Annotated in this window: 44 protein-coding genes (1 of these 44 running past the window's edge); 33 read left to right on the top strand and 11 right to left on the bottom strand. The window is 63.9% G+C overall.

Annotated elements, in window-relative coordinates:
• Positions 1–129: the 3' portion of a hypothetical protein gene (locus tag GE027_RS03820; protein WP_153555859.1), read on the top strand. 1,050 nt of this gene lie to the left of the window's left edge; 129 of the gene's 1,179 nt are visible here — the last part of the coding sequence; its start codon lies beyond the left edge, outside the window; the stop codon is at positions 127–129.
• 174 nt (positions 130–303) lie between these two features.
• Positions 304–4,020: a cytochrome c biogenesis protein gene (gene ccsA, locus GE027_RS03815; protein ID WP_153555858.1), complete on the top strand. Its 3,717-nt coding sequence runs from the start codon at positions 304–306 to the stop codon at positions 4,018–4,020.
• On the opposite strand, the gene GE027_RS03810 is transcribed toward ccsA, so the two are convergent.
• On the bottom strand, positions 4,001–5,308 hold the full coding sequence (locus GE027_RS03810) for a hypothetical protein (protein WP_153555857.1): 1,308 nt from the start codon (positions 5,306–5,308) through the stop codon (positions 4,001–4,003). The two genes, ccsA and GE027_RS03810, sit on opposite strands and share 20 nt — an antisense overlap.
• 224 nt (positions 5,309–5,532) lie before the next feature.
• Here GE027_RS03810 and GE027_RS03805 point away from each other — a divergent pair, with 224 nt between their 5' ends.
• Positions 5,533–6,516, top strand: a complete 984-nt coding sequence (locus GE027_RS03805) for a bile acid:sodium symporter family protein (RefSeq protein WP_162006560.1) — start codon at positions 5,533–5,535, stop codon at positions 6,514–6,516.
• A 350-nt stretch (positions 6,517–6,866) separates the two neighbouring features.
• Here the strand turns inward: GE027_RS03805 and GE027_RS03800 are convergent, their stop codons facing one another.
• A complete protein-coding gene (locus GE027_RS03800; protein WP_153555855.1) occupies positions 6,867–7,217 on the bottom strand; it encodes a hypothetical protein in 351 nt (116 codons plus the stop codon).
• A gap of 207 nt (positions 7,218–7,424) precedes the next feature.
• On the opposite strand from GE027_RS03800, the gene rpmE reads away from it, so the two are divergent.
• From rpmE to prmC, 3 genes are all read left to right on the top strand, one after another.
• Positions 7,425–7,667 (top strand): 50S ribosomal protein L31, encoded by a 243-nt coding sequence (rpmE, locus tag GE027_RS03795; RefSeq protein ID WP_153555854.1) that lies wholly within the window; start codon positions 7,425–7,427, stop codon positions 7,665–7,667.
• Between the two features lie 126 nt (positions 7,668–7,793).
• Positions 7,794–8,876, top strand: a complete 1,083-nt coding sequence (gene prfA / locus GE027_RS03790; protein ID WP_153555853.1) for a peptide chain release factor 1 — start codon at positions 7,794–7,796, stop codon at positions 8,874–8,876.
• A 5-nt stretch (positions 8,877–8,881) separates the two neighbouring features.
• Positions 8,882–9,781 (top strand): peptide chain release factor N(5)-glutamine methyltransferase, encoded by a 900-nt coding sequence (gene prmC / locus GE027_RS03785; RefSeq protein WP_153555852.1) that lies wholly within the window; start codon positions 8,882–8,884, stop codon positions 9,779–9,781.
• 797 nt (positions 9,782–10,578) lie between these two features.
• Here the strand turns inward: prmC and purD are convergent.
• Positions 10,579–11,928, bottom strand: coding sequence for a phosphoribosylamine--glycine ligase (gene purD, locus GE027_RS03780; RefSeq protein WP_153555851.1), 1,350 nt, complete (start codon positions 11,926–11,928; stop codon positions 10,579–10,581).
• Between the two features lie 454 nt (positions 11,929–12,382).
• Between purD and GE027_RS03775 the strand changes: the two genes are divergently transcribed.
• The 14 genes from GE027_RS03775 to GE027_RS03710 all read left to right on the top strand — a co-directional run bounded on the left by GE027_RS03775 (position 12,383) and on the right by GE027_RS03710 (position 30,926).
• Positions 12,383–13,150, top strand: a complete 768-nt coding sequence (locus tag GE027_RS03775; RefSeq protein WP_390621569.1) for a methylamine utilization protein — start codon at positions 12,383–12,385, stop codon at positions 13,148–13,150.
• Positions 13,151–13,893: 743 nt separating this feature from the next.
• Positions 13,894–15,198, top strand: a complete 1,305-nt coding sequence (locus GE027_RS03770; protein WP_237607244.1) for a c-type cytochrome — start codon at positions 13,894–13,896, stop codon at positions 15,196–15,198.
• Between the two features lie 172 nt (positions 15,199–15,370).
• Positions 15,371–16,516 carry a COX15/CtaA family protein gene (locus GE027_RS03765; RefSeq protein ID WP_237607243.1) on the top strand — a complete coding sequence of 382 codons (1,146 nt, stop codon included), beginning with the start codon at positions 15,371–15,373 and terminating at the stop codon, positions 16,514–16,516.
• A 2-nt stretch (positions 16,517–16,518) separates the two neighbouring features.
• Positions 16,519–17,613 carry a heme o synthase gene (gene cyoE / locus GE027_RS03760; protein WP_162006559.1) on the top strand — a complete coding sequence of 365 codons (1,095 nt, stop codon included), beginning with the start codon at positions 16,519–16,521 and terminating at the stop codon, positions 17,611–17,613.
• Positions 17,614–17,742: 129 nt separating this feature from the next.
• Positions 17,743–18,726, top strand: a complete 984-nt coding sequence (locus GE027_RS03755; RefSeq protein WP_153555846.1) for an ABC transporter ATP-binding protein — start codon at positions 17,743–17,745, stop codon at positions 18,724–18,726.
• Between the two features lie 12 nt (positions 18,727–18,738).
• A complete protein-coding gene (locus tag GE027_RS03750; protein ID WP_153555845.1) occupies positions 18,739–19,650 on the top strand; it encodes an ABC transporter permease in 912 nt (303 codons plus the stop codon).
• A complete protein-coding gene (locus tag GE027_RS03745) occupies positions 19,650–20,363 on the top strand; it encodes an SCO family protein (RefSeq protein WP_153555844.1) in 714 nt (237 codons plus the stop codon). The genes GE027_RS03750 and GE027_RS03745 overlap by 1 nt, the downstream gene beginning before the upstream one ends.
• Before the next feature lie 2 nt (positions 20,364–20,365).
• Positions 20,366–20,824, top strand: a complete 459-nt coding sequence (locus GE027_RS03740; RefSeq protein WP_153555843.1) for a DUF420 domain-containing protein — start codon at positions 20,366–20,368, stop codon at positions 20,822–20,824.
• A gap of 393 nt (positions 20,825–21,217) precedes the next feature.
• The gene (locus GE027_RS03735) at positions 21,218–23,440 is read left to right on the top strand and encodes an outer membrane protein assembly factor BamB family protein (protein ID WP_153555842.1); all 2,223 of its coding nucleotides are present in this window, start codon (positions 21,218–21,220) and stop codon (positions 23,438–23,440) included.
• A gap of 221 nt (positions 23,441–23,661) precedes the next feature.
• Positions 23,662–24,384: an HAD family hydrolase gene (locus tag GE027_RS03730; RefSeq protein ID WP_153555841.1), complete on the top strand. Its 723-nt coding sequence runs from the start codon at positions 23,662–23,664 to the stop codon at positions 24,382–24,384.
• Positions 24,385–24,427: 43 nt separating this feature from the next.
• A complete protein-coding gene (locus tag GE027_RS03725; protein ID WP_153555840.1) occupies positions 24,428–25,582 on the top strand; it encodes an AAA family ATPase in 1,155 nt (384 codons plus the stop codon).
• A complete protein-coding gene (locus GE027_RS03720) occupies positions 25,536–26,453 on the top strand; it encodes a DUF58 domain-containing protein (RefSeq protein WP_153555839.1) in 918 nt (305 codons plus the stop codon). Before GE027_RS03725 ends, GE027_RS03720 begins: the two co-directional genes overlap by 47 nt.
• A 7-nt stretch (positions 26,454–26,460) precedes the next feature.
• Positions 26,461–28,683, top strand: coding sequence for a vWA domain-containing protein (locus tag GE027_RS03715; RefSeq protein ID WP_153555838.1), 2,223 nt, complete (start codon positions 26,461–26,463; stop codon positions 28,681–28,683).
• Positions 28,680–30,926 carry a vWA domain-containing protein gene (locus GE027_RS03710; protein WP_153555837.1) on the top strand — a complete coding sequence of 749 codons (2,247 nt, stop codon included), beginning with the start codon at positions 28,680–28,682 and terminating at the stop codon, positions 30,924–30,926. The genes GE027_RS03715 and GE027_RS03710 overlap by 4 nt, the downstream gene beginning before the upstream one ends.
• Before the next feature lie 782 nt (positions 30,927–31,708).
• Here GE027_RS03710 and GE027_RS03705 read toward each other — a convergent pair.
• On the bottom strand, positions 31,709–32,191 hold the full coding sequence (locus GE027_RS03705) for a M50 family metallopeptidase (protein WP_153555836.1): 483 nt from the start codon (positions 32,189–32,191) through the stop codon (positions 31,709–31,711).
• Positions 32,192–32,329: 138 nt separating this feature from the next.
• On the opposite strand from GE027_RS03705, the gene GE027_RS03700 reads away from it, so the two are divergent.
• The 4 genes from GE027_RS03700 (at position 32,330) to GE027_RS03685 (ending at position 37,449) form a co-directional block, all read left to right on the top strand.
• Complete coding sequence (locus GE027_RS03700; RefSeq protein ID WP_153555835.1) at positions 32,330–32,653, top strand: DUF4190 domain-containing protein; 324 nt, start codon at positions 32,330–32,332, stop codon at positions 32,651–32,653.
• A 249-nt stretch (positions 32,654–32,902) separates the two neighbouring features.
• Positions 32,903–34,468 (top strand): 2-isopropylmalate synthase, encoded by a 1,566-nt coding sequence (locus GE027_RS03695; RefSeq protein WP_153555834.1) that lies wholly within the window; start codon positions 32,903–32,905, stop codon positions 34,466–34,468.
• A gap of 99 nt (positions 34,469–34,567) precedes the next feature.
• On the top strand, positions 34,568–36,751 hold the full coding sequence (locus tag GE027_RS03690; protein WP_153555833.1) for a serine/threonine-protein kinase: 2,184 nt from the start codon (positions 34,568–34,570) through the stop codon (positions 36,749–36,751).
• A complete protein-coding gene (locus tag GE027_RS03685; RefSeq protein WP_153555832.1) occupies positions 36,748–37,449 on the top strand; it encodes a hypothetical protein in 702 nt (233 codons plus the stop codon). The genes GE027_RS03690 and GE027_RS03685 overlap by 4 nt, the downstream gene beginning before the upstream one ends.
• 83 nt (positions 37,450–37,532) lie before the next feature.
• Here GE027_RS03685 and hpnE read toward each other — a convergent pair whose 3' ends face one another.
• Genes hpnE through hpnC form a run of 3 tightly spaced genes read right to left on the bottom strand, consistent with a single transcriptional unit; the run spans position 37,533 to position 40,833 of the window.
• Positions 37,533–38,936, bottom strand: coding sequence for a hydroxysqualene dehydroxylase HpnE (hpnE, locus tag GE027_RS03680; RefSeq protein WP_153555831.1), 1,404 nt, complete (start codon positions 38,934–38,936; stop codon positions 37,533–37,535).
• Complete coding sequence (locus tag GE027_RS03675) at positions 38,933–39,910, bottom strand: phytoene/squalene synthase family protein (RefSeq protein ID WP_153555830.1); 978 nt, start codon at positions 39,908–39,910, stop codon at positions 38,933–38,935. The genes hpnE and GE027_RS03675 overlap by 4 nt, the downstream gene beginning before the upstream one ends.
• Positions 39,910–40,833, bottom strand: coding sequence for a squalene synthase HpnC (gene hpnC, locus GE027_RS03670; protein WP_237607242.1), 924 nt, complete (start codon positions 40,831–40,833; stop codon positions 39,910–39,912). The genes GE027_RS03675 and hpnC overlap by 1 nt, the downstream gene beginning before the upstream one ends.
• Positions 40,834–41,024: 191 nt before the next feature.
• Between hpnC and ispH the strand changes: the two genes are divergently transcribed.
• From ispH to GE027_RS03650, 4 genes are all read left to right on the top strand, one after another.
• Positions 41,025–41,966: a 4-hydroxy-3-methylbut-2-enyl diphosphate reductase gene (ispH, locus tag GE027_RS03665; RefSeq protein ID WP_153555828.1), complete on the top strand. Its 942-nt coding sequence runs from the start codon at positions 41,025–41,027 to the stop codon at positions 41,964–41,966.
• Between the two features lie 738 nt (positions 41,967–42,704).
• Entirely contained in the window at positions 42,705–43,100 is a 396-nt protein-coding gene (locus tag GE027_RS03660) for a fascin domain-containing protein (RefSeq protein ID WP_153555827.1), read from the top strand.
• A 115-nt stretch (positions 43,101–43,215) separates the two neighbouring features.
• Positions 43,216–44,397 (top strand): glycosyltransferase family 4 protein, encoded by a 1,182-nt coding sequence (locus GE027_RS03655; RefSeq protein WP_153555826.1) that lies wholly within the window; start codon positions 43,216–43,218, stop codon positions 44,395–44,397.
• Positions 44,394–45,272 carry a glycosyl transferase family 90 gene (locus GE027_RS03650; protein ID WP_153555825.1) on the top strand — a complete coding sequence of 293 codons (879 nt, stop codon included), beginning with the start codon at positions 44,394–44,396 and terminating at the stop codon, positions 45,270–45,272. The genes GE027_RS03655 and GE027_RS03650 overlap by 4 nt, the downstream gene beginning before the upstream one ends.
• A gap of 36 nt (positions 45,273–45,308) precedes the next feature.
• Here GE027_RS03650 and GE027_RS03645 read toward each other — a convergent pair whose 3' ends face one another.
• The 4 genes from GE027_RS03645 to GE027_RS03630 form a co-directional block, all read right to left on the bottom strand.
• On the bottom strand, positions 45,309–47,648 hold the full coding sequence (locus GE027_RS03645; protein WP_162006558.1) for a serine/threonine-protein kinase: 2,340 nt from the start codon (positions 47,646–47,648) through the stop codon (positions 45,309–45,311).
• 545 nt (positions 47,649–48,193) lie between these two features.
• Positions 48,194–49,072, bottom strand: coding sequence for a glycosyltransferase family 2 protein (locus GE027_RS03640; RefSeq protein WP_153555823.1), 879 nt, complete (start codon positions 49,070–49,072; stop codon positions 48,194–48,196).
• On the bottom strand, positions 49,069–50,238 hold the full coding sequence (locus GE027_RS03635) for a glycosyltransferase (RefSeq protein WP_153555822.1): 1,170 nt from the start codon (positions 50,236–50,238) through the stop codon (positions 49,069–49,071). The genes GE027_RS03640 and GE027_RS03635 overlap by 4 nt, the downstream gene beginning before the upstream one ends.
• On the bottom strand, positions 50,235–51,320 hold the full coding sequence (locus GE027_RS03630) for a glycosyltransferase family 4 protein (protein ID WP_153555821.1): 1,086 nt from the start codon (positions 51,318–51,320) through the stop codon (positions 50,235–50,237). Before GE027_RS03630 ends, GE027_RS03635 begins: the two co-directional genes overlap by 4 nt.
• 362 nt (positions 51,321–51,682) lie before the next feature.
• Between GE027_RS03630 and GE027_RS03625 the strand changes: the two genes are divergently transcribed.
• The 5 genes from GE027_RS03625 (at position 51,683) to GE027_RS03605 (ending at position 57,609) form a co-directional block, all read left to right on the top strand.
• The gene (locus GE027_RS03625; RefSeq protein ID WP_153555820.1) at positions 51,683–53,146 is read left to right on the top strand and encodes an MATE family efflux transporter; all 1,464 of its coding nucleotides are present in this window, start codon (positions 51,683–51,685) and stop codon (positions 53,144–53,146) included.
• Positions 53,147–53,646: 500 nt separating this feature from the next.
• Positions 53,647–54,279, top strand: a complete 633-nt coding sequence (locus GE027_RS03620) for a class I SAM-dependent methyltransferase (RefSeq protein ID WP_153555819.1) — start codon at positions 53,647–53,649, stop codon at positions 54,277–54,279.
• Positions 54,276–55,760 (top strand): RecQ family ATP-dependent DNA helicase, encoded by a 1,485-nt coding sequence (locus GE027_RS03615; protein WP_153555818.1) that lies wholly within the window; start codon positions 54,276–54,278, stop codon positions 55,758–55,760. Before GE027_RS03620 ends, GE027_RS03615 begins: the two co-directional genes overlap by 4 nt.
• A 46-nt stretch (positions 55,761–55,806) precedes the next feature.
• Positions 55,807–56,826, top strand: a complete 1,020-nt coding sequence (locus GE027_RS03610; protein WP_153555817.1) for an SDR family NAD(P)-dependent oxidoreductase — start codon at positions 55,807–55,809, stop codon at positions 56,824–56,826.
• Positions 56,827–56,835: 9 nt separating this feature from the next.
• Entirely contained in the window at positions 56,836–57,609 is a 774-nt protein-coding gene (locus GE027_RS03605) for a rhomboid family intramembrane serine protease (RefSeq protein WP_202617320.1), read from the top strand.
• Positions 57,610–57,671 lie beyond the last annotated feature (62 nt).

Raw genomic sequence — 57,671 nt, 5'->3', positions numbered from 1 at the left:
GTGGTCGTCGAACCGGACGCCCCGCGGCCGCTGTTTATTAAGATGAAAGGACCGGCCGAGGCGGTCGCCAAGCAGCACGACGCGATGACCCAATTGCTCGAGTCCGTACAGTTAACCAGTCCCGAGTAGTGGCATAGGCTTCCAGCCTGTGAAAGTAGCAGTGGCATAGGCTTCCAGCCTGTGAAAACAAAAAAGCCTAACCCACGGCATTCACAGGCTAGAAGCCTATGCCACAACCACAACCACAACCACAACCACAGCCGACCAACCCGCACACGAAGCTCTTTTGAAGGAGCCGTCTAGATGGCCACGATCACCCCCGTTCCCGAGCGTCTCGATGATCGAGCGACGACCGCCACGAGCCCGGTGGAGGCCGAACAAGGAGGCATGCAGTGGGTGATGGCGGGACTGCGGCTGCTGGGTTCGTTGAAGTGGACCATTGCGCTGTTCGCGATGTCGTTGGTCGTGATCATGGCCGGTACGCTGGCGCAGGAAGCGCTGAACATGGAGCAGGTCAAGCAGCGGTACTTCACCAGCTGGATCGCTCGGCTGCACCTCGACGATTTCATTCCGCAGGTCTTTTATCCGCACACGCCGTTTCATTTTTGGGTGCCGTTTCCCGGCGGTGCGTTGATCGGCACGCTGCTGTTGGTGAACCTGCTGGCGGCCAAGATCACGCGCTTTCATGCCCGGGCTCGGGGCGGCCGCTTGGCCGCGGGTTTGGCCGCCTTGGGCGTTGGCTTGGTCCTGATGTTGGCGGTGATCTTTACCGGCAGCAGCAGCGAAGGCGTGCAGGGCGAGCCACCGGTCAGTTACGCAACGCTCTGGGCTTGGCTGTGCGGCGGTGTCGCTGTGGGCTGGCTGGGGCTATTGGCCACGGCGACGACGACCGACAGTAAACGCCTGCGGATCGGATCGATCGTGGCCCTGGTCGGCGTGGGAGTCCTGTTGATCGGCATGCTCAGCGGCGTGGCGACGCTCAGCGATCCCGGGCTGCGAATCATGTGGCAATTGACCAAGGGCAGCGGGGTCGCGTTGATCCTGATGTGGGGTTGTCATCTGATCTTCGGCAAACAAGGCGGCAACGTGCTGCTGCACTTCGGCGTGGCCCTGCTGATGATCGGCCAGTTCGCTTACGGCGACCGCCAGCTGGAACAGAAGCTGAATCTGGCCGAAGGCGACATCTCCAACACCGCCATCAACATGGCCAATACCGAGCTGGCCTTCATCGACGACAGCGACCCCGACCAACGGAAGGTGATCGCCGTTCCGGTCTCGCGTCTGCAGGCGGCGGCAGCCGATGGCAGCGTGATCTCGGATCCGGCCGTGCCGTTTGACATCCGCGTCGACCAGTACATGGTCAATTCGACCCTGATCGATGCCAAGAATGCGGAGACGAACCCGGCGACGACCGGACTGGGGCGGGAACTGGCGGTGACCGAGGCTCGGATGGAAGGCGGTGCGTCGGGCAAGACCAACGTGGCTTCGGCCTACGTGGAACTGCTGGCCAAGGACACCGGCGACTCGCTGGGCACGTTCCTGGTGACGCAGTATGTCAACGATGCGAACAACTTGTTCTTCACGCCCAACCCGGACGAATTTGAAGAGGTCACGGCGGGCGACACCACCTACAGCATGGGGTTGCGCTTCCAGCGGATTGAGAAGCCGTACTGGGTCAAACTGTTGGATGTGCGCCGCGATGATTACGCCGGCGTCAACAAAGCCCAATCGTTCTCGTCGGTGATCCGCTTGTTCGATCCCGAAAATAGCGAGATTCGCAAAGAGCGAATTTGGATGAACAACCCGCTGCGTTATCGCGGCGAGACGTTTTATCAAGCCAACCATGTGCCGGTTCCCGGCGGCAAGGAGATCACCGGCCTGCAAGTCGTGCAGAACAGCGGTTGGTTGATTCCCTACTTGGCCTGTTCGATCACCGGCGTAGGAATGCTGTTTCACTTCGTCGGCTCGCTTCGCCGCTACACCTCGCGTCGTGATCGCGAGCTCAGCCGCCGCAGCGGGATGCGCAGCGAGCGTTTCTTCCCCAAAGCCATCGCCGCGGGCGTGGTGTTCGTGGGCTTGATCGTGACGATGAAACTGGTGCCATGGTCGGCGGTGGCCATGGCGATGAACCCCGAGCAACGCACCGAAAGCCGCGACCTGTACCGGGCCGGCGAGATTCCGGTTCAGTTCGGCGGCCGCTTGATGCCGCTGGACGCCTACGCGCGGATCACCCTCAAGACGCTCAGCAGCAAAGAGTCGATTCCGCTGACCGAAGCCGATCCGGAATTGATCAATCGGTTTGCGATGGAAAAGGTTTCTCCGTCGGACCTCCAGCGGTATCGCGACCCGCCGTTTTCGCCCAAGCGGATGCCGGCGCTCGAGTGGTTGATGGAAGTCGCCGCGGATACCGACGAGATCTACGACCTGCCGATGATCCGTATCGATGCGGCCGAGGTATTGGCGGAAGTGGGGATCGACCGGCGGCGAAAATCCAAACTGTATTCCTTGAGCGAGCTGCAGGATGCCAGCGCCCGGGTGCGGCAGTTGGCCACCGAAGCCAGTGAGAAAGACTCGGCCCAGTTGTCTTTCAAAGAACGCAAGCTGATCGAGCTGGCGTCGCGGCTGCATCTGTACGACGTGGTTTCAGTCGCCATGCAGATGCCGCGTCCGCGGCGGGTGCCTGATCAGGTGCTGCTGCAGATGCTGCCCGAGGGCGTGAAGCCGGAGGACATCACCGACGAGCTGCGGCAGATGGCTGCTTTTGAAGATTTGCAGCGGCGGATGCGCTTGATCGCCGAAGTCGATTCGCCGGGATTAATTCCTCCGCAGGGGCAGACCGAATTGCCGCCGACCGAACGCGACCGTTGGTTGCCGCTGTCGGCCGCTTATTTCGAATCGATCAAGGATACGATTCGCAATCCGGAAGCCAAGGATCCAACCAGCGGTTTCCAGGCTCTGGTCACGGCGTATCAGGACATGGATCCGGCGGACTTCAATCAGGCCATCGACCAACACATGGACTTGATCCAGCCTCGGATTGCGGAAGGTGAGATCGGTTGGAATCTGGCCGTGGAACGCTGGATGGAAGCCGCTTGGCCCTCGGGCACCGCGATGATCCTGTACATGATCGTGCTGGTGCTGTCGCTGGTCTATCTGATGACGGGGGTGGAAAGCCTGCGCGTGACGGCCTGGGTGATGTTGCTGGGGATCGTCGTTGTTCACACCGCGACGCTGATCGCCCGGATCATCGTGACCGAGCGTCCGCCGGTAATCAATCTTTATTCTTCGGCCGTTTTTATCGGCTGGGGGGCGGTGCTGCACGGCATCGTGATCGAGTTCCTGTCGCGCAAAGGCATCGGCAACCTCGTGGCTTCGGCCGCCGGCAGCATCACCCTGATGATCGCCTGGAAGGGGCTCAGCAACGAAGACACGATGCCGGTGCTGCAGGCGGTTCTCGACACCCAGTTCTGGTTGGGCACGCATGTGACCACCGTGACGCTGGGGTATACAGCGACGTTCGTAGCCGGTTTGCTGGGCATCAAGCACTTGGTGCAGTCCTGGCTGGGGGCCAGTGAAGAGAGCCGCCGCGACAGTTATCGGATGATGTACGGGGCGACCTGTTTCGGGATCCTGTTCAGCTTCATCGGCACGGTGTTGGGCGGTCTTTGGGCCGACGACAGCTGGGGCCGCTTCTGGGGTTGGGACCCCAAAGAAAACGGCGCGTTGTTGATCGTGATCTGGAACGCCCTGATGTTGCACGCTCGCTGGGACCGCATGGTCGGTCCGCGTGGTTTCGCGATGTTGGCGGTGGGCGGCAACATCATCACGGCGTGGAGCTGGTTCGGAACGAACCAGTTGGGTTTCGGCTTGCACAGCTACGGCTTTACCAGCGGCACGCTGATGTGGCTGGGATTGTTCGTAGGAAGCCAGTTGTTGGTCATCGCCCTGGCCGCGGTTTGGCCCGCCGCCAAACCGCTGGACGTCCCCAAGCCCGGCTGGGCTACTCGCGACGGAGGCTGATCCGAGGCACCGCCGGCAGGGTGCCTTCGGGCAGCGGTCGCTCCGGCGGCACCAGCATCTGGCCCAGCGCGGCGGTCTGCTGGGAGTAGGGCACCAGGGCCGCATGCTGGGGCGCCAGGGCGGCGACCAGGTTCGTCGCCCACATGGGTTGATCTTCGCGGCAGACCGCCAAGGGCGCGGACACGGTCGACAGCACCACGCCCGGCGGCAAGGCTTCGTAGCCGCGGTGGTTTCGGCAGTTGCCGCGAAGCGTCATCTTGGCTCCCAAGACTTCAAATCGCATCGCCAACAGGTCGTACCACAGGCTGTTCTCGTCGCCGGTCTCGGCCACGGCGGCGATTCCCAGATGCTGTTCGGCGGCGGTCAACAAGCCGGTGCCCAGATAACCTTCCTGGGCCACCAGCGATCCCGAGATGTCGGCTGCGCGGCCGGGCTGGATCTTGCAGGTCACCAGGTGCACGCTGGCTCGGCCGGTCAGTTTATGCGGCAGCCCGTCGAAGACTTCGCTCAGATCGATGTCCGTAAATTTTGCGCCGGCCAGGTCGACCGACCAGCCGTCGGAGGCCAGCTTCCAACGCAGCGAACCATTGAATTCGGCGTCCGGGCCCAGTTTCTGAAGGGCTGGCAGGTAGCCGGCCAACGCAGAGCAGGGCAGGGGAATGCCGCCGGTGTACAGCTGCCAGCGGGTTTCCGGCAGCGAACCGCTGCGGTTGCGGACCACCGACACGGTGGCTTTGGTGTCGGTTTCGCGGCCCGCCGGCAGGAACTCCAGGTCCGCTTCGATGTTCTTGCCGCGCGGCGTCACCCGGGCGACCGTGTCTCGCAGCGTCACGCCGCCGGTTTTGCTGTGCAGCGTCAGGTCGTCCGCGGCGATCACCATCGGTTGGCTGGTCAGGGCGGGCTGGCACAGGAAGCGGTCGTGAATGATCTGCCAGGCGTGCTGCAGCTGGGCCGATTGCAGTTCGGGTTGATGGACACGCAGGATGCGTTTGTCGTCCAGCTCGGCAAAACTGGCCAGCCGCACGCGGCCGACTTCCGCGCCCGTCTCGTTTTCGCGGATCACCACGCCTCGCAGCCGGAGCACCGAGGGCGCCGGACGCTCGAAGTCCGCGATCTCCACGCGCAGCCCCAGCTCGTCGGTCAGGCGGGCTTCCAGCTGGGCCAGTTGATAGCGGTAGTACCACGGCGTCCAGGAGACCGCGATCACCGACAGGACCAACATCGTGGGCAGCGCGCACAGGCAAACGAATGCCAATCGGCAGAGCGCTTTCTGTGTGCGTTCGTGCATTCCCATCCCTGACTGGTTTGCTGCGGTACGGCCGGCGCTCCTGTATCCCAAAAAGCCGCCGCGACGGGTAGAGCGAAAAACCCTTGCAGACGTTTCGCAGGGAAATCGTTATCGTAAGCAGCCCCGTTGGGCCGTAGCGGAAGTCGCCAGACTTTGGACCTTCACTGCTAGCATTCATTCATCGCACACCTATCACCCTCCACCTACACGTCCGGACCATCGACTTGCTGACTCGCCACTGGTTTTTGATCGCTTTGGCCGCCGCGCTTTCGCTGGGGTTTGCGGCGGCCGAGCCGCTCTCGCCGTTGGCCGGTTCGGAGGCGTTTCGTTATGGCGTGGTTGCCGTCGTGCTGCTGCTGATGGGGCTGCCGCTGCATCCCGAATCGATGATTCGCAGCCTTCGCAAGCCGGTGGCGTGGATTCTGGCCGTGGTGATCAATGTTGCCGTCGTGCCGTTATTGGCTTGGGCGGCCTCCGCGGGGCTGAGCACGGAATTGGCTGGCGGTTTGATCGTCGCGAGCGTGGTCCCGTGCACCCTGGCTTCGGCGTCGGTGTGGACGCGAAAAGCCGGCGGCGACGATTCGGTGGCGATGATGGTGACCGTCGTGACGAACCTGGCCTGTTTTGTGGTCGCCCCGCTGTGGTTGGTCATGTTGTTGGGCCAGCGGGTGGAGATCGATTTAAGCGACCAAGTGGTCAAGCTGGGCCTGTTGGTCGCTCTGCCGCTGGTTCTGGCCCAGGTGCTGCGGCGACTGGGGGCAGCGGTCTGGGCCGACGGGCACCGACGGTCGCTGGCCTTGGGGGCCCAGGTTGGGATCCTGGTGATGGTCGTGGTCGGAGCCAGTCAGGGCGGCCAACGGTTGGCGGCGTCGGATACTGGCAGCGGCGGCGGAGCGGACTGGTTGTGGATGGTCGTCGCGGTCGTGGCCGTGCATCTGGTGGCGATGGTAATGGGTATAGCGTCGGCACGGCTGGGCGGACTGGGGCGTCCGCAGCAAATTGCCGTCGGGATCGCCGGCAGCCAGAAAACGTTGATGGTCGGCCTGCAGTTGGCCCTGGACTGCGGGGTCAGCATGCTGCCGATGATCGTCTATCACGTCGGCCAGTTATTGCTCGACACCGTCATCGCCCAGCGTTGGGCGGCAAAAACCCCCAACCCCAAAACGGCGGAGTTCGGACAAGAAGAAGCCGTGAGCGAGCAAGGCTGAGTTTCGTACTCGTACTCGTACTCGTACTCGTACTCCTACTCGTACTCCTACTCCTACTCGTGCTCGTGCTCGTGCTCGTGCTCGTGCTCGTAATCGACCTACCGCCTTGGCCCCTCCCCGTCGGGCTGAAGTCGAGCACCGCTTCGCTGAGCACGAGCACCGCTTCGCTGAGCACGAGCACCGCTTCGCTGAGCACGAGCACCGCTTCGCTGAGCACGAGCACCGCTTCGCTGAGCACGAGCACCGCTTCGCTGAGCACCGCTTCGCTGAGCACCGCTGCGCTGAGCACCGCTGCGCTGAGCACCGCTGCGCTGAGTACGAGCACAATCACGAGCACCGCTGCGCTGGCGTTAGGCTCCCAGGATTGCCGCCACGCAGCCGGCTCCGACCAATAGGTGCAGCGGCATTCCCAGCACGCCCAGCACGATCCCGATCCAGGCGTGTACATGGCCGCGGATGATCGGATTTTGCCGCCGCGCTTTCAGGCCCAGAATTCCCAACCAGATCGAAGCGACGCCCAGCGGCAAGCCGATAGCAGGAAACAGGGAGAAGATCCCGAGGTAATAGGCCGTCAGGGCCTTGGGGTTTTTGTAGGGGATCACCCCGCCGGTGGCGTCACTTTGGGTTTGGTAATTCGCTGCGGCGGCCGGGGGTGTCGCCGGGCTCGTGTAGGGGCTCGACGCAGGATCGGGATCGGACATAACGGGTGTCCCTAAAACGAATTCGGGAAAAAGGAAAAGCCGGTGCCCTTGCTAATTTGGGGGCATCGATCATACCATTAGGCAGTGCTGGTAGGGAGCCAAGGCTTGAGAAAGCGGGATTCCCGCTCCAGCGATATTCATTCACCGCCATGCATCGATCCTGCTGTATCGTCCAGCCCGGTCTTCGATGCCCCAGAGGTAAGCGTTATGAAAGCAGACATTCACCCCAACTATCAAGAAACGACCGTGACCTGTGGTTGCGGCAACACGTTTCAGACCCGCAGCGTTCGCCCCGAGCTGAAGATCGACATTTGCAGCGAATGTCATCCGTTCTACACCGGCAAGCTGAAGTACGTCGACACCGCGGGCCGGATCGACAAGTTCCAGAAGAAATTCGCTGCCGGGACGTACGGGAGCCTGCAGAAGGGCAAAAAGAAGAAGAAGGGCTAGCTACGCTTCTGGTTCGGACATCGACAAGCCGCCGCGGATCCTTGCTTGACAAGGCCGTAGCGGCTTTTTCTGTACCTGCTTCTCGGTGACCCCCGCCGCGCTACCGCCCTCTGTGATGCACCCCCTATGTCGAACTCGATTCGCGACACCCTGGAAGAAAAACTGAACCGCTTTCTCGAGCTGGAAGCCGCGATGGCGGACCCGGACGTGCAAGCCGACGGATCGCGGATGAGCGCCGTGGCTCGTGAGCACGGTGGACTGGCCAAAATGGCCAATACCTACCGCGAGTTCAAACGCCTGTCCGACGAGATCCAGGAGTGCCAGGAGATGGCCGCCGCGGCCGAGGATCACGAGGAGCGGGAGATGGCCGAAACCGAAATGGCCCAGCTCCGCAAGGATCGCGAACGGTTGTGGGAAGAGTTGCTGGCCATGACCGTCGGCGGCGAGGACAGCCACCGCACACGCTGTGTGATGGAAATCCGCGCCGGCACCGGAGGCGAGGAAGCCGCGCTGTTCGCCCGCGACCTGTTCGAGATGTACCGCAAGCACGCCGAAACCAAAGGCTGGAAGACGGAGATCATGGACGCCAGCGCCTCGGACATGGGCGGCTTTAAAGACGTCACCATGACGATCGAAGGCGAAGGGGTGTATCGCGATCTACAGTACGAGAGCGGCGGGCACCGCGTCCAACGCGTTCCCGAAACCGAAACCCAGGGGCGCATCCATACCTCCGCGGCGACCGTCGCGGTGATGCCCGAACCCGAAGACGTCGAAGTGGCCCTGAAATCCGAAGATTACCGGATCGACAAATTCGGTGCCTCCGGACCCGGCGGCCAACACGTCAACAAGACCGAGTCGGCGATTCGTTTGACGCACCACGAAACGGGCATCGTCGTGCAGTGTCAGGACGAGAAGAGCCAGCACAAGAATCTGGCCAAGGCACTCCGCGTGTTGAAGGCGCGGATCTACGAGAAGAAACGCGAAGAGGAAGAGAGCAAGCGAGCCGAAGCACGCCGCGGATTGGTCGGTTCGGGCGATCGCAGCCAACGCATCCGCACCTATAACTTCCCTCAGAATCGCTTGACCGACCACCGCATCAACCTAACGATCTATAAACTGGATCAGATCATCGCCGGCGACGTCACGCCGGTCACCGAAGCGTTGATCGAATACGATCGCGATCAACTGCGCAGCGAAATGGAAGAATAAACGCCATGTCGACGGAGCAGACGAAAAGAGCCGAACCCTGGACGGTGTTGCGGCTGTTGACGTGGACCACCGACTTCTTCAAACAACGCGGCAGCGATACGGCGCGGCTGGATGCGGAAATCTTGTTGGCCGAAGCTCGGGGCTGTAGCCGGATCGAACTGTATACGGCCTTCGATACGGAACTGACCGACGAGGCCCGCGTGGCGTTTCGCGAAATGGTCCGCCGCCGCGGCGAAGGCATGCCCGTGGCCTATCTGGTCGGCTACAAAGAGTTCTACTCGTTGAAGCTGCGCGTCGATCCCAGCGTCCTGATCCCGCGGCCCGAAACCGAGCACTTGGTTATCGAAGCGCTGGACCGGGCGAAAGAAATCGAAGATGACCGCCCGGTGCGGATCTTGGATGTCGGAACCGGCAGCGGCGCGATCGCAATCGCGATCGCGAAGAATCTGCCTCGCGCCGAAGTGACGGCGATCGACCGCAGCGAAGCGGCTCTGGAGATCGCCCGCTACAACGTCACGCAGCACGAGCTGGACGATCGCGTCGACGTCCGCAGTGGCGATCTGCTCGATGGTATCGAAGCCGACGGATCGTGGGATCTGGTGTGCAGCAATCCGCCCTATGTCGCCCAAGCCGAGTACGATGCGCTGGAGGCGGAAGTCCGCGAGCAGGAACCGCGAGAGGCCCTGTTGGCCGGACCGCAGGGCACCGAAGTCATCGAGCGACTGGTGCCGCAGGCCGCCGCGCGGCTACGCCCGGGCGGCTACCTGATGGTCGAGCTGAGCCCGATGATCGCCGAGGCGTGTGCGGCGATCGTCAAAGCCAGCGACGCCTACGACGCCGCTTCGGTACGCCTGGTCAAAGACCTGGCCGGCCACCAACGCATCCTCGTCGCCCGCCGCAAGTGAGCCGATTGCTAACCACAATCCGTAGCCGAAGTCGCCAGGCTTTGGGAGGCAGCCACGCAGCCACGCCAGTGGCGACATGTGGTAGCCCCAGGCGCGAGCCTGGGGTGCCGCTCGTGCAGCGGCGATAGGCGATCTTTTCTCCCCTCTCCCCCGCGGCGCCGCGAGCGTCAGCGAGTGAAGCAGTGGTGGGAGAGGGGAGAAACCGATTCTACTCGTGCATAGATTCCGTTAGAGCCGGCAAATCTCAAATCTCAAATCTCCTGACTCTGGCGGAATCTATGTAGGGCGTGCGAAGCTCGGAGGGCAGCAGCCACGCCAGTGGCGACATGTGGTAGCCCCAGGCGCGAGCCTGGGGTGCCGTCTTGCATAGATTCCGTTAGAGCCGGCAAATCTCAAATCTCCTGACTCTGGCGGAATCTATGTGGGGCGTGCGAAGCTCGGAGGGCAGCAGCCACGGAGTGGCGACATGTGGTAGCCCCAGGCGCGAGCCTGGGGTGCCGCCCCCCACACCCGTGCGCCAGTCCCAGAGGGACGGCATGAAATCTGATGCGATCCTTCATGTCGCCCTTCCAGGGCTTTTGTTCGTGGTGTTTACGTTTCCCCAGGCTCGCGCCTGGGGCTACCACATGCCATCGCTCCGCGATTCGAGAACGTTCGTTCCCGTAAATAGATTCCGTTAGAGCCGGCAAATCTCAAATCTCAAATCTCAAATCTCAGATCGCCGAGCACGAGCACGATTCAAACTCGCCACTCGCTACCTCCAAACTCTGGCGAATTCGCTAGCGGCCCTTTTCCGCTTACAGCGCTTTGTCGCTGATGTCTTTGCGGCACCAGGCGCCGGGCCAGCGGATCTCGCGGACCGCCTTGTAGGCTTGCAGCTTGGCGGCGCTGATGCTGTTGCCGATCGCCGTAACGCCCAGCACGCGTCCGCCGCTGTTGATGACTTTGCCGCCCACCTGTTGGGTGCCGGCGTGAAACACTTTCACCTCGGGCAACTCGGCCGCTCGTTCCAGGCCCTTGATCTCGCGGCCTTTCTCGTAGTCGCCCGGATAGCCTTCGCTGGCCATCACCACGCAGATGCTCGGCCGTTCGTCCCAGCCGGGCGGTTCGACTTCGCCCAGTCGTCCCTCGGTGACCGCTTCGATGATTTCCAGCAGGTCGCCCTGCATCCGCATCAGCAGCGGTTGGCATTCGGGGTCGCCGAACCGCACGTTGAATTCCAGCACCTTGGGGCCGGCCGAGGTCAGCATCAGGCCGGCGTACAGCACGCCGCGGAACGGCCGCCGCGAACGCTTCATCGCGTGCACGACCGGGACCAGAATGTCGCGTTCGACCTTGGCCATCATTTCGGCATCGACCAGCGGCGTGGGGCAGTACGCACCCATGCCGCCGGTGTTGGGACCGGTGTCGCCGTCGTAGGCCGGTTTGTGGTCCTGGGCGGCCGGCAGCGTGAGGATGGTTTCGCCGTCGGTGATCGCCAGCACGCTGGCCTCTTGGCCTTCCAGTCGCTCTTCGATGATCAGGGTATTGCCGGCTTCGCCGAATTCTCGCACGCCCGCGATCCGATTGATCGCGTCGAGCGCTTCGCTGCGCGTCGCGCAGACGATAACGCCTTTGCCGGCGGCCAGCCCATCGGCTTTGACGACCACCGGAACGGCTTGGTTGGCATCGGGGTAGCGGTCTTTGATGAAGCGTGAGGCGTCCGAGGCGGTGCGGAAGGTCTGGTAGTCGGCCGTGGGGATGTTGGCGCTGCGCAGCAGGTTCTTGCAAAACACCTTGCTGCCTTCCAGTTCCGCGGCGGCGGCCGAGGGGCCGAAGGCGCGGATCCCGGCCGCCTGCAGGTCGTCGACCAGTCCGGCTACCAGCGGGGCTTCGGGGCCGACAACGACCAGGTCGACCTGGTTTTCTTTGACAAAACGCAGGATGCCTTCTTTGTCGGAGGCCTCGATCGGGACATTGGTTGCGTCGACGGCCGTGCCGGCGTTACCGGGCGCGACGAAGACCTTGGCCGCTCGGGGACTGGCGGCGATTTTCCATGCCAAGGCGTGTTCGCGGCCTCCGTTGCCCACGATCAGAACGGTCTTGCCGGGGGCGTCGTTGGCGGTGGAAGCGGCGGCGGATGACGGCGATGCGGTGTCTTGTGGCATGTCCCCAAGATTCCTGGTTGAATCAAGTTTTCCGAGTAAAAAACGGGCGCGGCGGTGCTGGCTGCATCCTACGGGAAAGCGGGCTCGGCGAATAGCAGCACCAGGCCATCGCGGGTGGCTCCGGCCCGGTCGCTAGACCCATCGTGTGGAGTTAATTCGCGGTGATGTGGGGTTAAGGGCTGGTAATTGCCCGGCGAGCCGCTATAATGCTACGTAGACCCCACCGACCGGTATTGTCTGCGAGCCCTCATAAAACCCCACCTCTGGGCTCGCATGCTGGTCTGATTCAGCTAGTTTTTGTTTATGGAGGCGACGGCCGAGAACCTTCTTCTCGGCCGTCGCTTTTCCTTTGGGTACAATGCGATTAGTGTTGTGCGTGTCGCTGCTGAACTTCGTCGACCGTTGTCGATTTCGCAGATCAACATCCCACCTTCACCTGTTAACCTGAGGAGCGATGCTCATGCGTCGATTTTTGCTTTCTACTGCCTGCCTGTTCGCCGCGGCGAATGTCTACGGTGGCGATCTGAAAATGCAGTTCGTTTTCGATGGTGACGTTCCCGCCCCGGCCCCGATCGACGTCAACCGCGATACGGCCTTCTGCGGCAAGCACGACCTGACCGACGAGTCGTTGGTCGTCAATCCCAAGAACAAAGGCATCAAGAACGTCGTCGTTTACGTCTACACCGGCCGCGGCGGCAGCGATCTGCCGGATTCGCCCGAGAAAAACGACACGCACGAGCTGGCCAATGAAGACTGCCGCTTCGAGCCCCGCGTGGTGCTGACGCAGGTCGGCGACACGTTGAAGGTGACCAACCCCGATCCGGTCGGACACAACGCAAATCTGAATTTCCTGAAGAACGACGCCAAGAACCTGATGATCCCGGCGTCGCAGGAGAAAGACGTCGAGCTGGAAGAGAGCGAGCCGGCGCCGATTCCCGTCGAGTGCAACATCCACCCCTGGATGAGGGCCTATGTAGTCGTCTTGGACCACCCCTACGCAGCGGTCAGCGACGAAGATGGCAACCTGACCATCAAAGGCCTGCCCAACGAGGAACTGACGTTCCGCGTCTGGATGGAAGCCGCCGATGGAGCCCTCAGCGAAGTCGAAGTCGACGGCAAGACCCAAGAATGGAAACGCAACCGCTTTGAAGTCGATATCAAAGACGGCGTCAACGACCTGGGCGTCGTGAAAATCAAGCCCGACCAGGTCAAGCTGCCGTAAGCGTCGATCGCCGTAGCTGAACTCGCCAGAGTTTGGGCTCGCCAGAGTTTGGACCGGCCCGGCAAAGAAGATTCATAGCCGAAGTCACACGACTTCGGCTATTTTTATGCGCACATATCAACCTGTTCCGCAGCCGCACTGGTCGTAGCCGAACTCGCCACAGTTTGGACGTTGGAGTGTAGGCTTCAGCCGATTTTGTAAGCCTCCGTCTGCATCGGCTGAAGCCTAGACTCCAGCGCATGCGGAACACTAATGCCGCACTAATCCGGACGAGCCGTCGGAAACCCTATTAGTGGTTGGTTAGTGAAAGTTAGTGTTTGGACATCCTTGCGCCGCGTTGGCCATTGAACGCCGCAGTCACCTGGGCCGTTTGGGCGATCGCCCTGCGGCTGATGGGCGGGAACCGTGGGCTAGCGCCCAATGCCACTTCCTTTGTAGCGGAACGGCGCGAGCCGTCCGGTTTTGCGGTGCGAACCTTCACACACCGGGCGGCTTGCGCCGCTCCGCTAACGCTTCAATCGCAAGCGATGGTGAAAGTAGATGGCATTGGGCTAGCACCCTGCGGCTGATGGACGGGAACCGTGGGCTAGCGCCCTGCGGCTGATGGACGGGAAGCGTGGGCGGGAACCGTGCGACGATTCGTCCTGGGCTTTGCCGTGATTATGGGTTCCCAACTTTGCGGCTCGTCCGCCATGATGGATGGCATGGTAACCCTATCTGTTCAGCCGTTCTCTCGTGCTCGCGTGCCTATCCCCGCTGCGCTGCTGCTGGTCGCCGCCCTCGGTCTTGTCCTGTCCGGTTGCGACTCGACGCCCCCTCGTTTTGCCGGCGACGATGTCCAGCGACTGAAGTGGGAACACCAGAGCGGCCAACCGCTCGATCAGGCTCAGGCGGATATCGAAGACGCGCTCGCGTATCTGTTCGGCACGCCCGATGAACCGCGCGTCCCGCAGCCGCTGCGGCCGCTGGTCGATGCCGACAACCTGGTGCGGGCCGCCGGGCCGGTGTACAGCACCGAAGACGGCAAACACTTTGGTCTGTATCGCGAACACTGTGCGGTTTGCCATGGCCTGGAGGGCAACGGCCGAGGTCCCGCCGCGGGGATGCAGAAACCCTATCCGCGCGACTTCCGGATGGGCGTGTTTAAGTTCAAATCCACGCCCCGCGGCCAGCGACCCACCCGGGATGATTTGATGCGGACGATCGTCGCCGGTGAACCCGGTACGGCGATGCCGACCTTTGCCGCTTCGGTTCCGGAGGAAGATCGCGAAGCCTTGATCGATTACGTGATTTATTTGTCCGTCCGCGGCCAGCTGCAGCGCGAGTTGTTCGCGCTGGCGGCCACCGAATACGATTACGGATCGGACCAGTTGGCGGCCGAAGAGCGGTTGTTCGCAGCCGAAGCGGAACAGCAGGACGCCGAGTTGTTTGCCGAGCAGTTGCAGGTGATCGACGGTCTGTTGGCCGACATCGTCCAGCCCTGGCGGCAAGCGAGTCGGCAAGAAACGCCGGTTCCGCCGGTGCCCGCGTACGTGGGACGAACCGTCAAAGCGGCGGCGGCCGAGCGGCACGCGGCGTCCATCGAGCGAGGCGAAACGCTGTTCCACGGCAATATCGCCAATTGCGTGGGGTGTCACGGACCGGCCGGCAACGGCGAAGCCACCACGCTGGACTTCGACGACTGGACCAAGGACTGGACCACGCGAATTGGGATCACGCCCGACGACGACGAAGCGACCGAGCCGTTTCGCCGGGCCGGAGCCCTGCGGCCGCGGCAGGCGCGCCCGCGAAATCTGCAGCTGGGAGCGTTTCGCGGCGGCAGTGACCCGGACCTGTTGTACCTGCGGATCGTCAACGGGATCGACGGAACGCCGATGCCCGCGGTCCCGCTGGTCGACCAGCCCAGCGGCGCGGGGCTGACGCCGGATCAGGTCTGGGACTTGGTCAATTACGTGCTGTCCCTGTCCGATGCCGATGTGGGAGCCGTGCGAGCCGAGGACGTGCTGGGGCCGGAGCTGCCGCCGATCACTCCGGCGACGGGAGGTTGATGATGGGAGAGCAGGGGTATCGAAGAGTATTTGCCTTGTCGGGATTGGTGTTGGGATTGATCCTGATGTGGTCGTTGGGATTTGGCGGCATGATTCCTGGAGCCATCTTCGGCGCTGCGGGAAGCGTGGCAGGTGGGATTTTGGGCGAGCGATTGGCAGCGAGGCGCACGCGGTGAAACAGCACGAATCGTCGACGTCGGTTACGCCACCGTTCGTTTATCGGCCGTGGCTATTCCGCTGGACCCTGGCCCTGTTGGGTTTGCTGTGGCCGCTGGTCTGGGTGGGGTCGCTGGTAACGACCACCGATGCCGGGATGAGCGTCCCGGACTGGCCCAATACCTATGGCGACAACCTGTTGCTGTACCCGGTGTCGACGTGGCTGTCCGGGCCGTTTGATTTGTTTATCGAACACGGGCATCGCCTGCTGGGGATGTTGGTGGGCGTGGTCGCCATCGCCGTGGTCGTGGTGGCCTTTTACAGCGAACGCCGGCGCTGGGTTCAAACGCTGGCGGTCGCCGGGTTGGTCCTGGTGATCGTCCAGGGTGTGCTGGGCGGCATGCGTGTGGTGCTGAGTGATCGCGTGCTGGCCATGGTTCACGGCTGTACCGCTCCGATCGTCTTCGCCGCCTTTACCGTTCTGGCTGTGGCCACCGGGCGGTGGTGGTGGACCGGCCGCCAGAAGCCGGTGAAGCTGGTCCGTCGGCGGGCGAGCAAGCCAGCGGAAGCCGCCGGCGGAGGCGACGAGTCCGGTTCGGGCGATGCGGCCGCCGTGGTTTCGACCGATCCGCGCGGAGCCACACGGGGCGTGACCGTCACCGCCTTTGCGCTGATCCTGATGGCCTACGTCCAGTTGGTGCTCGGTGCCCAGTTGCGGCACGTCAGCATGGCCGCCCCGCCGCAGCAATTCACGCACACCGTGGCCGCTCACGTCTTGCTAGCTTTCGTGATTTGGGCGGTCTGCGTCGTTTTCTGGGTGCGAATCCGCAAGTGCGGCGAAATGACGCTGTCGCAACCGGCCATGCTGCTGCTAGGATTGGTGTCGATACAGATTTTGCTGGGCTTGTCGACGTGGGTGGTCAATTATGGCTTCCCCATGTTTCAGAACTTCGGCTACACGGCCCGATACTTGGTGCATGCCAAGTCGTTTTGGGGATCGTTCATCGTCTGCGGCCACGTCGCGACCGGTTCGTTGATCCTGGCCATGGCGGTTCTGCTGGCCACGCGGTGCGTCCGCTTGCGGCATCTGGCCCGCACCGCGACGGCCCGCACAGCAATTTCTGGCACTTCCCTCGCACCCATGAGACCTCTGGAACGATGAGCTTGGCTGCTCCGCCATCCCCGGCCCGCGTGACGCGTGCTGTGAACAAAACGACGCCGCCGCCGGCCCAGGCAACCTCCGCTCAGGCGGGCCCCGGGGACGATGCCCGTGCGGACGCTTCGCCGGGGGCCGACAGCGCCGCCGAACCGGCCGAACCGGCCGAACCGGCCGAACGGGCTGGCCTGGTGGATCGCCCCGTGACCGAGCGCGAGCTCACGCGTGCGCTGCAGCTCCGTCGCGACTACCTGGCTCTGACCAAGCCGCGGATCGTGGTCATGGTTTTGGTGACCGCGGCCGTGGCCGCCGTGGCCGCAGCCGGTCGCGAGTTGACCGGCCTGGTGCTGCTGTACACGTTGCTGGGCACCGGACTGGTGGGCGCCAGTGCGGGAGTGATGAATCAGATTTGGGAGCGGCGGATCGACCGCAACATGCGTCGCACGCGAAATCGTCCGCTGCCCGCCGGACGCGTGACCACGGCGGCGGCAGGGCTGTACTGCGCGATCCTGGGCATCGCCGGGACGTGGCTGTTGGCGGCGACCGTGGGCGTGGTGCCGGCCCTGTTCGGCGTGGCCACCTGGTTGACCTACGTGGTGATCTATACGCCGATGAAGACTCGCACCTCCTGGAACACCACCGTCGGCGCGGTGTCCGGAGCGTTGCCGATGATGATCGGTTACACGGCCGCCGGCGGCAGCGCCGCAGCGCTCGAAGGTTGGTTGTTGGTCGCCGTGTTGGTGGCCTGGCAGTACCCGCACTTTATGGCCATCGCCTGGATGTACCGGCGGGAGTACGGCGAAGCGGGATTTATGATGACTCCGGTTGTCGAACCCAGCGGCCGCAGTGCCGCCGCCCAGTCGGTGGTCGGAGCCGTGGCGTTGGTCGGCGTTTTGCTGGCCTTGGTCGCATCGCTCAGCAGCGGAGCGACGGCCCTGGTGCTGGCCGCATTGATGCTGGCGGTCTCCTATGGTTTGGTCCGCGACGCTTGCCGGTTTGCTCGCCAGCGGACCGATGCCGCGGCGCGGCGGATGATGCGCGCTTCGCTGATTCAGTTGCCACTGGCCATGGTGGTCCTGGTGCTCGCCGCCTTGATGGGTTGAGAGATTGCCGAAAGCGCGGCCCGCGCTTGGGCGAGCGTCTCGACCGCTCGCCGGACCGGGCCCGACGGCGGAGCCTGCAACCCCGAGCCGGCCGAATGAATTCCTTTCCCTCCTACCGATGATTTCGCTGTGAACCCCACGACGGAAAGCCTTCCTCATGACGCCGCCGCGGTCGATGCGACCGGTGCCGCGATTCAGGTCAGCGGTGTTCGCCATCGCTATGGCGATCACACGGCACTCGATGGCGTGGACCTGAACGTCGCCAGCGGCCAGATCTACGCCTTGCTGGGACCCAACGGCAGCGGCAAGACCACGCTGTTCCGATTGATTTCGACGCTGATGCCCCTGCAGTCCGGCCGGATCACGGTGGCCGGGGCCGAGGTGTCGGACCCCTTGGACGTTCGCCGGCGGATCGGGATCGTGTTCCAGTCGCCCAGTTTGGACAAGAAACTGACGGTCGACGAGAACGTCGGCTGTCAGGCGGCGCTGTATGGATTGTCCGGCGCGACGCTTCGGCAGCGACGCGACGAGGTGCTCGGGCAATTGGGATTGCTGGACCGCCGCGGTGAATTCTGCGAGCGGCTGTCCGGCGGCCTCAAGCGGCGGGTCGAACTGGCCAAGGGCATGCTGCATCGGCCGCGCGTGTTGTTGTTGGACGAACCCAGCACGGGACTCGACCCGGGTGCTCGCTTGGACCTGTGGGAAGTGCTGCGTTCGATGGCCGGCGAAGGCATGACCATTCTGTTGACCACGCATTTGCTGGAAGAGGCCGAGAAGGCCGATCGCTTGGCGATCCTGCACGAGGGACGCGTCATCGCCGAAGGGGCTCCCGATGCCCTGCAGGCGGAACTGGGCGAAGGCCTGGTGACGGTCGTCTGCGATCCCGATGAGGGGCTCCAGCGGCGGATCAGCCAGCAGTTGGGCGTTGAGTGCCAGCGGATGCAAAACCAGCTGCGCATCCACAGCGACAACCCGGCCGCCTTGGTGCCGCAGTTGGCCGAGTTGTTGGGCACCGCGGCCCGTTCGATTACCGTGGGACGACCGGGCCTGGAAGACGTATTTATCGCAAAGACCGGGCACCGCTTCTGGGCCCCTTCGAGTTCGCAGGAATAACGACAATACACGATGGCGACCACGACTCCCCCTGAACCCGTTTCGACCGCCGCCACGCCGCCATCCCAAGATCGGACGGCCCCCGCGGAGGCTCTCGCGACGTATCGTCCCAGCGGCTGGGCGGCCGCTTGGATGCTGGCCCGCCGCGAGTGGGTGCGTTTCTTCCGGCAGAAAAACCGCGTGGTCGCCGCGATCGTCCAGCCGCTGCTGTTCTGGTTGCTCTTCGGGACCGGACTGCGCGGTTCGTTCGAAGCGGCCGGCGGACAGGACTTTCTGCAGTTCTTCCTGCCCGGCACGGTGGCCCTGATCGTCCTGTTCACGGCTATCTTTGCGACTATCTCCGTGATCGAGGACCGCCGTGAGGGATTCATGCAGGCGGTCCTGGTCGCGCCGGTGGGACGCTGGCCGGTGCTGATCGGCAAAGTCGTCGGCGGCGGAGCCATCGCGTGGGCCCAGGCGGCGATCTTTCTGGCCCTGGTCTACGCCTTCGGGACCGCGCCGCTGACCGCTTCGGTGCTGCCGCTGATGCTGCTGCTGGCGGTGTTGGCGTTGGCGATGTGTGGGCTGGGCATGATCGTGGCCTGGCCGATGGACAGCACCCAAGGGTTTCACGCAATCATGATGCTCGGGCTGATGCCCATGTGGTTGCTCAGTGGCGCCTTCTTTCCGGTGCCCGTCGGCACAGCCGAGGCTCCGCTGGGTTGGGGCCAGGCCGCACTGGGCTGGGTGATGCGAGCCAATCCGTTGACGTACGGTTTGACCGAGATGCGGCATCTGCTGTATCCGTCGGTTGAATTCGCCGCTCAAGGTTTCGCACCCTCGTCGCAAATCAACTGGACGGTCAGCGTACTATTTATGGCAGCGATGTTGGGCATCGCTTGGGTTTTGATGCGAGGCAGCAAGAAAGCGGATTTGGTGGCCTGATGCGTACTGCGATTCACATCGTCATTATTTTGTTGGTCGGTCTCGGGATCGGCTTTGCAATCCGTGGTCTGCGCGGGCCCGTCGAGACCGCTGGTGTGGACGAGGGACCGCTCGAGGTCCCCGCGGGCGAGGATTTTATCGATCCCGATCGGCCGACACGCTTGGAGCCGCCGCCGAAGCCCCAGTTGGAACCGGGCGACGATTGGTTGCAGTCCTTCGAATTCACCGAGCGGGACGGCAGCACGGTCAGCAGCGAGTCGCTGAAGGGCCAGCCCTATGTGGTCAGCTTTTTCTTCACGCTGTGTCCGAGCATTTGCGTGACGCAGAACCAGAAACTGGGTGAGTTGCAGGAGGCGTTCGACGGCCAGGACGTCAAGTTCCTGTCGATCAGCGTCGACCCGGAAAACGACACGCCCGAAAAGCTGCGGGAGTACGCCGCACGGTTTGGTGCCGACCCCGAGCAGTGGCTGTTTCTGACGGCCGATGATCCGATCTATGTCCAGCGAGTGGGCGCGGAGGTGTTTCAGGTGTCCTCGAATCTGCAGCACACCGAACGATTTATTTTGGTGGACGCCGAGGGCGAGATCGATGGTTTGTATCACTGGAACGAACCGCGATCCTTTCGCCGTTTGAAGAAAGACATCGCCGCGATGCTCGAGCAACAACAAGACGCGACGGTAGAAGCCGGCGAGCAGGGCGGGGACGCGGCCTGAGCATGCAGTGGTTAGCCGAAAATTTGCCGCACGCCACGGCGTCGCTGAACGCCACGGCCACGGTCCTGCTGCTGCTCGCCCTGTGGCAGGTCAAACGCGGTAACATCACCGCGCACCGCAACCTGATGCTCACGGCGCTGGCGATGAGCACCGCGTTTCTGGGGCTGTACGTGCTGCACAAGTTCGCGCTGCTGGAAACGACCGGTCAGGCAAATAAATCGTTTCCGCGGGACCCCGAGGTGGCTTCGCGAGGCGCGTTTTTCGTGTACCTGATCGTCTTGATGACGCATATCCCGTTGGCGATCACCGTCCCGGTGCTGGCGATCTGGGCCGCCGTGTTGGGATTGAAAGACCGCCGCGCCGCCCACCGGCGACTGGTCCGCTGGGCCTATCCGATCTGGTTGTACGTTTCGGTCACCGGCGTGATCGTGTATCTGATGCTGTATCAGATCTACGTGTGACGTTCTCCTGAGCCGAACGCGCTAAGCACGTCGCAACATTTGATTCGGCTTTACTCTCCCTCTGGGAGAGTCGGGCTCTTAGGCCCGGAGAGGGTTTTCGTAGGGCCGTCCTCGGGCCTAAGAGCCCGACCCTCCCGCTGCGCGGGAGGGTGTTGTCGCGGGGTTTCACCGAAAGATTCATGCCGACGTGCTTAGCGTCTTGAAGCGTTAGCGGAGCGGCGCAAGCCGCCCGGTGTGTGAAGATTCGCACCGCAAAACCGGACGGCTCGCGCCGTTCCGCTACAAAGGAAGTGGCATTGGGCTAGCGCCTGCGGCTCAGTTCTTGCGGTTCCTCTGGGGTACAATAAACGCTTCCTCTGACTCGCTTCCGGTTTCGCTGTTCGCAATCGGCTGATGAACGCTCCTTCCTACTGCGCTTTCTGTCGGGCGCTGGCCCGTTTGTCGTTGGCCCGTTTGTCGTTGGCCCGTTTGTCGCTGTGCTTGCTCGGGGCCTTGGCAGTCGGCGCGACCGCTCGCGGTGCCGATAACGACGCTCGGGTGTACGAGATCACGCCGGCCCAGCGGCTGAACCTGCGGCAATTGGACCAATTTATTCTTACGGATCAGGCCGAGGCGGCAGTCGATCTGGCCGTCCGCGTTATCGATCAAGCCGACGGCCGCTTGGTGGCTGTCACCGGTCCCAAAGATACGTTGGCCCAGAGCTTTCTGCCCCTGCCGCGGGTCGTGCAAGATCGCTTGCTGGCGGCCGCGGCAGAGCATCCCCAAGTCTTGCGGACGTTTCGCAGCCGATACGATCAAACCGCCGAAACGCAGTTGCAGCGAGTTCGCGAGGCCGACCGCCCCGAATGGACGCCGTGGCTGCATCGCTATCTGGCCAGCAGTCACGGCGATGAGGCTTTGCTGGCGATCGCCGACCGCGCCCTGCAGCAAGGGCAACCCCACCGTGCGATCGCGGTGCTCCGGCGTATCGGTTCGTTTGCGGCCGCCGCTGGTGGCGCGCAGTCGTTGCCCGTGGGCACGTTTCGCGGTTCGCAGATTCCGGGCGGCGCGGTAGGGGCGCGAATGGTGTACGCCTTGCTGCTGGCGGGCGATGCACAGCAGGCCGAACGTTGGTCCGCGTGGGTGACCGAGCGGTTTGGCGACCAAACGGTCGAGCTGGCGGGACGCCGGGGCACCGTGGCGGACCGCCTGCAGTGGCTCGAGCAACAGACGCAATCTTGGCGGCGAGCCGAACCGCCACAGCGCCGGCCGCGGGCGAACCCGAGCTGGCCGCGGTGGGTGCGAGCGACGCCCGCCGGCGAACTGCCGCCGGCGCAAATTCGGCCGCCCGCATCGCCGCCGGGCGAGCTGGCGTTGCCTTCGCCCATCCTGCCGCTGGTCGCCGGCGGCAAGGTATTTCTGAATACCGGCCGCGAGCTGTACGCGGTCGCCCTGGACGATGGGGAGCCCTGGCCGGCGGGGATCGGCTCGCACCCTGTGTTCGTCGCCTACGCACCGGATCGCGATTTCTGGCCGGCCGTGCGGGCGGTGGAGACGATACCGCGGTGGAGTGCAGCCGCCGAGGGACGCTGGCTGGCGGCGCGTTTCGGCAGCCCCATGGTGCCCGGCAACGCGGCCGGTCCCCAGGCAACGCCCAGCCAACTGGTGGTGCTGGACCTAGAGCAGGAAGCGCGACTGCAAACCGGGTATCCGCTGGTCGCCAATCCGGACAGCCGTTTCGCCAGCGTGCCGCTGCTGAGCGAGGGGCGGATGGTGGTTGCCATCGAGCGGATCGATGAGGCGGCCGTATCGACCCATCTGCGATGCGTCGACATCTCCACCGGACAAACGCTCTGGGACAGTCCGCCGCTGGCCATCGCTCCGGTCCGTCGTCAGATCGCTCGAACTCGCGACGTGGCCGTGGCTCTCGATGGCCAGCGTCTGGTCTGTCATGTCGACGGCGTCACGGCCGCCGTGGATCTGAGCGATGGCCGCTTGACTTGGCTGGTTCGTCACGCGACGGCCGAACTGGACGATTCCCCATACCCGCGGCCACGACCTTCGGCGGAGAAGTTCGCGACGGGCTTAACGGTTCACCAGGGGCAAGTGGTCGTTGCTGGTATCGACGTCGACCGAGTGGTTGGTCTGGACGCGGCGGACGGTCGCTTGTCCTGGGCCAGCGAAGCCGGGGTGGGTGACGATGTTTTTCAGGTGCTGGGCGTGGTCGACGGTCATTGGCTGCTGGCCGGACGTCGACTGTACTGGTTCGAGCAACAGCATGGAACTCTGGCCGCGACCTTTCCCGCCGCCGGTACCTCGCAGCTTGGCGGCGGACAGAGTCTACCGGTGGGGCGAGGCCAAGCGGCTCTGGCCGGCGGCCTTGTCTACTGGCCGTCCAGCGACGGTATTCTGGCGATCGATGGCGCGTTGACCAAACCCTCGCCAGCGGTGGACTTGCCCGGTGCTCAGAATGTCCGAGAGCCCACGGCGCCGGCCGTGCCAAGTATCCTAGGACGCGTGGCGCTCGAGCCGCTGGGCTTGGAAGCTGGTAACCTGGCGTCGACCCCGGAGGGTTTGATTAACGTCGGTTCGCGCTATTTGGCGGCGATCGAAACGTCGAGTGGCAGGGGGTTGTAGGCGTTGTCCGCTGGAAGCCTATGCCACATAGTCGCTCGGCTGTCCCAGCCGAGAAGCGGGGTCGGATACGGCTGGAACAGCCGTGCTACTTTCACAGGCTGGAAGCCTATGCCACATAGTCGCTCGGCTGTCCCAGCCGAGAAGCGGGGTCGGATACGGCTGGAACAGCCGTGCTACTTTCACAGGCTGGAAGCCTATGCCACTGTTTAAAAATTCTTGTGATGCGCATTTTGTTGTTTGATATTGATGGGACGCTGATCCATGCCGCAGGCGCTGGGCGGAGGGCGCTGTTGGCAGCGCTACAGGGAGCGTTCGAGGTGCCCGAGCCACGCTGTGAAATTAATTTCAGCGGACAGACCGACGGCTATATCTTCACGCAGGCCTTGTTGCAAAACCGCTTGCCTGCCACCGCCGAGAATCTCCGCCGATTGATCGACCATTACCTGCAGATTCTGCCTCACTGGCTCGAGCAGTGTTCGGGCGTGGTCCTGCCGGGCGTGGTCTCGCTGTTGGGCCGTTTGCAACAGGTTCCGGGGATCCATCTGAGCTGTATGACGGGCAACTTGGCTTCGGCCGCGCGTTTGAAACTTCAGCACTTCGGTCTGTGGGACGGCTACTTCGACGGACCCCACCTGTTTACCGGCGATGACTGTCAGCAGCGTGATCAGATGGCGCGCGCTGCGGCCGCCCGCTTGGCGGCCAGCTTCGAAGGCATCGAACTTGACCTGTGGGTGATCGGCGATACGCCTCGCGACGTCCGCTGTGCTCGGGCGATGGGCGCGCGGGTGCTGGCCTGCTGTACCGGACAACACTCGCGAGACGAAATGGCCGCGTGCCAGCCCGATCACTTGTTCGACGACCTTTCCGATGTGAGCACCATCGCGGACATCCTGTGCGGTGACCGCCACCGCCGCCAACCAGCGCCGCTGGTTGTCACGCCCTGAGCGCTGGTTGTCACGCCCTGAGCGGTCGACCACACTGACATCTATGAATGCAGACAACTCTTCCTCGTCGGACGACGCCCGGACGCTGGACCAACTGGCCGAGGCGCGGGAACGGATCGTCGCTCAATTGCAACGCCGCATCGTGGGCCAGCAAGCGGTTCTGGAGCAGGTGTTGATCGCGTTGTTCTCCGGTGGCCACTGTCTGTTGGTGGGCGTGCCGGGATTGGCCAAGACGCTGTTGGTGCAGAGCCTGGCTCAGGTATTGCAGTTGCAGTTCAGCCGCATTCAGTTCACGCCCGACCTGATGCCCTCGGACATCACCGGTACGGAGGTGATTCAGGAAGACCGGGCGACGGGCGAGCGACAGTTTCGTTTCATTCAAGGCCCGGTCTTCGCCAACATCGTGCTGGCCGACGAGATCAACCGCACCCCGCCCAAGACTCAGGCGGCCTTGCTCGAAGCGATGCAGGAACGGCAGGTGACCGCGGCCGGCCAGCGTCATGCGTTGCCCGATCCGTTCTTCGTACTGGCCACTCAGAACCCGATCGAACAGGAAGGCACCTACCCGCTGCCGGAAGCGCAACTGGACCGGTTCATGTTCGACATTCGGATCGGTTACATGAGCGAGGACGAGGAGCTGGACGTGGTGCTGCGAACCACCGGGCAGAGCGACCCGCCGATCGAACCGGCGCTCTCGGCGGAAGATCTGGAGCGATTCGTGCAGTGCGTCCGGCGGATCGCCGTGGCCCCGCCCGTGGCTCGTTATGCCACGCGGCTGGCGCGGTTGTCGCGTCCGGAAAGTCTGTTCGGTGGTGAGACGAGTGGTGGTTCGTCAGACGCGAGCGCCGGTGCCGGTTCCGCCTCGCCGGACCTGCCGCGACGGTTGGCCGAGGTGGTGGACCGGGTGCGGCGCTTTGTGCAGTGGGGTGCGGGGCCGCGGGGCAGCCAGTACCTGGTGTTGGGCGCGAAAGCTCGAGCCGCCCTGCACGGCCGTCCGATGGTCGAGCGCGAGGACATTCGGGCGGTCGCCAAACCCGTGCTCAGGCATCGGATTCGGTTGAGTTTCGCGGCCCGCGCCGAGAACCTTTCCGCCGACGCGTTGATCGACGAAATGATCGAAGCCCTCGACCACTGCGAGACAAAGGAAACCGATGGATCCGGCTTGGAAAAGGTATTTCGATCCGCCCACGTTGGCTGAACTGGCCGGCGTGGGACTGCGGCGGTCGCAGCTGTACGACGGCGGGACCCTGGCGGGGCTGCACCGCAGCAGCCGGCACGGTCACAGCGTCGAGTTCGCCGAGCATCGTCCCTACACCCCGGGCGACGACCTGCGCAGTGTCGACTGGAAAATCTACGGCCGCACCGATCGCTACTTCCTGCGAAACCGCGAAGACGAAACCACACTGGTCTGCCATCTGTTGCTCGATGCCACGGCCAGCATGGATTTCGACGGCGTCGCCTCGCCGGACACTCGCCCAGGATCCAGCGCAGAAAAATTCCTGTATGCCGCACGTGTGACGGCGTCGATCGGCTTTGTCACGCTGGAAACCCAGGATCAATGCTCGTTGACGATCCTCGGTGGCCACGGCCCAGATGTGCCCCTGGGCGGCGGCCAACCGCAACTGCAAGCCCTGGCCCAGGCGCTCGCGCAGAGCCAACCCGCCGGCGATCAAGCTATCAGCGAACGGGTGGCCGATGCGCTTCCACGGCTGCAGCGCGAGGGCATCGTGGTGTTGGTCAGCGACTTTTGGGACGAGGCCGAGCGGCTGGACAGCGCCGTCCGCTTGGTCCGCGCCGCCGGCCACGATGTGTTGCTGGTGCGCGTCCTGCATGAAGAGGAACGCTCGTTTCCGCTGGGCGGTATGACGCGTTTCGAAGGACTGGAAGGTGAACCCGCGGTCGAGCTGCAGGCCGACGCCTATCGCGAACTCTATCGGCAGGCGCTGGTCGAATCGGAGCAGCAACTGGAACGGCTCAGTCGCCACAGCGGCGCGCATTATTTGTCGATGTCCACCGCCGAGCCGTTGGGCAAGACGCTGGCCGCCGCACTCCACCGGTTCTACGGGTAGGTGCCGCGTGAGCTCGCAGTTTGATCCGTTCTGTTTGTTCGCTTTCGGGCCGTTTGTCAGCGGAGCGATGCTGTGGTGGGGGGCAGTGATCGCGGTTCCCATCGCCTTGCATCTGCTGCTTCGCCGTCGCCGCCAGACGGTCTCCTGGCCGGCGATGATGTTGCTGCAAGCCGTCGTCCGGCGGCGGACGCGCCGCGTCCAGCTGTGGCAGTGGTTGTTGCTGTTGGCTCGCGTCGCCGCCGTGTTGTTGTTGGCCGCGGCGCTGGCCAACCCGGTGTTGCGGTCGGCGATGCCGGCGACCGCAGCGGTGGACCGCACGCAGGTGTTCGTGCTGGATGCGTCCTATTCGATGCGGACCGATCAAGGTGGCGGCCGTTCTCGCTTTGACGTCGCCGTACAACGATCCGTGCAAGCCTGTCGCGACGCGCCGCCGGGAACGCAGTTCTTGGTGTTGTTGATGCAGGACCCGCCGCAGGCTGTGGTTTCGCAACGGACGGCCGATCGCGACGCAGTCATCGCCGAACTGGAAGGGCTCCGGTGCAGCTTTGCCGGTGCCCCCGCGGCGGACACCCTGGCACTGCTCGATCGCTGGTGCACGGCGATCGAAGACGACGCGCCGCTCGCCGTCACATTCTTTACCGACGCCCAGCGTCGCACCTGGCAACCGATCGTCGACGGCGCGACGCGTGCTGGTTCTGCCGATAACGACTCAGCTCGAGCTGTCTCTGCACGAGGCTCCTGGCAGTCGCTGCTGGAGCAGGTCCAGCAGGTGGACATTGTCGACGTTACCGCCGGGGAAGCTGCGGGCGAGTCGAATCGCACACTGGCGGAGCTGGAGGCGCTTGCCGACGACCGCGTGGGCGTGGCCGCGCGGGCCGCCGCGAGTGCCTCGCCGACGACGTTGGAAGTCCATGTCGACCAGCAAACCGTTTACTCCGGCCGGTTGGAATGGAACCAGCAGGGCACGGCGCGGACCGAGATCCCGCTGTTGCCGGCGGTGGAGACCACGGTGGTACGAGCCGAATTGTCTGAGGATGTGCTGGGCGTGGATAACCGGCGGTACCTGGTCCGCCAGCCGCCGCGGCCCTTGCGTGCGGTCTGCGTTGGACGTCCCGAAGCCACGCGGTTTTTGGCCACGGCTCTGTCGGCCGGCAGCGAATCGGCCTACGACGTCTCGCAGCGATCCGCCGCCGACCTGCCGCAACTGGACGCACAGCCGATCGACCTGTTGATGCTGTGCGACGTCGCACGCATCTCGCCGGGGGCGGCCGAAGCGATTGCCTCGATCGCCCGGCGGGGCGCGGCCGTGGTGTGGTGGTTGGGGCCGGCGGCCGAACCCGATGGCTACCAGCACGATCCTTCGGTCGTGCCGTTTCGGTTGCGCGAAGCCGCCCCGGCCGCTTGGTATCCCGTGGACCCGCTGGGCTACCAACACTCAATCGCTGCGTCTTTTGCGCCCTATCCTCAGTCGGGTCTGCTGTCGACGCCGGTCTTTCGCTTCTGGCGTATCGACGCCTTGGATCCCGAACCGAACATGACCGGCCGTCAAACGGCGTTAGCCCTAGGCAGCGACGCCGCGCCCTGGGTGCTCACCTGGCAACGCTCGCAGCAGCGAACCGTCGCGATCACCTCGGCTCCGACCTCGCCGCAGCTCGACGATTCGAATGGTTCTGATGTCGCAGAGGGGCCCTGGAACGCCCTGGTGGCCTGGCCGAGTCTGGTGCCCTTGGTGCAGGAGATCGCGGCCTGGGCCACCGCCCCCCGGCGCTCCACACCCAGTTTGCTCGTCGGCCAGCGATTTGCTTCCGACTTGTTTGCCGGTCGCCCCTTGCCGGCGCGCGTGCTTGCACCAGAGCAGGTGACCAGCGTGCCACGGTTGTTTGCCGAACCTGCATCGGCCGCCGACGCCCGTGCCGGCGGAGCCGAGCTGCAGGCCTGGACGTCTTCGCCGGTTTTACAGCCCGGTGTCTACACGCTCCAGTGGCCGGAGCATCCCTCGCAGCAGGTCGCGGTGAATGTGGACCCACGCGAGGGCCATCTAGAGCGTGTGGCCGCGGCGGACCTGAGCCGATTGGAGGTTGATAACGCAGCCGCACCGTCGCAGCCGGCGGTCGACGGCGCTGCCGAAGAAACACGTGGCGGTTGGTTTCGCGCTTTGTTGACCGCGGCCCTGGCGTGTTTGGTCGCTGAATCGTTGATCAGTCGTTTCGCACTGCGGTGGCAAGCATGAGCGAATGGCTATTTCGGTGGCCGCTGCCATTGTGGGTGATGGCTATGCTGGCGATCACGGCCGTGGGGTTGGCGTGGGGCACCTACCGCTGGCACTCGACACGGTCGTGGCGGCGGACGTTACCGTTGTGGTTGCTGCGTGGCTTCGTCCTGTTGGTCGTGCTGGCGATGCTGGGCGGACCGGTCCAGCGACGTTACCGATTACAGCACGCCGACCTGATCGTGCTGGTCGATGACTCGGCCAGCATGCAGGCTGCCAGTCCGGATGCTCCGGCTTCGGACGCTGCGGAATCCAGCGTGGAACGCTCGCGGTATGAACGCGCCCTTCAGATCCTTCGCACCGACGATCGTTTGCAAACGTGGCGTGAACACTACTCATTGCAACTGCGGGCGCTGAGCGGTGCTGAGGCGTCGGCCGACGAACTCGCCGCGGTCGCCGAGTATCCGCACAGCCCCATCGGGTCGGTTCTGTCGCAGCTGGTCACTGCTCAGCGCGGCCGTCGTACGGCGGCCGTCGTATTGCTCAGCGATGGCATCGTCAACGACGGACCATCGCTTTCCGGCGCAGCTCAGGCGGCTGCGGCCGAAGGCATTCCGGTCGTCGCCGTCGCTCTGGGCAGCGACGTGCGGCAGCTGGATGCTCGCGTCGAGGATGTCTTGTTCGACCGCTGGGCCTTGGTGGGTGACCGCGTGGAACTGCAAGCGTTGGTGCGTGTCGAAGGGCTGCAGCAGCCTCGCCGAGTGCAGGTCGACCTGGTCGATCAGGCCAGCGGCGAGGCGGTCGATTCGAAAGCCGTGACGGCGCCCGCCGGCGGCGGAGCCGTGCCGGTGACGCTGGCGACGGTCGCCGACGCCCCACGCATCGCGGAGTTGACCGTTCGCGTGGAAACCTTGCGGGACGAGGCGGGCGATCCGGAAAGCGATGTCGACAATAATCGCCGCACCGTGGCGATCCAGTACCGCGACGAACCGCTGAAAGTGTTGTTGGTGCAGGATCGGCCGAGTTATGAATTCCGCTATCTGAAACACCTGTTGGAACGCGTCCGTGGACAACAGGGTGAGCGGCCGTTGGTGGAGCTGACGGCGGTGCTGCAAAGCGGCGATCCGGAGTACGCCCGGCAAGACGAGACGGCGACGTTGCTTCCCCCGGTGGGAAGCGAAACGCTGGCGACGTTTGACGCGGTGGTACTGAGCGACGCGGCCGTGGGCCTGCTGGGCGATGTGTTTCTAACGCAGCTGGCCGGCGCGGTGCGTGACCGCGGCGTGGGGCTGGTCGTCGTCGCCGGCCCCTGGCATCTGCCCGGCGAGCTGCGTGGCACGCCCCTGGAACCGCTTTTGCCCGCCCGCTTGGCCGCCCCCGCGGCGGATCCATTTCTGGCCGATCCGGTACCTTTGCGCCGCACGCCGCTGGGCCGGCAAGACGTATCGCTGCGTCTGGGCGAAGACGCTGGCGGCCCGAGCAGTCCGCAACCGCTGCCCCACTTGACCGCCGTCTGGCCGGTCGGTGCCCTGCAACCGCAAGCTCGATCGCTGCTGGAAACCGACACCACCCCGCCACGGCCCGTGGTCGTGACCCAGTTGGCCGGAGCCGGGCAGGTGCGTTTGCAATTGACCGACGAGATGTATCGCCTGCAGCCCTTCGACGGCAGCGGGCGGATGTACGAGCGGTACTGGCTGCAGGCGCTGCGCGAATTGGCCAGGGGCAAACGCCGGGCGGCCGAACAGGTCTGGGAGCTGGTCGCCGAGGGCGAGGGGTTCACCGTGGGCCAAACCATCCCGCTGCGAGCTCGCGTGCCGGGCAACCCGGGTGCGGTGGAAGTCGAAGTCAGCGGCGATGGGGTGGTCCGTAACATCGACTTGCCCCGGAGCCGCGATGGCGACTACCGCGGAGCGCTGGACGGCCTGGCCGAGGGACGTTACCGCGCCGTATTGATGTCGCCCCTGGACGCCGAGCAGATGCCGCCGACGGCGACCTGGCGCGTCACTTCGCCACCGGGCGAGGAGGATCGTTTGCACAGCGACCACGGGGCGATGCAGCAACTCGCCAATCGGACCGGTGGCACCTTTTTGCACGGCGACGAAGAGCTCGGCGACCGATTGGAGGCGGCCTTGCCGCGATTGGAACCGACCAAGGTAATGCCGCTGCCGCCGCGTCCGCTGTGGAATCATCCGCTGGTCGCCCTGGCGTTGTTCACCGCCCTGGTCGCCGAGTGGCTGCTGCGAAGGCGACAGGGAATGGTTTAGAGAAAACCCGTAGCCGAACTCGCCAGAGTTTGGTTGTTGGTAGCGAGTGGCGAGTGGCGAGTGGCGAGTGGCGAGTGGCGAGTGGCGAGTGGCGATTTCGTGCTCGTGCTCGTGCTCGTGCTCGTGCTCGTGCTCGGCGATTTGAGATTTGAGATTTGCTGACTCTAACAGATTCTATGTAAGGGGTGCGAAGCTCGGACGCAGCAGCCACGGAGTGGCGACATGTGGTAGCCCCGGGCGCGAGCCCGGGGTGCCGCCCCCACACCCGCGCGCCAGTCCCAGAGGGACGACACGAATTCCGGTGCCAGACTTCCTGTCGCCCTTCCAGGACTTTTGTTCGTGGTGTTTACGTTTCCCCGGGCTCGCGCTTTGGGGCTACCACAATCAATCGCTCCGCGATTTAGGAACGAATGTTTTCTCCCCTCTCCCCCGAAGCCTAGCGAGCCTAAGCGAGCCAGGCTTCGGGGGAGAGGGGTTGGGGGTGAGGGGGACCAGCAGAGCAGCACCACCAGTGCGGTGTCTCGATACGGTGCGCGGGTTGGGCGACGTACGCAAGCCGTCATTCCGTTGCACCCGAGCCCCCTCACCCCCGGCCCCTCTCCCACCACTGCTTCACTCGCTGACGCTCGCGGCGCCGCGGGGGAGAGGGGAGAAAACGATTCTCTTCATGCATAGATCTCTTCATCCATAGATTCCGCCGGAGTCAGGAGATTTCAGATCTGCTGACTTCAGGGGTGAGTGGAGCAAACGGTTTTTTTCTTTTCTAACGCTGGCGACTTCCGCTACGGGAGTTCCAGCCACACGCTCAGCACGTCGGTGACCATTTCCTCGTCGAGCGTCTCATGGGCGAGCAGTTCGTCGGCCAATGCCGCTAGCGCCGCCCAGCAGCGATCGTCGCTCATGCTCCGGTGCAACTGGGCGGTCAGCTGTTCCAGCTGTCGCAGTCGCCGTACGTGGGCCGAGTGGATCTGTTCGGCCAACGTCCAGGCCCGCTGCCAATCGTCGGCCCATTGCGGCACGAATCCCGGATGTAACGGTTCGCCACGGTAGATCATTTCGGCGACCGGGCCGGCCAGTAGGACCAAGATCTCGTGCCGGGCATGAGTTCGGCGCTTGCGCGGCAGCGGCCAGAGGATGCGGGTATCGCCATGCCGCCGCGGCCCGTCGTCGTCGTCGGGTTCGATCGTGACCGACTGCACGCGGCCGCCGAGCAGAGACGCCATCAGCGCGTGCCCGGATTCGTGATAGGCGGTCAGGGTTTCCAAACGGTCCGGTTCCTTGTTTTTGCTTGTTTGCGCTCGGTGGGTGCGATACGCTAACACCCGAGAAGTTTTCTCGTCTGGGGCAGCACCTTCGGCGGCGACGGCCGCCGTTGATTATCTTTTCCACGATGAGGCAATCCTATGAGTGCTGACAATCCCTATCAAGCGACGCCGACCGGCGGGATGCCGCAAAATCCGCAACTGGAAAGGGAGATCAAGAGCCAGGCGATCACGTCGTTGGTCGTCGCGATCGTCAGCTTCATTTGCTGCGGGATCATCTTGGCTCCGTTTGCGATCTATCGCGGTAACAAAGCCAAGGCGTTGATCGATCAATCGGGCGTAGGACAGGAACACCGCACGCTGGCTCAGGTCGGGTTCGTGCTGGGAATTGTGTCGTTGGTGTTAAACGTCATCGTCTTGCTTTTCTGGGTTCTGGGAATGGTTTTGGGCGGCATACAGGCCTAGGGTTCGCCGCCGCCGGCCCACTTGACGCTTGACTTCTGCGGCGGTGGTTCGTAGGCTACTAGCCATGAACGCCCAACTGCTACCAATCCTACCACTGCTACGACAGAACCTCGTTGGAGGTGAGTGCTAGGGGTTTGGACAGCCGGCAGGCGAACCAATCGAATCAAATCAGTTTCAGGAACCCCGAAGCTCGCACCCGGCGAGCTTCGGGGTTTTTTGTTTTACCAGCGTTGCCAGAGGAGCACTCGCATGTCATCCGATCCATCCGGTCGCCACATCCGTATTTTCGACACCACGCTGCGCGACGGCGAGCAATCGCCGGGCGCGAGCATGAACCTGGCCGAAAAACTGGAAGTCGCGCAGGCCCTGGCGGATCTGGGTGTGGACATTATCGAAGCCGGTTTTCCGATCGCTTCGCCCGGCGACTTCGAGGCCGTCAAGCAGATTTCCCAAACCATTCGCGGCGTGACCGTCTGCGGATTGGCTCGCTGCAACGACAAGGACATCGACCGTGCCTGGGAAGCCCTCAAGCACGCGCCGCAGTCGCGGATCCACGTGTTCCTGGCCACCAGTGCGATCCACCGCGAGTTCAAACTGCGAATGACGCCCGAGGAAATCATCCAGCGGGCGGTCGCCGGTGTGCAGCGGGCGGCGCAGTACTGTGACGACGTGGAGTTTTCGCCGGAGGACGCCTGTCGCACCGAGCACGATTTTCTGTGCCAGGTGGTCGAGGCGGCCATCGATGCCGGAGCGACCACGGTCAACATCCCGGATACGGTCGGCTATGCCACGCCCAGCGAAGTTTTTGATCGCATTCGCATGCTTCGCGAGCGGGTGCCCAATATCGACAAGGCGGTGATCAGTACGCACTGCCACGACGATCTGGGCATGGCCGTGGCGAATTCGCTGGCGGCGGTGCAAGCCGGCGCCGGTCAGATCGAATGCACGATCAATGGGATCGGCGAACGGGCTGGCAACGCGGCTTTGGAAGAGGTCGTGATGGCGATGCGGACGCGGAGCGATTTCTTTGACGTCAACACGCGGATCGATACCCGGCGTCTGCTGCCCACCAGCCAGTTGGTCAGTACGACCACGGGCATCGCGGTCCAGCGCAACAAGGCCATCGTCGGTCGCAACGCCTTTGCCCACGAATCGGGCATCCACCAGGACGGGATGCTGAAGGAACGCAGCACCTACGAGATCATGTCGCCCGAGGACGTCGGCTTTACCAAAACCGACCTGGTGCTGGGCAAGCACAGCGGCCGCGCGGCGCTGGCCGACCGAGCCCGTGAGTTGGGCTTTCAATTGACCGGCGAGCAGCTGCAGGGTGTGTTCGCCGAATTCAAGAAACTGGCCGACCGGAAAAAGGAAATCTACGACGGCGACATCGTGGCCCTGATCGGTCGTGAGATCAGCGACGCGGTCGAGCCGCAGTGGACGCTGAGTGATTTCGAAGTGACCAGCGGTCGCAATCGCAAACCCAGCGTCACGGTCACGCTCTCCAATGGCGAACAGGAGTTCACCGAATCGGCCGATGACGGCGACGGTCCGATCGACGCCGTCTTCTGGGCCGTGGAGCGAATCACCAAGATCGAAACCGTCTGCAAGGATTACCGCGTTCGCAGCGCCACCCTGGGCCGTGACGCCCAGGGCGAAGTGCGGCTGGAAGTCGAGTACAAGGGTCGGCTGTATCGCGGGGTCGGGGTCAGCACCGATACGGTCGAATCGACGATCCTGGCGATCCTGAATGCGGTGAACCGCATCGTCGCCGAGAGCGATTCGAGGGCCGATTCCGTGGCCGAAACCGAAAGCTGAACATGGGCGCAGGCCGATAACCCGCCTTGGCGGCCGATAATTCGGTCGCGGCTCCGCTTGCCGCTGAGCTTGCCGGACGCAGCGGTTAAACTAGGCTCCATGGCCGATGCACCCCCCAGCAGTATCGATTTCCTCGACCCAGCTCGACAGCCCGGCGAGCTGGGGCGGCTGGGACCGTACCGGGTGCTGGACACGCTGGGGGTGGGCGGCATGGGCCGGGTCTTTCTGGCCGAAGATCTGCGGCTGCGGCGCCGGGTGGCGCTGAAGGTAATGAACGACAAATTCGCCGCCACGCCCAACAGTCGCAAACGCTTTCTCGAAGAAGCTCGCGCGATGGCGGCGGTCGATAACGACAATGTCGTGCGGATCTATGAGGTGGGCGAGCACAACCGGACGCCCTTCATGGCCATGGAACTGCTCAAGGGCGGCATCCTGCAACCGTCGCAGTTCCAGGATCCCGAGCGCGACTACCTGCACATCATTTCCCTGGGCCGGCAAATCTGTCACGGTTTGGCCGCGGCACACCAGCGACAAATCATCCACCGCGACATCAAACCGGCCAATCTGTGGATCGAACAACCCGGTGGCCGAGTCAAGGTTTTGGACTTTGGCTTGGCCCTGGCCGCCGGACCGATGGACCAGTTGGCCGGTCGCGGCAGTGTGGTGGGAACCCCTGGCTATCTGTCCCCGGAACAAGCCCGCAACGAAACGCTGGACGATCGCAGCGACCTGTACTCCGTGGGCATCGTGTTGTTCGAACTGTGTACAGGACGCTTGCCGTTTCAGACCAAGTCGATTCCGCTGATGCTGGTTTCGATCATCACGCACCCCGTTCCGAAGGTCCGCGACATCCATCCGGATGTCCCGCGCCCGCTGGCCGACGTGATCGACCGGACGCTGGCCAAGGAAGCCCGCGAACGCCCGGCTTCGGCGGAGGCCCTGGAGCAAGAGTTGGCCGATGCAGCCCGATTGATCCAGTCCGATAGTCATGCGGCCTTGTCGATCGTCACCGAAGCGGCACCGGCGACCGGACCGGCCGGCCGCCGAACGTCGCCCGCGGCGGACGAAGATCCGGCACGGGCAAAGTGGTCCCCGCTCCAAGTCGGCGCGATCGCCGGAGCAGTGCTGGCGATCTTGTTGTTGGTGGGCGCTACGGTTCTGCTGCTCGGTGGAGGCTCTCGCGACGATGATCCATCAGCCCGCGGACAGCGGCCGGCCGGCGCCTCGACCGCTGTAACCGGTGCCAAGCCCGCCACAAAGCCGTCGAAACTCGCGGTTACCACCGCATCGCTGCGGCCGCTGGAGCTGCAGGGTTTGACCGCGGTCAAAACGCGGGTGGGCAGCGGCGAACTGGCAACATTGAATTTCCACCTCGTCAATTCCGCCTCCGGGCCCGGCGAAGACCCGGCCAAGTTGCACGCTCGCCAAAGCACGGTTGCCGTTTGTCGCTTGTACCTCGAAGGCGACGACGGCGTTCGCCGCAGCGGGTACGCCCTGCCGCTGCGGCGACGGCCGCGACAGTTACCCGCACCCGGTAAACGCACGGCCCTGACCTTTCGCATCGAAACCGATTCCATCCCGCTGGGAACCTACACCGCGATCGTTTCGTTAGAGACACCCGCTGGCGAAGCGGTCGCCGAAGCCGAAACCGAACTGCAGATCGTCCGTAATTTAGCCCAGGGACCGCTGACCGGTTTTGAGACCCTGCGCTCTTGGGCCGGGACGGGGGCCGACACGACCGTCGGCACGTCTGTCGCTGGCGACGCCGGGTCGGCCGAAGCGTTGACGCTGGCCGGCCTGGTGGGCGGCCCGCCGCCGCGGCAACAACATATCTATCTGCGCTTCGATCTCGGCCGCGTGAACCGGCTGCGCGACCGGTTGCAGAACGCCGTGCTGCTGCTGACGCTGCTGGATAAGTCCGCGACCGGGCCGTTTGAGATCCGCGCCTATGCGGTGGGCGGCGCGGTCCCCGCGCTCTGGAGCGAAACGGGCGAGGACGCGTTGCAGTGGTCCGAAACACCCAGTGCGTCGGGTTTGGGCAAGCTGGCTTTTCTGGGAACCATCACCGCGGACAATTCCGGCAACCTGTTGAAGGACAAAGCCGATGCGGTGCGGCTGGTCGGGCCGGAACTGGACGACGCGGTCCGCGACGCCGGTGACGCCCTGACGATCGTCCTGGTGCGCAGCCGCGGCCAGGACAAACCGCTGCGCTTCGCATCCAAAGAACACGACCCCGAACAGGCCCCGGGGTTGGCTCTGCAAGGAGGTGCCAAGCAGCCATGAACCAGCCGGCCGACGAACCTTCGCAAACGGCCGCGGTGCGGCCCTCGCATCCCTGGACCCAGGCCGATAACGCGGCCGGTTTTGTGCTGCGTTATGTCTCCCCGATGCGCCGGTACCTGATCCATCGTCTGGGGTCGGAATCGCTCAGCGACCACGCGCTGACGCTGTTGATCGGCCACCTCGTGCAAAGGGGCTACGGCCATCTCGGCCAGGGGCGGCTGCGCGACTTTCTCACCCGTGGCATGCGGTCGGCCGCCAAGGTTGCGGTCGCCAGGGCTGAAGCACCGCAGACGCCGCACGACGACACGGGCCAGCGTGGGGCGGGGGCGGACCAGCGAAAGCCGTTCGATCGCGACGCGTTCGATCCGGAGTCCAGCGTGTGGCTGGGACACTGGCGCAGCGGGCTATTGCAACTGGCTTGGCGGCGGCTGGAGCAGGTCCAGCACAAGACGCCCGGCAGTCTGCACTACACGGTCCTCGAAGCGGCCAGCCGCAATTCGCATGCCACCGCAACGATGCTGGCCACGCAGGTCAGTACGTCGGCGGGCCGGGCCGTGGACCTCGAGGAAGTGAAGCGGGTGCTGGCCGAAAGCCGACGCCAGTTCGCCGCGATCCTCAGCGCCGAGGTGGCCAGCACGCTCGAAAACCCCAGCGTCGCCAACACCAGCGAAGAAATGAGACACCTGAAACTAAAGTAGCTCGGCTGTCCCAGCCGAGAAAAACTCAGTAGCTCGGCTGTCCCAGCCGAGAAATTAGAAAAAAACAATTCGGCTGTCCCAGCCTACTCAATCAACCACCGTGCCAGGCGGCCGCGCCGTAGGGGCGACTGGATCGGGACCGGCTGGAAGGCCAGCGAGCGAGCCACCACATCGGCGGCCCGGAAGCCGCTCAGCACCGCCCCTTCCATGGTCGCGGGCCAACCGGTCTGGGTGTAATCGCCGGCCAGGACCAAACCCTCCACACCGGTTTCGGTGGGCGGCCGAAGCGCTTCGACTTCGGGCCGAATCGAAAACACCGCTCGCGGATCGTTGACCAGGCGGTGCCGCAGCAACCGAGCCTGACGGGCGGCCGGGAAATGCCGTTTTAACTCTTCCAGAACGGTTGCCAGGATCTGCTCGTCCGGCATTCCGCGGAGCGAGTGCGAGCCGCTGACGACCACCTGATGATAGTGCTCGAACGCTTCCGCCGCTTGGACGCTGCCAAAGTCGGGACGAAACAGCCACTGGGCCAGCCCGTCCAGCAACACGCAGTGGCGAAGCTCCGAGAGCGGACGATCGAACCACAGATGCAACCCGCTGATCGCCGCCGCCGGCAACTTTCCCAGCGCCGGCAAGTTGTCGACGGCGTGTTGCAGCGGAGTTCCGCCCAACAGGCGAGGCAGCGCAAACCAGGCCGTGGCAAGGACCACGCGATCGAATGCGGCCGAATCGCCGGGCGTGTGGATTTGAAAACCGCCCGCGCCGCTTTGCTGGATCGAACGCACGGGGACGCCGGTTCGCAGCAGGACGCCGCGTTGCTGTAGGTTGCCGGCCAAGCGGACGCCGAACAGATCGGCCAACGGCCGCTGGGGAATCCACACATCGCTGGCTCGCGGCGCGGCCACAAAGCCTTCGATCAAGACCATCCGGGCCGGAGCGAATGCGGCGTGCCGAGCCACTTCGCCCAGGGCGCTGACCAGGATCACATCCCAGAACCGCTCGATCGCTTCGTCGGACTGGCCCTGTTGCCGCAGCCAGTCGCCCATCGTGCCTGGGGTGCTGTGCGGCGGCGTGCGCATCAATCGCCACAGCGCCCGCCGGACTTCGGCTCGCCGGCCTCGGGAAAGGAAGCGCAGTTGATCGAGGGCCGTCGTCCGGTGCAGCGGTGCCGGCAACCACGGCGTGGCGGCGAACGTGCTGGGCGGAGCCCCTGGGGCCAGGAAGGTCAGCCGGGTTTCGCGGCGGAAATGTTGCAAGAGTTCCGTCTGCCGCATCCACCACAGAAAATTGGTACAGCAACCCATCGCCACGTGCTGGCAGTAATCCACGTCGCGGGTCGTCCGCGGATCAGCAAACGATCCGGCGCGGCCGCCCAGGCTGCGCCGCGACTCCAGCACGGTCACATCGGCCGCGCGGTCTGCCAGCGCCCAGGCGGCTGCCATCCCGGCCAATCCGCCTCCAACCACCGCGATCCGAGGTCGGCTCAACGCTGCATCTCCACGGGCGGAACCGGCAACCGGCGGAACTTCCAGCGAAGGAAATGGCTGGCCAGCAGATCCAGGCGATCGCCCCAGCCCAGCCGTACGCGGCGGGATACCACCGACAACGGATCTCGCTCGATCCGCTCCAGCAGCCGGCGGTAGGTTCGCCACATCATGCTGAACATCGGCCGGCCGTCGGGATGGATTTGGTCCCAGACCTGCCAACCGCTTTGAAACAGCAGCGCCGCCCGCTGGCTTTCCTCCAAAATCAAACAGCGGAGGCGGTCGTCGCTGCGAAGATCCAGAAAGTCGTCTTCGCACAGGCCGTGTCGTTGCCAGTGCTGGCGCGGCAGATAGATGCGTCCGCGAGCGGCGTCTTCGCGGATGTCGCGCAGGATGTTGGTCAACTGAAACGCCACGCCGCAGTCCACCGCCGCCGCCTGCGGAAGCGGATCACGAAACTGCCAGATGTGCAAACAGCACAGGCCCACGGCCGAGGCGACCAGGTAACAGTAATGTTCCAATTGTTCGAACGTGTCGAAGCGGGTTTTCTGTTGGTCGGCCAGGACGCCGTCGATAATCTCCAGCACGTGACTCGACGGAATCGCAAACCTGCGAACCGTGTCGTTGACGGCCGGCAACAACTGGGCGGCCCGCGTCTGCAGGTGCGGATGGAAATGCGTCGTCGAGGGCACCGAGGGCGGGTTGGCCGGCAAGGGCAGGCCGCGCTCGGGCGTGTCGGCCAACAGGGCTAGCGCCGTCGCCTGCCGCCACCACTGCAACCACTGTTTGCGAATCGCCATCGGTGCGCTGCAGTCACCCAGGTCGTCGGTGACGCGAGCAAACGCGTACAGGGTGTGCATCGCCGCACGTTTTCCTGGCGGCAGCAACCAGAACGAGCGGTAGAAATTGCTGGACGACGCACGCGAGATGCGGGCGGCATAGCGGTAACTGGAACGCACCGAAACGGCGGGTACCATCACAGCCTCCCCACCGCGGCGCGGCCGACCAACCGCAACTGTTGCCATCGCGAAACCGTCACCCGCCGCTCGAGGACGTCGTAGTCGGCCCGCCGGATCGCCTCCAGCGTGGCCAGCCCGCCGTGGACGAACAAGCCGATGTCGCGGCGGAGCCAGCGCGGTACCCGATCGGCCAGTGGCAGGCCGCTGCGCAGGAACGTTTCGGCGCGATCGACTTCGAATCGCAGCCACCGTTTGACCGGTTCGCTGGCCCGCGGCGCTTGCAAATCTTCGACGCGCACCCCAAACCGCCGCCGGTCCTCGGCCGGCAGGTAAACCCGATCGATCGCCAGATCGCGGCGGACGTCCTGGCAGAAATTGGCCAGCTGCAAACCGGTGCACACCCGATCCGAAAGCGCATCGGTCTCGGCGGAATCGACGGCGGCCAGCCGCAGCACGATGCGGCCCACCGGGTTGGCGCTGTTCTGGCAGTAGGCTTGCAAGTGGTCGAACGTCTCATACCGCCGGACGCTCTGGTCCTGTTCAAAGGCGGTCAACAGATCCAGGAACGGTTGGCTGGAAAGCGAGAAGTGTCGCAGCGTTGCGCGAAGGGCTACGAACACCGGATGCGGCAGCCGCTCCCGCCGAGTTCGCTCGTCGGCGCACTGCCGCATGCCCTCCCGCCAGCGGGCGAGGGCGGCCATGGCGGCTGCGGGCGAAGACGATTCGTCGGCCAGGTCGTCGGCGATCCGGCAGTAGGCGTAGACATTGAAAAAATGCTGACGGATCCGGCGGGGCAAAAACAGCGTGCCGACCAGAAAATTTTCGTAGTGCCGGCGAGCCAAGCGACGGCAATACGCCTCCGAACGCCGCTGCAAGGCGTCGCGGGGGGGGCTGGACAGGACGGTGGCGGTGGTGAATCCGATAGCGATGGGCCGCGGCAAAGGAAGGCAACGGACGGAAAAGCGGTATCCGAAACGAGCTTGCCGGTATATCTTAAAGTGAAGGACCAGGGACTGCATCCGGCCGCTCGAGAACATCTGGCTCGAAGGCATCTCGCCGCGGAGCGTCTCCTGCCGAACCGTTACCGGCGAGCATTCTACCTACGAACCCTGGATTGGTTTCGAAGAATTTCATGAAAGTAATCCTTGCGGCCCCGCGCGGATTTTGTGCCGGCGTCAATATGGCGGTGGAAAGCCTGGAACTGGCCCTCGAGCGTTTCGGCCCGCCGGTCTATGTGTACCACGAAATCGTGCACAACCAGTTCGTCGTTCGCTCGTTCCAAGAAAAAGGGGCCGTGTTCGTCGACGATCTGGAAGAAATCCCCACCGGCGCCAATGTTTTGTTCAGTGCGCACGGGGTCTCGCCTGAGATCCGCAAAATCGCCAAACAGCGAAACCTCAACGCGATCGATGCGACCTGCCCGTTGGTGACCAAGGTGCATCTGGAAGCCATCAAGTACGCCAAAGCCGGCTACACCATCATTTTGATCGGTCACGAAGGACACGACGAAGTGATCGGCACGATGGGCGAAGCTCCCGAAGCGATCGTTCTGGTCGAAGACGAAGAGGACGTCGACGCCCTCGAAATCGCCGACGAAACCCGCTTGGCCTACCTGACCCAGACCACGCTCAGCGTCGATGATGCCGGTCGCATCATCTGCCGACTGCGAAAGCGGTTTCCCCACATCGCCGGCCCGCCCAAGGACGACATCTGCTACGCCACGCAGAATCGCCAGGAAGCCGTTGCGGCGTTCTCGCAACAGGCCGATGCCGTGGTCGTGCTGGGCAGCCAGAACAGCAGCAACAGCCAACGCCTGCGTGAGCTCGGCGGGGACGACGGACGACCCTCCTACCTGGTCGATGGGCCACAGGACCTGCGGCTGGACATGTTCGAAAAAGGCATGACCGTACTGGTCACCGCCGGCGCAAGCGCCCCCGAATCGGTCGTCAACGAAACGGTCGAATACCTCCGCCAGCACTTCGACGCCGAGGTCAAGCACCAGACGATGCGTGAAGAGAACGTCGTCTTTCCACTGCCGCGGCCGCTGCGCGACTTGGCCAAGCAGTCGGGTTAGGTTGGTTGTTGGTGATCCGACCCGTAGCCGAAGTCGCCAGACTTTGGGTGGCGAGTAGCGAGTAGCGAGTGCTCGATTTGAGATTTGCCGACTCTACCGGATTCGATGTGCGGCTTGGCGGGATAAAATACAACGTTTACTCCCCTCTCCCCCGCGGCGCCGCGAGCGTCAGCGAGTGAAGCAGTGGTGGGAGAGGGGCCGGGGGTGAGGGGGCTCAGGTGCAACGGAATGACTCATTGCGTACAATTCCAAGCCGCGCCCCGCACCGAGACACGGTAATGGTGGTGCTGCTCTGCAATCCCCCTCACCCCCGACCCCTCTCCCCCGAAGCCTGACTCGCTTAGGCTCGCCAGGCTTCGGGGGAGAGGGGAGAAAACGAATCTCTTCATTCATAGAATCCGTTAGAGTCAGGAGATTTGAGATCTGCCGACTCTACCGGATCCTAGATACGGCCTTCAGCCGTCCAGCGCAGCAGCCACGAAGTGGCGACCGAGATGTAGCCATAAGCGTCAGCCCATGATATGGGTGCCCCCAATTGCGTTTAGCCCCGAAGGGACGACAGGAAACACCGCCGCTGCCCCCTCGATCACCTTTCCAGAGCTTTGCGCTTCGCACCCGTGGTTGGGACTTCGCGCTGGCGAAAATTTCTTTGCTCGCATTGCGGCTCGCTAGCAACTATGATGCCTCTGCGGTAGTGTTTCGAGCCCCCTTTTCGGACTTGTTGCAGCGAGGCCTCAGATGCGAGTTAACATCCTCTGTCCCGATGGCGTTCACTACGTTCGGGCCGCGGGCGATGGGACCCTGGACGCGGGTGCCACGATTGCCGATACGTGGGAATGTTTCATCCTGGAAGAGCAGTCCGACGGTCACTTTGCGCTACGTACGATAGACGAGCACCCCCAGCCCCGGCGCTATGTGCGGGCCGACTGTGGCAGGGAAAAAACCTTGGTCGCCGATCGCTGCGAAGCCGCCGAGCACGAGCACTTCACGCTCGAATCACTCGGCGATGGTCGAGTCGCGATCCGCACCTATCACGACGGCTACTGGCGTGCGGTTTCAGAGGGCGGATCGGCGCTGGACGCCCTGGGCCGGGTGCCGGACGCCTGGGAAGCGTTCACGATTCGGATCATTTGATTCCCGGGTGCATCGCCGGGCAGGGCGGCGCGTACTCGCCAGGCTAGGCAGACGCCGGCGGCGGTTATCCTCCGGCGATTCCTCTGCAGCGATGCTTTCTTTTCTGAGGTAATCGATGGTCAAAGCGGCCCTCTTAACGCCGAACCTGACGATGGGCGGCGCGGAAATGTGGATCGTGTCGCTGGCCTCTTCGGCCGACCCCGAGCGGTTGCAGTGGACCGGTGCGGTGGTCAGCGGCTGGGGCGGATTGGATCCGTACCTGTGCCGGCGTTTGGCGTCGCACGTAACGGTTCACACCCACGATGGAGGCTGGAATCAACAGCCGGGAGCGGCACGCTTGGCCCAACGCTACTTCCACGACATCCACGAGCACTTCGGCGACGCCATTCGGGCGGCCTGCCGCGACGCGGACATTCTGGTGGCCTGGGGTGGCGTCGACCCGCGCCGGTACGCTCCGGATCTGCGGATTCCCGTCGTGCAAACTTCGCACACCACCGAGCCGGCTCGGCCTGATCACAACGGCTTTGCCTCGGCCCAGCATCTTGCCGCGGTATCCGAAGCCGCTCGCGTTCACTTCCGCTCGGCCGCCGCCGCTGATCACGAGATCCAGGTCCTGTACAACGGTGCCGATCGGGCGCGTTGTCTGCCCCTGGAGGGACGCGGTCGAATGCGGCAGGCGTGGGGATTGGCAGACGAAGATATCGCGGTGGGGTATATCGGCCGGCATTCCGCCGAGAAGAACCCGCAAGCGGCGATCGAGGCGGTTGCCCGGCTGCCGGAGAATTACCGGGCGATCTACTACGGCGGACCGACCCCACGTGACCAAACCACGACCCAGCGCTTGCGCGACCTCGCACAAGAGATTGCGCCGGAGCGAGTGCGGTTTCATCCGTCGGTTGAACATATCGGCGACCCGTTGGCCGGACTGGATGTATTCATGTTGGCCAGCCACCGCGAAGCCTTCAGTCTGGGGTTGATCGAAGCCTGGATCGCGGGCGTACCGGTGGTGGCGACCGCCGTGGGGTCGTTGCCGGAGCTGCAGCAGCGCTATGGCCAATTGACGATTGAGGTACCGCTGGACGCTTCGCCCAGCGAACTGGCCGACGCCGTGGTGCGGGCTCACGGCGAACCGGGCCGCGACAACGCGCGGCGGGCCCAGCAGATCGCCGTGGAGCACTTTACCAGCGAAGCGATGTGCAGCCGCTGGGCGGACTACCTCGAGGAGATCGTCTCGCCCAGCCCCAGGCGGCGGTCCCGCAGTTCACGCCGTTTCGCTTCGCTCCCGACGTCGCAATGAATGATTCGACCGTGTCCGCCGGAGAACTGCCTCGAACCGTGGCCCTGCCGCCGCCGACCATCTTCGACTGCGAATTCAACGCCGGCTATTGGAAGTATGTTCGCGGCACGCTGACGGCGCTTGCCAGCCGCGTTCGCTGTCAGATCTCCGACGGCTTGGGAAAATTGGGATGGAGCAGTTTCGAGATTCGCGTCGATGGGCAACCCGTCGCCATCGACTATTCCGACTACCTATTGGTCGACGAATTGTCATCGGCCTACGCCCATTGGCTGCGTTTTCATCACACGCCGGCCTTCGTTCCTTTTCCGAACCTCGGTTCGTTTCCGCCTTGGAGTTTCTGGGATTGGCAGCAGTACGAGCGGGCTCGGCAATCCTTGCGATACACGGCCGCCGGCGATGCGATCATCTACCGTCATTCGTCTCTGGAGAATCGTTTGCCCAATGTGGTCGAGCGGCGGCGGCGAGCCCTGCGATTACTCCAGGCGGCCTGTCCGGAGCGTTTGCAAACCGGCTTCGTACCGCAGGATCAGTACTTTGCCGAGTGCGCCGCGTCGTTGGCCGTGGTGCACATACCGGGTTCGCATCCTCACATCCTGGACCGCAGCGTACAGCAGATGTTTGCTTTGGGAGTGTGCGTGATCAGTCCCGATCTGTGGTCGACGTGCTTGGAGCAACGGCCGCAGGCCGGCGTGCACTACGTTGGGATCTTGGACGATTACTCGGATCTGCCGGAGAAAGTCCAGTGGGTGGCGGACAACCGGCGACAAGCCGCGGCGATCGGCCAAGCGGCGAAAGCGTTTTTTGCCGAGCACTGCACGCCGGAGGCGATCTGGCGATACATCCATCGCCGCGTTCACGGCCGGTCGCATCATTGAGCCGTTTAGGCGCCGGCAAGCTAGCCGGTCGGCGGTTCAATCCGGCGGTGTGACCGCGTCCGCGTCCAGGGAGAGGAATTCCGGCAGACGCCACAGGGTCAGCGTGCCGTTGTTACAGCCCACGGCCAAGTGTTCGGCCGCCGCATCCACGGCCAAGCTGTCGATGTGGTAACGGGTGGGCAGTCGCAGCACGCACTGGACCGCGGCGGTGTCCCAAACTTCGCACTGCGAGCCGCGGCCTCCGATCGCCAGGTAGGACGAGTTCGGTAGATAACACAACCTCTGGGGGACGACAAACTCGATGCGGTCGTGCAGCGTGGCGTCGGCGGTTTTCCACAGCAGCACTTTGCCTTCGTGGCTGGCCGAGGCCAAGGTTGTTCCGTCGGGTGAAAACTCGATGTCGACCACCCAGTCGGTGTGTCCTTGCAGGTCTCGCTGGACGCCGCTGGTCGTGTCGTACAACGTCACCTCGGCCTGCCGACCACACCACGCCATCCAGCGTCCGTCGGGGGACATCGCCACGTCGTACAGGGCATCGCTGCGGTGCGCGATCAAGACGTCGTCGACCGCGTCCTCGTTCCAGTCGGATCGCCAGACATCGCCGTTCCAGTCGGTGGTCAGATAAGCCTGTTGGTCGGGCACGCGAGCCAGTCCGGTCAAGCCGGCGGTTCGCTGGACGATGTCCTCGAGGGCGCGACCATCGTCGTGGGCGTGCCGACGCAGCCAGCCATCGGCGCTGGCGACTACCAGATGCGGGCCGGTCGGATCGAACACCACTTCGTCGGCCGATGCGCTACTGACCGAGACCGTGTGGATCGGTTCGGTGGGATCATTCAAGTCGTACAGGCACAGGCGACCTTCCTTGGACACCGCCGCCAACCGGTCCATGCCGGCCACGAAGGTCAGGCCGTGAACCGTATCGCTCATCCCGTTCAGTGAGCGCGGCGGGTGTGTGGGGCCCGAGGGCCCAATGACGGTCATCGCCGGAGCGACCGTCTCGGCCGGAGTACCATCGTCGACGGTACCATCCGCCGGCAAAACACCCTCCGGCAAAACACCCTCCGGCGAACCACCGTCGGGCAAAACACCCTCTGCCGCGACCCGATCGGCCGGCAGAGGTGGCCGACGGGCGGGCGGATCGGCCAGCATCCACAGCGCTGCGCCCAGGACGACTACGGCCACGGCCGCAAAAGCCCATCCGACCAGCGCGCTGTTGGAACGCTTCCTGGACCCAGCCGCAAGCGGCATGTGGAACGTACGGGTTTCGGCGTTGCTGTCCGCACCGGATCCGGCTTCGTCCAGGGGCAAGTCGATCGGTTGCTGTTGGCTGGCCACGATCTGCGAGTTGGGTGGATGGGCCGCCAGCCCGCTCGCGAAACCTCGTTCGGCCAAACTCCGCAGGTCGCCCGCGGCGATGATCGACAGTTGCTCGGCGATCTCCGGCAAATCGACGACGCGGCGGTCGGGGTCCTTGCAGACCATTCCGGCGATCAACGCCGCCGCCCGCTCGGGAACATCCGAGCGTTCCTCGCGGATGTCCGGGAACTCCGCATCCAGATGGGCTCGCAGTTTGGCCAACGAACCGCGGTACCGTTTGCTGTACGGGGCATGGCCGGCCAACAGACAGTAGAACGTGCATCCCAGGCTGTAGACGTCGCTCCGCCAGTCGACGTTGTGGCTGTCCTTCCATTGTTCGGGCGCCATGTAGTCGACCGATCCCATGGTTTCGCCAAAGGAGGTGAGTTGGTCGTTCTGATCGTCGCGCAGTAGCGCCAGTCCCATGTCGACCAGTTTGACCGTGCCGTCGCGGGTGAGCATCAAATTGGTGGGTTTGATGTCGCGGTGGACCAGTTCGTGCTTTCGCAAGTGTTCCAGCGCAACGGCAGCTTGGGACACGATCGTGCAGGCTTCGCTGACCGATAGGGGGCCGAGTTTGCGGAGCAGCTCGCCCAACTGGACGCCTTCGATAAACTCCGTGGCCAAGTACTGGACGCCGTGTTCCTCGCCGGCGTCGTAGGCGTGCAGCACGTTGGGGTGGGATTCCAGCCGGCCGATCGCTTTCATCTCGCGCAGAAAACGCTCCATCGCCCGGGCATCGAACCGCAGATTGGGCGAGATAACCTTCAACGCGACCTGTTTGTTCAGGGCCCGGTGCATGGCCCGGTAGACCATGCCCATACCGCCGGCATCGATCGCTTCGATGATCTCGTAGCGTCCAAACTGGCTGCCCGGTTGCAGGGGGCAGGCCAGCAGCTGCGAAGCTCCACCGGCTTCGGCGCCCGCAGCAGGTTTCGAGGAACCGTCCGGTTTCGCGTCGTCGGAAGCGAAACGGTCCAGATCGCGTACCGTGTCGTCGTGTTTGGAGTCATCCGACATGAACGAGGTCCGGCGAAGAGGGCGACGAGAAGCAGTCAAGACGTTCCATTCTAAACCGCTCGGCCTCTGCGGAGGTAGTCGGCGTGGTCTCGCGGAGGTAGAGGCGCCCTCGTAGCTGAACTCGCCAGAGTTTGGGACGCATGCCGGCGCTCCGCGATTCGGGAACGTCCGTTCCCGCATATAGAATCGTTTTCTCTCCTCTCCCACCACTGCTTCACTCGCTGACGCTCGCGGCGCAGCGGGGGAGAGGGGAGAAAACATTGCCTTCTACCGCCCGGAGAGGGTTTTCGTAGGGCCCTCCCCGGGCCTAAGAGCCCGACCCTCCCGCTGCGCGGGAGGGTGTTGTCGCGGGGTTTCACCGAAAGATTCATGCCGACGTACATAGAATCCGCCGGAGTCAGAAAATCTCAAATCTCAAATCAAGCACGAATACGATTCGCCACTCGCCCCTCGCCCCTCGCCCCTCGCTACTCGCCCCTCGCCACTCACCACCCAAAGTCTGGCGACTTCAGCTACGGCTCTCGTGCCTTCGCCTGGGGTGGAATTCAGAATCCGGCCGGGGTTAATGTCTTGGCTTGCTCGACCTGGTCGGGCGTCGGGTGCGCTAGGACGTCCAGCTGATCCCGCTCGGCGTCGAAGGCGATCAACCCCAACTCCGCGAAGGCGTCCAGCCACGACCGCATCGGCCACTCGTCCCATTTTTGGCGAAACCGCCGCGCGTTGCGAACGATGGCTTCGAAGTGGTTCAGCGGCGGTTTGCAGACGGCATGGTGTTGGTGATAGGCCACCGCGTCGACAAAGCCGAATGGGATTCCGCACTGTTTGGCCGTGAAGGCGAAATCGGTGTCTTCGCCGCCGTAGCCATCGAAGGAGTCGTCGAAACCACCGCTGCGAGCAAAATCGGTTGCCGTCGTCGCAAAGCACAGCGACCAAAATAATTCATACCGGTCGCTGGCTTCGCACTCGCCCGCCGGCAGAACGGGCTGCAGGGGATGACGAACGGCGCGGCCTGCCAATTGATCCAGTTGCCAATCGCCATCGCTTGCACCGGCCGGCAGGTACCGGGGACTGCCCATCCACAATCGCGGGTCCTCCTCCAGCACACGATTAAACCGAACCAGCATGTCGGCATCGGCGATGCAGTCCACGTCCAGAAAGATTAAATGCTCGTTCTGGCAAAGCTCCGCCGCGTGGTTCCGAGCTCGCGCCAGGGGCAGATGCCGGCCATCGCCGTCGATGCGGGAGGTGCGGATCGGCAGGCCGTCGACGGCCGGCAGGTCGACGTCCTGGTCCATGCCGACGATGATCCACTCGGCCGGCCGATGCGCCGACTCTAGCCATCCCCGCCGTTGATTCAGCAGATGTTGTTGGCGGCCGCGAACGATGGTCAGGACGCTGATCGGGAGGGGGCGCGGTTGGTTCATAGTTGAATACGGGTTCCCTGCAAGCGTTGTTGTCGTGACCACGCGGCCCAGCGGTCCAGGCAGGCGGCCGCTTGGGCGGCGCCGTCGCCCGCGTAAATAGCATCCCATTGTTTGGGATCCAATTGGTTCGCTTGGTCGATCAGTGCGGGCCACTGCTCGGCTGGGGGCCAGGCCTCCAGCCCGATGGCCAACCGTTGCTGCTGCAGCACGGCGGCTTTGCGCTGCTGTTCCTCGAAGGGACGCGGTTCGGCGATGGCAATGAACTTGGCTCGCGCCCGGCCCGCTTCCATGACGCTGTTGTGTCCGGCGGCCGTGACGACCACGTCCGCCGCGTGCAGGTACGCCGAGACGTTATCCACCCAGCCCGCGAAACGAAGGTTCGCAGGCAAAGCCGTCTGGTCACTGGGACCTTCCTTGCCGACCACCACCCACTGGTAATCGGGAACGGATCGAGCGGCTTCGATCAATCGCTGCTGCGGATCACCCTGGCCGCCACGACCAAACAGGACCACGATCGTCGGCCGCTCGAACTGCTCGACTTGCTCGGATCGATCGACTTGCTCGGATCGATCGACTTGTTCGAACCGATGGACTTGCTCGGATCGATTGGGCGCGGCAGCCGGGTTGGAGGCGTGGTTGCAGAAGCCGTCCAGGTAGACCGTCTTGTCCTGCACCCACCCGGGCGTGATCGCATCTTCCATGATTTTGGGAAAGGGCGCAAGTAACCGCACGGCGGCCGCGTAGGCATTCAGGTGCGCCGGGTCGTCGCGGCGGCCGTGTTGTCGCATCACGATCTGCGGGATGGAAGCCAGGCGAGTCAGCAGCGAGATCTCCGCCGAGACGTCCACCACCATCAAATCGGGCCGAGCCGTATCGAGCCACTGCGTGTACTGCCGCACGCGCCGCGTGATGTTGTCGCACCACAGCGGAGCAAAGTGCAGGGCGGGGACTCGATCGGCGCACTCGAGCGACTCCTGGTGCACGTCGTCGTTGTCGCACGCCAGGTCGACGACCTCTCGCACCAGAGCGCGATTCCAGTTTTGCTGCACCGTGCGGCTGCTCAGGACGGTGGCCGGAGCCGACAGGTGGGCCAGGATGGCTTCGGTCCGCTGTTTGTGTCCCAGGCCGTGGTAATGCACATAGAACCCGATGTGCGGACGCGTCATGCCGCAACCCGAACCGGCAACTGCTGATACAGACGCTCGTAGTCGGCCACCATGCGGTCAAAGCCAAAGCGGCGCTGGATCGTGCGGCAACAGGAATCGCGATCCAGTTGCAAACAAGCGGTGATGGCACGGGCCAGTCCCGGGACGTCGTTTGGGGCGGCCAGACGCCCCACCGCGGCATCGACGATTTCCGGCAGTGCTCCGCGAGCGAATCCGGCGACCGGTGTGCCGCACGCCGCCGCTTCGGCGACCACCAGCCCGAATGGTTCATCCCAGCAGGGCGTGACCAGGGCCACCGAGGCGCCGCGGATCAGGTCTCGCAAACGTTCGTGACGCTGATGGCCGTGATAGTGGTCGCCGGTTCGCAGCAGTGGCCGAACACGATGTTCGAAATAGTCGGCGTCACAAATCGGACCCACGACGTCGATCGGCAGCCCCGCGCGATGAGCCGCCTCGATGGCCAAGTGTGTGCCTTTTTCCGCCAGGATGCGCCCGAACCATACCGCTCGTTCGCTTCCTGCGGGGCGTTCGCCGGATCGGCCACAGGCTTGCCAGAACTGGGTGTCGACACCGTTGTGGATGATGGTCTGCGAGGGGATCAGCGGTCGCCAGGACGCGGCGTTGGTCCGCGAGATGTTGACGAAATCGCCGCACCGCTCGGCGCGGCGACTGCGCAGTTCGCTGGCCAAACGCGGCAGAACGGGCACGTGCACAGTGGTCAGCAATCGGCTCGGCAGGATCCCGGCAAAGCGGAGGGGCAGGGGACTGAGCGAATGGTTGTGGATGACGTCGTAGTCCGACTCGCTCAATCGAATCATCAGCCGGCTGTAGGCATCGTCTTCGACGTCCTCGATCCAGTGGTGGTCCACCGCGCCCAGTCGGCGTTGGCTTTCGGGCACCGTCGCATGCTCGGTAATCGGCACCAGAGGCAGGCTGGGGTCCGAATCGCCAGCGGCAAATAAATCCACATCGTGACCCCGGCGACAAAGCGCTTCGACGAACGCCTGCGTGAACGATTCCAGCCCTCCGCTATGGGGTCTGGCGATCGGAAACTTGAGGTGTCCAATGATTCCAATCTTCATCGCCGAAAGCTCCGAATGCCAGGGATATGCAGTGTTTTACAAAATCGCGTCCAATCCGCTCCGCTGGGCAAACCAGCGGGCCGACGGACGCGTAGAACTGGCGGAGCAGCGAATGCAAAGCCCGTGCCAGCGGGCTCAACGCGGCTTTGCGGGAAGCGGGGGAGTACGCTCGCTAGGGGTCGTAACCAAGCCGCAGCGCTGAACGCGATCGTTTGCCCGGTCCAGGTACAGAGCCCAGTGGTGCAGCAGCCGATATGCGTTGCGAGCCCAGGGCATTTTTTGATACAGCGGCGTTCTCCGAAGCGTTCGGCGCGAACTCACTCGACGCAACATGCTGGACATGTTGATAACTCCTACGCCCCATGGAAGTGCGGACCCGACCTGTGGATAGGCCTGCAAAAAACGGGCCGTCGCCCCGGCGGCAGCGCCCGCCGAGCGATGCGTATGGCTATCGTGCCATCCTCGCGGTAGCCGTTCCTTTGGCGGCCACGGTTGGCTGTTTTGCGATCACGCTCTTCACCGACCGAACGCTGTTGATGTGGTACGGGCCGACCTCCTCGGCCGCTTCGGTTGCCGCGGGCAATCTGTACTGGGCGATCGTGTGCATCCCGGTCACCGCGATGGGATTCATCACACCATTGGCCTCGCAGGCTCTGGGCCGCCGGCGGGGACGGGGCCGCACCGCGATTCGGGTGTGGACGTTGATCTGGCAGTGTGTTTGGATGACGTTGGCCTGTCTGCCGGCGTTCGCATTGTTGGCCTTTTTCAGCCGCTGGATGTTCGAAGCGTTTGGGCATCCGGCCGCCCTGGCCGGCGAGGAAGCTCGCTATTTCCGCACCCTGTTGTTGGTGGCTCCGGCGTCGATGCTGGAAGCCGGGCTGACGGCGTTCTTTGTGGGACGGCGGATCACGCGGCCGATCCTGCGAGCCAATATCGCCAGTTCCGTGCTGAACGTCGTGCTGGATTTCTGGTTCATCTTTGGCGCTCTCGGCGTTCCCGCGATGGGGGTCTTCGGGGCCGCCCTGGCCACCGCCCTGTCGATGTGGTTCAAAGTCGGCCTGTTCGTTTGGTTGTTGGTGCGACTGCAATCCTTTGGGCGGCATCGCGGTGCCAGTTGGAAACCGAACCTGGCGGTGATGTTCGAGATCATCGGTCCGGGCTCGACGCTGGGAATCCAGCAATTGGTGCGTTCGGGACTGTTCAGTTTCGTGTTGGTCGCGATCGGTGCGGCGTCGGTCACCGGCTTGGCCGCCACCTCGGCAGCGCTCAGCCTTTATCAATTGTTGTCGATTCCCGCGATCGGACTGGCCACCGCCCTGACGGTGGTTACCGGTCAAGCGTTCGCCGCGAGCGGTTTGCAGCAGGTGCAGCAGGTGGTGCGGCGCGGCTTGGTGATCGGCTCGGTCGTGGCGGGCGGATTGGCCCTGTTGTTATTGATCGTGCCCGATCTGCTGCTGGAGGTCTCGCTCGGCGGGCTCACGGCGGCCGAGCGTGCGGAGATCGAACCGCTGGCCGTGCGACTGCTCCGCTTTGCCGCCGTGTACGCCGTGGCCGATATCGCGGCACTGCTTCTGGCCGCCACCATCAAGGGGCTCGGTCGAACCACAGTGATCCTGGTGGCGACCGCATTGAGCGGCTGCCTGGCCGTGTCACTGGGCTGGTGGTTGGCCCCACCCGAAGAGGCCGCCGCGGCGCATTGGTGGAGCGTCCTGGTGGGCTGGGCGGCGCTGCAAGCGGTCCTGGTTGGCTACGCTACGTTTCGGCTGCTCCGCCGTCGTCACCGCACCGCGGCCTCCGCGGCCTCCCTCGCGCAAGCCGCCAGCTAGGCCCAAGAGCCGGAAGCATTCCGCGGTAACGCTTCACGACAACGCTTGCTAGTTGCGAAGCAACGACCGTCGACAGCCTGGGATGCAAATCCCAGGTCGGCGACAACCCAACCCATTGAAAGTCGCGAAGCGACGACAGGTGGCTCAAGCCACCTGTCGTCGCTTCGCGACTTTCGAGACATTTTGAGCCTCTACCTCGGATTGGCATCCGAGGCTATCAACTGCCATCGCTTCGCGATTCAGCGCAGCTAGCGTCGACACTTCCTACTCCTACTCGTACTCGTACGCGTACTCAGGGCACAGCCCGGTACCCGTACTCGGCTCGCGGCCCGGAGAAAGAATTACCGCGCCAATTCGCCCCCCATCGCTTAAACGGTACCGTTTTTGCGAATGCGTCAAGGCGTTCTCTCGGGTGAGCCGCCGCGGGGGCCGTGTGGCTTCGCGATCCGGTCGGCCATTGACCTCCCAACCAACCCTCCGGGGAAACCTGCGGATCCTTTATGAATACGCACGCTGCCAAACTGCCCAACCGTTCTTTCTGGCACCGGGCCGCCGCGGTATTGACCGCCTGGCTGAAAGCTCCCTCGCAAGTCGCCTCGGTATGTCCCAGTTCCCGCTGGCTGCTGCGCGCGGTTGCCGATCGCGAGTGCGTTCGCCAAGCCAAAACGATCGTGGATCTGGGGCCGGGCACCGGCGGAACCAGCGCGGCGTTGTTGGCCCAGGCCGGCGGCGATTGCCGGTTGTTGGCGATCGAGAAAACCGCGGAGTTCATCCACTCGCTGCGGGCGATCGACGATCCACGCTTGGACGTGGAACTGGGCGACGCGGCGGAGATGGAGCGGTTGTTGCTCGTGCACGGCATGACCGCGCCGGACGTGGTGGTTTCGGGAATTCCGTTCTCGTCGCTGCCGGCCGACACGGCTCGGCAAATCATGAAAGCGGTCCACCGCAATTTGGCCGACGGCGGCACTCTGATCGCCTATCAGTTGCGCGGCGACGTTGCTAATTACGCCGCCGAGTTCTTCGGTCCTCCGGAGACGGTTCAGTGGGTTTGGCCGAACCTGCCACCGCTGCGCATCTACACCTGGCGCAAGTCCGATTCGGCCGCTTCCACGACCACGGACCACTCATGAACGCCCTGAAACGACTTCGTTCACGCTTGATCGAAGATTTTGGTTTTGACAAGTTCCGTCCCGGCCAGCGACGCGCTTGCCGCGCGGCGATCGAGGGCCGCGATACGGTCATCCTGATGCCCACCGGCAGCGGCAAAAGCCTGTGCTACCAGTTGCCCGGTTTGGAGCTCGAAGGGGTGACGGTGATTGTCAGCCCGTTGATCTCGTTGGCCGAAGACCAAGCGGCTCACATCGCGGAACTGGGCACGGCGGCGGCCATTCTGAACAGTTCCAAATCCGCCAAGCAGATCGCGAAGTTTCGTGAGCAGATTCGCAGCGGCAAGGTGGAGTTTGTGTTCACGACGCCCGAACGCTTGCAGCGGTCGGATATCTGTGAACTGCTGGCCGAAGTCGGTGTCGATATGTTCGTGATCGACGAGGCCCACTGCGCCAGCCAATGGGGGCACGACTTTCGGCCTGACTACCTGTGTTTGCATCACGCCCGCCAGCGGCTGGGCAACCCGCCCATCCTGGCGATGACGGCTACCGCCGCACCCAAGACGGTTGCGGAGATCCTGCGCACTCTGCGGCTGAGCGATCCGGAGATCGTCTCGACGGGCGTGTATCGGAAAAACCTGCGACTGGAAGTGCAGGGCTGTGACGACCAGGCAGACAAGGACCAGCGACTGCGCCGGTTGCTTGTTCGGGACGATTCGTTGGAATCCAACCAGCCGGCGATCGTCTACTGTGCAACCACCAAGACGGCCCGCCGACTGGCCCAGCAACTGGACGACTTGCCCATCCCGACGCTGTGTTATCACGGGCGGATGAAAAAGGCCGATCGAGCGGCCGCGCAGCAGGCCTTTATGGAAGGCCCGCCCGCGGTGATGTTTGCAACCAATGCGTTTGGGCTGGGAATCGATAAACCGGACATCCGCCGCGTGATCCACTATCAGATCCCCGGTTCGCTCGAAGCCTACTACCAGGAAGCGGGGCGAGCGGGCCGCGATGGCGAGCCGGCGATTTGCACCCTGCTGTACGATCCGGAGGACGTCGCGGTGCAGAAGATGTTTGCCGGCGGGAGCCTGGACGCGTCGCAGCTGCGCACCGCCCATCACACGTTGTGTCAGGGCCTCGAGCGCTGGGGCGAATCCGAAGGCAATGTCTCGCTGAGCGATTTGACGAAGATCAGCCCCGCGGGCCGGCAAACCCTGAAACGCTGTTTGCAGCAATTGGCTTCGCGAGGCGTTGCGGCGCCGGCCGGCCGCGGACGCTGGACGTGTTTGAACACGGAACTGGAGGATTCGGTCGCCGAAGCGATTGCCTCCGATGCACGTCTTCGTTCGGAAGACCGGCAGATCGCGCTGGAACGGATGGTGCGATACGCCACCGCCGGCGATTGCCGCTGGGCAACGATCGAAACCTACTTCGAAACCGACGATTCGGAATCGGAGCCGTGTCCCTGCGACAACTGTGGCCAGCGGACGCCCAGCGTCGCTTGAAACGAACGTCGCCTGATTCAGACTCTTTCCCGAGGAACCCGACACCATGCACGCCCTGACCAAACTTGCACTCGGCGCCGCCGGTACGATGGCCGCGGTCCAGTTGACCCGTCGTGTGGTTCGCAACCGTCGCCGCTTTGACTGGACCGGACGCCGCGTCGTCATCATGGGCGGTTCGCGCGGCCTAGGACTGGTTCTGGCTCGGCAACTGGCCCACCTGGGTGCGAATCTGGCGATCTGTGCCCGCTCCCACGACGATCTGCGGCGGGCGGCCGAAGAACTGCAAGCGTTGGGTGCCGACGTGTTCTGGCAGACCTGTGATATTCGCGATCCGGAGCAGGTCGAAACGTTTATCGATCGAGCCGCCCATCACTTCATCGGGATCGACGTGCTGATCAACGTGGCGGGGATCATCACCGTGGGGCCGCTGGATTCGATGAAGCAAGAGGACTTCGAGGATTCGATGCGGACCAATTGCTGGGGGCCGTTGGTCGCATCGCGGGCGGCGTTGCCCTGGATGCGGCGGGAGAACTGGGGCCGGATCGTCAACGTTGCGTCGCTGGGCGGCAAGCGAGCCGTGCCGCACATGTTGCCCTATGCCGCCAGCAAATTCGCCCTGGTGGGCGTCTCCAACGGCATGCGAGCGGAACTCAAACAGGAAAACATCTTCGTCACCACGGCCTGTCCCAGCTTGATGCGGACCGGCAGCCCGCGAAACGCCAATTTCAAGGGCCAGCACCGCGAGGAGTACGCGTGGTTCAGTATCGGAGATTCACTTCCCGGCGTCGCGATGGATGCCCAGCAAGCGGCTGCGCAGATTCTCGAGGCCTGTCAGCAGGGACGCGGTGAAGTTTTCATTCGGCCGCCCTGGAACGTTACCATTGCCCTGCAGAACATGTTTCCCGAAGTGACGCAGGAAGTCCTCGCCCTGGCGGCCGCGGTGATGCCCAAGATGGGTGGCATCGGCCGCGAGATGGCCAAGGGGCACCAGAGCGAATCGGCCTGGTCGCAGTCCGTACTGACCGCGCTGACGCGCCGAGCCGCTGCGGCAAATAATCAACTGTAAGACGCCCCCATGTTGTTTCCGATCAGCGACGACGACCGCGAAGTGACCACGGTCGCCTACGTGACCTACACGATCCTGGTGATCAACATCGCGGTGTTTCTGGTCCAGCTGTCGAATCCGGATTTGACCTATGGGTGGAGCGTCATTCCGCACGAGATCGTCACCGGCGAGGATCTGGTGGAACCGCAGGTGCGCACCGCGCCCGGCGGTCAAACGGTCACCATTCCGCAGGCCCCCGGCCCGTCGCCGATCTACCTGACCCTGCTGACGGCCATGTTCATGCACGGTGGCTTCGGCCACATCGCCGGCAACATGCTGTACTTGTGGATTTTCGGCAACAACGTCGAGCATCGTTTCGGGCACGTCTGGTTTCTGTTGTTCTATTTGGCCGCCGGTCTGGCGGCCAGTTTTGCGCAGATTCTATTTAATCCGGGCAGCATCATTCCGAACCTCGGCGCTTCCGGCGCGATCGCCGGGGTGATGGGAGCGTACCTGGTTTTGTTTCCCCGCAACCGGGTGAACGCCGTGTTCTTCTACACGATCGTCACGATACCGGCGGTGTTGGTGTTGGGGATGTGGATCGCGATGCAGTTCGTCAGCAGCGTCGGATCGATCGCAGCGACCAATGAAACGACCGGCGGCGTCGCGTATTTAGCGCACGTAGGCGGTTTCGTCGCCGGCGTGGCCGCAGCGGTACTGTGCCGCTTGACGGTCCGCCAGGAGCCGGACAACGTCCTGCGTCGTCAATACGACCGCGACCCCCACAGCCACCGCATGTGGTAACGGTTGTTGGTTGTTGGTTGTTGGTTGTTGGTTGTTGGTTGTTGGTTGTTGGTTGTTGGTTG

This window comes from Roseimaritima sediminicola, assembly GCF_009618275.1.
Taxonomy (GTDB): Bacteria; Planctomycetota; Planctomycetia; order Pirellulales; family Pirellulaceae; genus Roseimaritima; species Roseimaritima sediminicola.
The sequence above is the reverse complement of the archived record's forward strand: the minus strand, read 5'-3'. Positions and strand labels throughout refer to the sequence as shown.

Bases quoted from the DNA above. Each gene is read 5' to 3' on its own strand.
- GE027_RS03660 (WP_153555827.1), top strand. From the start codon at position 42,705: ATGCGAGTTAACATCCTCTGTCCCGATGGCGTTCACTACGTTCGGGCC.
- GE027_RS03775 (WP_390621569.1), top strand. From the start codon at position 12,383: ATGCTCATGCGTCGATTTTTGCTTTCTACTGCCTGCCTGTTCGCCGCG.
- GE027_RS03605 (WP_202617320.1), top strand. From the start codon at position 56,836: ATGTTGTTTCCGATCAGCGACGACGACCGCGAAGTGACCACGGTCGCC.
- prfA (WP_153555853.1), top strand. From the start codon at position 7,794: ATGTCGAACTCGATTCGCGACACCCTGGAAGAAAAACTGAACCGCTTT.
- purD (WP_153555851.1), bottom strand. From the start codon at position 11,928: ATGCCACAAGACACCGCATCGCCGTCATCCGCCGCCGCTTCCACCGCC.
- GE027_RS03615 (WP_153555818.1), top strand. From the start codon at position 54,276: ATGAACGCCCTGAAACGACTTCGTTCACGCTTGATCGAAGATTTTGGT.
- GE027_RS03655 (WP_153555826.1), top strand. From the start codon at position 43,216: ATGGTCAAAGCGGCCCTCTTAACGCCGAACCTGACGATGGGCGGCGCG.
- GE027_RS03730 (WP_153555841.1), top strand. From the start codon at position 23,662: ATGCGCATTTTGTTGTTTGATATTGATGGGACGCTGATCCATGCCGCA.
- GE027_RS03625 (WP_153555820.1), top strand. From the start codon at position 51,683: ATGGAAGTGCGGACCCGACCTGTGGATAGGCCTGCAAAAAACGGGCCG.
- GE027_RS03750 (WP_153555845.1), top strand. From the start codon at position 18,739: ATGGCGACCACGACTCCCCCTGAACCCGTTTCGACCGCCGCCACGCCG.
- GE027_RS03695 (WP_153555834.1), top strand. From the start codon at position 32,903: ATGTCATCCGATCCATCCGGTCGCCACATCCGTATTTTCGACACCACG.
- GE027_RS03690 (WP_153555833.1), top strand. From the start codon at position 34,568: ATGGCCGATGCACCCCCCAGCAGTATCGATTTCCTCGACCCAGCTCGA.
- GE027_RS03745 (WP_153555844.1), top strand. From the start codon at position 19,650: ATGCGTACTGCGATTCACATCGTCATTATTTTGTTGGTCGGTCTCGGG.
- GE027_RS03635 (WP_153555822.1), bottom strand. From the start codon at position 50,238: ATGACGCGTCCGCACATCGGGTTCTATGTGCATTACCACGGCCTGGGA.
- GE027_RS03800 (WP_153555855.1), bottom strand. From the start codon at position 7,217: ATGTCCGATCCCGATCCTGCGTCGAGCCCCTACACGAGCCCGGCGACA.
- GE027_RS03740 (WP_153555843.1), top strand. From the start codon at position 20,366: ATGCAGTGGTTAGCCGAAAATTTGCCGCACGCCACGGCGTCGCTGAAC.
- GE027_RS03685 (WP_153555832.1), top strand. From the start codon at position 36,748: ATGAACCAGCCGGCCGACGAACCTTCGCAAACGGCCGCGGTGCGGCCC.
- GE027_RS03720 (WP_153555839.1), top strand. From the start codon at position 25,536: ATGGATCCGGCTTGGAAAAGGTATTTCGATCCGCCCACGTTGGCTGAA.
- GE027_RS03700 (WP_153555835.1), top strand. From the start codon at position 32,330: ATGAGTGCTGACAATCCCTATCAAGCGACGCCGACCGGCGGGATGCCG.
- ccsA (WP_153555858.1), top strand. From the start codon at position 304: ATGGCCACGATCACCCCCGTTCCCGAGCGTCTCGATGATCGAGCGACG.
- GE027_RS03630 (WP_153555821.1), bottom strand. From the start codon at position 51,320: ATGAAGATTGGAATCATTGGACACCTCAAGTTTCCGATCGCCAGACCC.
- GE027_RS03735 (WP_153555842.1), top strand. From the start codon at position 21,218: ATGAACGCTCCTTCCTACTGCGCTTTCTGTCGGGCGCTGGCCCGTTTG.
- GE027_RS03610 (WP_153555817.1), top strand. From the start codon at position 55,807: ATGCACGCCCTGACCAAACTTGCACTCGGCGCCGCCGGTACGATGGCC.
- GE027_RS03645 (WP_162006558.1), bottom strand. From the start codon at position 47,648: ATGTCGGATGACTCCAAACACGACGACACGGTACGCGATCTGGACCGT.
- ispH (WP_153555828.1), top strand. From the start codon at position 41,025: ATGAAAGTAATCCTTGCGGCCCCGCGCGGATTTTGTGCCGGCGTCAAT.
- GE027_RS03650 (WP_153555825.1), top strand. From the start codon at position 44,394: ATGAATGATTCGACCGTGTCCGCCGGAGAACTGCCTCGAACCGTGGCC.
- GE027_RS03810 (WP_153555857.1), bottom strand. From the start codon at position 5,308: ATGCACGAACGCACACAGAAAGCGCTCTGCCGATTGGCATTCGTTTGC.
- GE027_RS03675 (WP_153555830.1), bottom strand. From the start codon at position 39,910: ATGGTACCCGCCGTTTCGGTGCGTTCCAGTTACCGCTATGCCGCCCGC.
- GE027_RS03725 (WP_153555840.1), top strand. From the start codon at position 24,428: ATGAATGCAGACAACTCTTCCTCGTCGGACGACGCCCGGACGCTGGAC.
- GE027_RS03620 (WP_153555819.1), top strand. From the start codon at position 53,647: ATGAATACGCACGCTGCCAAACTGCCCAACCGTTCTTTCTGGCACCGG.
- GE027_RS03640 (WP_153555823.1), bottom strand. From the start codon at position 49,072: ATGAACCAACCGCGCCCCCTCCCGATCAGCGTCCTGACCATCGTTCGC.
- rpmE (WP_153555854.1), top strand. From the start codon at position 7,425: ATGAAAGCAGACATTCACCCCAACTATCAAGAAACGACCGTGACCTGT.
- prmC (WP_153555852.1), top strand. From the start codon at position 8,882: ATGTCGACGGAGCAGACGAAAAGAGCCGAACCCTGGACGGTGTTGCGG.
- GE027_RS03710 (WP_153555837.1), top strand. From the start codon at position 28,680: ATGAGCGAATGGCTATTTCGGTGGCCGCTGCCATTGTGGGTGATGGCT.